This window comes from Haloarcula salina (assembly GCF_010119195.1).
GTDB classification, from domain to species: Archaea; Halobacteriota; Halobacteria; order Halobacteriales; family Haloarculaceae; genus Haloarcula; species Haloarcula salina.
In genome coordinates, this window is record NZ_WRXL01000005.1 from 1 (window position 1) to 57,671 (window position 57,671).

Annotated in this window: 51 protein-coding genes and 1 pseudogene; 32 read left to right on the plus strand and 20 right to left on the minus strand. The window is 63.1% G+C overall.

Features of this window, described 5'->3' with window-relative positions; translation table 11 throughout:
• Both GM656_RS13535 and GM656_RS13540 read left to right on the plus strand, forming a co-directional pair.
• Positions 1–210, plus strand: a pseudogene (locus tag GM656_RS13535) (ABC transporter ATP-binding protein); the annotation flags it as partial.
• A gap of 11 nt (positions 211–221) precedes the next feature.
• Positions 222–428, plus strand: coding sequence for a hypothetical protein (locus tag GM656_RS13540; RefSeq protein WP_162414217.1), 207 nt, complete (start codon positions 222–224; stop codon positions 426–428).
• A 908-nt stretch (positions 429–1,336) separates the two neighbouring features.
• Here GM656_RS13540 and GM656_RS13545 read toward each other — a convergent pair.
• The 8 genes from GM656_RS13545 to GM656_RS13580 all read right to left on the minus strand — a co-directional run bounded on the left by GM656_RS13545 (position 1,337) and on the right by GM656_RS13580 (position 7,315).
• Positions 1,337–2,212 (minus strand): energy-coupling factor ABC transporter ATP-binding protein, encoded by an 876-nt coding sequence (locus GM656_RS13545; RefSeq protein WP_174242982.1) that lies wholly within the window; start codon positions 2,210–2,212, stop codon positions 1,337–1,339.
• Positions 2,209–3,021, minus strand: coding sequence for a cobalt ECF transporter T component CbiQ (gene cbiQ, locus GM656_RS13550; RefSeq protein WP_162414218.1), 813 nt, complete (start codon positions 3,019–3,021; stop codon positions 2,209–2,211). The genes GM656_RS13545 and cbiQ overlap by 4 nt, the downstream gene beginning before the upstream one ends.
• A gap of 2 nt (positions 3,022–3,023) precedes the next feature.
• On the minus strand, positions 3,024–3,347 hold the full coding sequence (locus GM656_RS13555; RefSeq protein ID WP_162414219.1) for a cobalamin transport operon protein: 324 nt from the start codon (positions 3,345–3,347) through the stop codon (positions 3,024–3,026).
• The gene (locus tag GM656_RS13560) at positions 3,347–4,027 is read right to left on the minus strand and encodes an energy-coupling factor ABC transporter permease (RefSeq protein ID WP_162414220.1); all 681 of its coding nucleotides are present in this window, start codon (positions 4,025–4,027) and stop codon (positions 3,347–3,349) included. The genes GM656_RS13555 and GM656_RS13560 overlap by 1 nt, the downstream gene beginning before the upstream one ends.
• Positions 4,028–4,082: 55 nt before the next feature.
• Positions 4,083–4,481, minus strand: a complete 399-nt coding sequence (locus GM656_RS13565) for a CopG family ribbon-helix-helix protein (RefSeq protein ID WP_206673712.1) — start codon at positions 4,479–4,481, stop codon at positions 4,083–4,085.
• Between the two features lie 190 nt (positions 4,482–4,671).
• On the minus strand, positions 4,672–5,460 hold the full coding sequence (locus GM656_RS13570; RefSeq protein WP_162414221.1) for an ABC transporter ATP-binding protein: 789 nt from the start codon (positions 5,458–5,460) through the stop codon (positions 4,672–4,674).
• On the minus strand, positions 5,451–6,293 hold the full coding sequence (locus GM656_RS13575) for an ABC transporter permease (RefSeq protein ID WP_162414222.1): 843 nt from the start codon (positions 6,291–6,293) through the stop codon (positions 5,451–5,453). The genes GM656_RS13570 and GM656_RS13575 overlap by 10 nt, the downstream gene beginning before the upstream one ends.
• Positions 6,290–7,315 carry an ABC transporter substrate-binding protein gene (locus tag GM656_RS13580; RefSeq protein WP_162414223.1) on the minus strand — a complete coding sequence of 342 codons (1,026 nt, stop codon included), beginning with the start codon at positions 7,313–7,315 and terminating at the stop codon, positions 6,290–6,292. Before GM656_RS13580 ends, GM656_RS13575 begins: the two co-directional genes overlap by 4 nt.
• A 346-nt stretch (positions 7,316–7,661) precedes the next feature.
• On the opposite strand from GM656_RS13580, the gene GM656_RS13585 reads away from it, so the two are divergent.
• The 4 genes from GM656_RS13585 (at position 7,662) to GM656_RS13600 (ending at position 11,983) form a co-directional block, all read left to right on the plus strand.
• Positions 7,662–8,906, plus strand: coding sequence for an ABC transporter substrate-binding protein (locus GM656_RS13585; protein ID WP_174242983.1), 1,245 nt, complete (start codon positions 7,662–7,664; stop codon positions 8,904–8,906).
• 139 nt (positions 8,907–9,045) lie between these two features.
• Complete coding sequence (locus GM656_RS13590) at positions 9,046–10,239, plus strand: ABC transporter substrate-binding protein (RefSeq protein ID WP_162414224.1); 1,194 nt, start codon at positions 9,046–9,048, stop codon at positions 10,237–10,239.
• 2 nt (positions 10,240–10,241) lie between these two features.
• Positions 10,242–11,489: an ABC transporter substrate-binding protein gene (locus GM656_RS13595; RefSeq protein ID WP_206673713.1), complete on the plus strand. Its 1,248-nt coding sequence runs from the start codon at positions 10,242–10,244 to the stop codon at positions 11,487–11,489.
• Between the two features lie 167 nt (positions 11,490–11,656).
• Entirely contained in the window at positions 11,657–11,983 is a 327-nt protein-coding gene (locus tag GM656_RS13600; RefSeq protein ID WP_162414225.1) for a NifU family protein, read from the plus strand.
• A 537-nt stretch (positions 11,984–12,520) separates the two neighbouring features.
• Here GM656_RS13600 and GM656_RS13605 read toward each other — a convergent pair.
• Positions 12,521–13,303: an IclR family transcriptional regulator gene (locus tag GM656_RS13605; RefSeq protein ID WP_162414226.1), complete on the minus strand. Its 783-nt coding sequence runs from the start codon at positions 13,301–13,303 to the stop codon at positions 12,521–12,523.
• 540 nt (positions 13,304–13,843) lie between these two features.
• Here GM656_RS13605 and GM656_RS13610 point away from each other — a divergent pair.
• The 10 genes from GM656_RS13610 to GM656_RS13655 all read left to right on the plus strand — a co-directional run bounded on the left by GM656_RS13610 (position 13,844) and on the right by GM656_RS13655 (position 23,294).
• Positions 13,844–14,941: an ABC transporter ATP-binding protein gene (locus tag GM656_RS13610; RefSeq protein WP_162414227.1), complete on the plus strand. Its 1,098-nt coding sequence runs from the start codon at positions 13,844–13,846 to the stop codon at positions 14,939–14,941.
• A gap of 1 nt (position 14,942) precedes the next feature.
• A complete protein-coding gene (locus GM656_RS13615; protein WP_162414228.1) occupies positions 14,943–15,743 on the plus strand; it encodes a creatininase family protein in 801 nt (266 codons plus the stop codon).
• Positions 15,744–15,805: 62 nt separating this feature from the next.
• The gene (locus GM656_RS13620; protein ID WP_162414229.1) at positions 15,806–17,188 is read left to right on the plus strand and encodes an ABC transporter substrate-binding protein; all 1,383 of its coding nucleotides are present in this window, start codon (positions 15,806–15,808) and stop codon (positions 17,186–17,188) included.
• Positions 17,189–17,197: 9 nt separating this feature from the next.
• Positions 17,198–18,136: a carbohydrate ABC transporter permease gene (locus GM656_RS13625; protein WP_162414230.1), complete on the plus strand. Its 939-nt coding sequence runs from the start codon at positions 17,198–17,200 to the stop codon at positions 18,134–18,136.
• Complete coding sequence (locus GM656_RS13630) at positions 18,133–18,978, plus strand: carbohydrate ABC transporter permease (protein ID WP_162414231.1); 846 nt, start codon at positions 18,133–18,135, stop codon at positions 18,976–18,978. The genes GM656_RS13625 and GM656_RS13630 overlap by 4 nt, the downstream gene beginning before the upstream one ends.
• Positions 18,979–19,018: 40 nt before the next feature.
• Positions 19,019–20,170: a hypothetical protein gene (locus GM656_RS13635; RefSeq protein ID WP_162414232.1), complete on the plus strand. Its 1,152-nt coding sequence runs from the start codon at positions 19,019–19,021 to the stop codon at positions 20,168–20,170.
• Between the two features lie 44 nt (positions 20,171–20,214).
• Positions 20,215–21,381 (plus strand): mandelate racemase/muconate lactonizing enzyme family protein, encoded by a 1,167-nt coding sequence (locus tag GM656_RS13640; RefSeq protein WP_162414233.1) that lies wholly within the window; start codon positions 20,215–20,217, stop codon positions 21,379–21,381.
• 52 nt (positions 21,382–21,433) lie between these two features.
• Positions 21,434–22,279 carry an SDR family NAD(P)-dependent oxidoreductase gene (locus GM656_RS13645; protein ID WP_162414234.1) on the plus strand — a complete coding sequence of 282 codons (846 nt, stop codon included), beginning with the start codon at positions 21,434–21,436 and terminating at the stop codon, positions 22,277–22,279.
• A 6-nt stretch (positions 22,280–22,285) separates the two neighbouring features.
• A complete protein-coding gene (locus tag GM656_RS13650; protein WP_162414235.1) occupies positions 22,286–22,660 on the plus strand; it encodes a Rid family detoxifying hydrolase in 375 nt (124 codons plus the stop codon).
• Position 22,661: 1 nt separating this feature from the next.
• A complete protein-coding gene (locus tag GM656_RS13655) occupies positions 22,662–23,294 on the plus strand; it encodes an HAD family hydrolase (protein ID WP_162414236.1) in 633 nt (210 codons plus the stop codon).
• A 137-nt stretch (positions 23,295–23,431) separates the two neighbouring features.
• Here the strand turns inward: GM656_RS13655 and GM656_RS13660 are convergent, their stop codons facing one another.
• The 3 genes from GM656_RS13660 to GM656_RS13670 all read right to left on the minus strand — a co-directional run bounded on the left by GM656_RS13660 (position 23,432) and on the right by GM656_RS13670 (position 26,640).
• Positions 23,432–24,445 (minus strand): LLM class flavin-dependent oxidoreductase, encoded by a 1,014-nt coding sequence (locus GM656_RS13660; protein ID WP_162414237.1) that lies wholly within the window; start codon positions 24,443–24,445, stop codon positions 23,432–23,434.
• 102 nt (positions 24,446–24,547) lie between these two features.
• Complete coding sequence (locus GM656_RS13665) at positions 24,548–25,405, minus strand: hypothetical protein (protein ID WP_162414238.1); 858 nt, start codon at positions 25,403–25,405, stop codon at positions 24,548–24,550.
• A gap of 230 nt (positions 25,406–25,635) precedes the next feature.
• A complete protein-coding gene (locus GM656_RS13670) occupies positions 25,636–26,640 on the minus strand; it encodes an alcohol dehydrogenase (protein ID WP_162414514.1) in 1,005 nt (334 codons plus the stop codon).
• Between the two features lie 204 nt (positions 26,641–26,844).
• On the opposite strand from GM656_RS13670, the gene GM656_RS13675 reads away from it, so the two are divergent.
• Positions 26,845–27,636 (plus strand): aldo/keto reductase, encoded by a 792-nt coding sequence (locus GM656_RS13675; protein WP_162414515.1) that lies wholly within the window; start codon positions 26,845–26,847, stop codon positions 27,634–27,636.
• A gap of 30 nt (positions 27,637–27,666) precedes the next feature.
• On the opposite strand, the gene GM656_RS13680 is transcribed toward GM656_RS13675, so the two are convergent.
• Positions 27,667–29,082, minus strand: a complete 1,416-nt coding sequence (locus tag GM656_RS13680; RefSeq protein ID WP_162414239.1) for a PAS domain S-box protein — start codon at positions 29,080–29,082, stop codon at positions 27,667–27,669.
• 474 nt (positions 29,083–29,556) lie between these two features.
• Positions 29,557–30,891: a M24 family metallopeptidase gene (locus tag GM656_RS13685; protein ID WP_162414240.1), complete on the minus strand. Its 1,335-nt coding sequence runs from the start codon at positions 30,889–30,891 to the stop codon at positions 29,557–29,559.
• Between the two features lie 161 nt (positions 30,892–31,052).
• On the opposite strand from GM656_RS13685, the gene GM656_RS13690 reads away from it, so the two are divergent.
• Positions 31,053–32,615, plus strand: coding sequence for a family 43 glycosylhydrolase (locus GM656_RS13690; RefSeq protein WP_162414241.1), 1,563 nt, complete (start codon positions 31,053–31,055; stop codon positions 32,613–32,615).
• A gap of 736 nt (positions 32,616–33,351) precedes the next feature.
• On the opposite strand, the gene GM656_RS13695 is transcribed toward GM656_RS13690, so the two are convergent.
• The 3 genes from GM656_RS13695 to GM656_RS13705 all read right to left on the minus strand — a co-directional run bounded on the left by GM656_RS13695 (position 33,352) and on the right by GM656_RS13705 (position 38,904).
• Entirely contained in the window at positions 33,352–34,215 is an 864-nt protein-coding gene (locus GM656_RS13695) for an SMP-30/gluconolactonase/LRE family protein (protein WP_162414242.1), read from the minus strand.
• Between the two features lie 423 nt (positions 34,216–34,638).
• Positions 34,639–36,573: a DNA topoisomerase (ATP-hydrolyzing) subunit B gene (gyrB, locus tag GM656_RS13700; RefSeq protein WP_162414243.1), complete on the minus strand. Its 1,935-nt coding sequence runs from the start codon at positions 36,571–36,573 to the stop codon at positions 34,639–34,641.
• A 117-nt stretch (positions 36,574–36,690) separates the two neighbouring features.
• The gene (locus GM656_RS13705) at positions 36,691–38,904 is read right to left on the minus strand and encodes a PHP domain-containing protein (protein ID WP_162414244.1); all 2,214 of its coding nucleotides are present in this window, start codon (positions 38,902–38,904) and stop codon (positions 36,691–36,693) included.
• A 309-nt stretch (positions 38,905–39,213) separates the two neighbouring features.
• Here GM656_RS13705 and GM656_RS13710 point away from each other — a divergent pair, with 309 nt between their 5' ends.
• From GM656_RS13710 to GM656_RS13730, 5 genes are read left to right on the plus strand one after another with little or no spacing between them, the layout of a single operon-like run.
• Entirely contained in the window at positions 39,214–40,386 is a 1,173-nt protein-coding gene (locus GM656_RS13710; protein ID WP_162414245.1) for an ABC transporter substrate-binding protein, read from the plus strand.
• Complete coding sequence (locus GM656_RS13715) at positions 40,383–41,222, plus strand: ABC transporter permease (RefSeq protein WP_162414246.1); 840 nt, start codon at positions 40,383–40,385, stop codon at positions 41,220–41,222. The genes GM656_RS13710 and GM656_RS13715 overlap by 4 nt, the downstream gene beginning before the upstream one ends.
• Positions 41,223–41,252: 30 nt before the next feature.
• Positions 41,253–42,071: an ABC transporter ATP-binding protein gene (locus GM656_RS13720; RefSeq protein WP_162414247.1), complete on the plus strand. Its 819-nt coding sequence runs from the start codon at positions 41,253–41,255 to the stop codon at positions 42,069–42,071.
• A complete protein-coding gene (locus tag GM656_RS13725; RefSeq protein ID WP_162414248.1) occupies positions 42,068–42,850 on the plus strand; it encodes an ABC transporter permease in 783 nt (260 codons plus the stop codon). The genes GM656_RS13720 and GM656_RS13725 overlap by 4 nt, the downstream gene beginning before the upstream one ends.
• Positions 42,843–43,277 carry a hypothetical protein gene (locus GM656_RS13730; protein ID WP_162414249.1) on the plus strand — a complete coding sequence of 145 codons (435 nt, stop codon included), beginning with the start codon at positions 42,843–42,845 and terminating at the stop codon, positions 43,275–43,277. The genes GM656_RS13725 and GM656_RS13730 overlap by 8 nt, the downstream gene beginning before the upstream one ends.
• 71 nt (positions 43,278–43,348) lie before the next feature.
• On the opposite strand, the gene GM656_RS13735 is transcribed toward GM656_RS13730, so the two are convergent.
• Positions 43,349–44,395 carry a phosphate signaling complex PhoU family protein gene (locus GM656_RS13735; protein WP_162414250.1) on the minus strand — a complete coding sequence of 349 codons (1,047 nt, stop codon included), beginning with the start codon at positions 44,393–44,395 and terminating at the stop codon, positions 43,349–43,351.
• 303 nt (positions 44,396–44,698) lie between these two features.
• Between GM656_RS13735 and GM656_RS13740 the strand changes: the two genes are divergently transcribed.
• Positions 44,699–45,124 (plus strand): zinc ribbon domain-containing protein, encoded by a 426-nt coding sequence (locus tag GM656_RS13740; RefSeq protein ID WP_162414251.1) that lies wholly within the window; start codon positions 44,699–44,701, stop codon positions 45,122–45,124.
• 1 nt (position 45,125) lies between these two features.
• Here GM656_RS13740 and GM656_RS13745 read toward each other — a convergent pair whose 3' ends face one another.
• Positions 45,126–45,716, minus strand: a complete 591-nt coding sequence (locus tag GM656_RS13745) for a TetR/AcrR family transcriptional regulator (protein ID WP_162414252.1) — start codon at positions 45,714–45,716, stop codon at positions 45,126–45,128.
• Positions 45,717–45,952: 236 nt separating this feature from the next.
• Here GM656_RS13745 and GM656_RS13750 point away from each other — a divergent pair, with 236 nt between their 5' ends.
• Positions 45,953–47,437, plus strand: coding sequence for an MATE family efflux transporter (locus GM656_RS13750; RefSeq protein WP_162414253.1), 1,485 nt, complete (start codon positions 45,953–45,955; stop codon positions 47,435–47,437).
• Between the two features lie 791 nt (positions 47,438–48,228).
• Positions 48,229–48,999 carry an IclR family transcriptional regulator gene (locus GM656_RS13755; protein ID WP_162414254.1) on the plus strand — a complete coding sequence of 257 codons (771 nt, stop codon included), beginning with the start codon at positions 48,229–48,231 and terminating at the stop codon, positions 48,997–48,999.
• A gap of 325 nt (positions 49,000–49,324) precedes the next feature.
• Here GM656_RS13755 and dgoD read toward each other — a convergent pair whose 3' ends face one another.
• Entirely contained in the window at positions 49,325–50,497 is a 1,173-nt protein-coding gene (dgoD, locus tag GM656_RS13760) for a galactonate dehydratase (protein WP_162414255.1), read from the minus strand.
• Positions 50,498–50,655: 158 nt separating this feature from the next.
• On the opposite strand from dgoD, the gene GM656_RS13765 reads away from it, so the two are divergent.
• The 6 genes from GM656_RS13765 (at position 50,656) to GM656_RS13790 (ending at position 57,661) form a co-directional block, all read left to right on the plus strand.
• Positions 50,656–51,738 (plus strand): Gfo/Idh/MocA family oxidoreductase, encoded by a 1,083-nt coding sequence (locus tag GM656_RS13765; RefSeq protein ID WP_162414256.1) that lies wholly within the window; start codon positions 50,656–50,658, stop codon positions 51,736–51,738.
• A gap of 69 nt (positions 51,739–51,807) precedes the next feature.
• Positions 51,808–52,872, plus strand: a complete 1,065-nt coding sequence (locus GM656_RS13770; RefSeq protein ID WP_162414257.1) for an alcohol dehydrogenase catalytic domain-containing protein — start codon at positions 51,808–51,810, stop codon at positions 52,870–52,872.
• Between the two features lie 176 nt (positions 52,873–53,048).
• Positions 53,049–54,506 (plus strand): extracellular solute-binding protein, encoded by a 1,458-nt coding sequence (locus GM656_RS13775; RefSeq protein WP_206673714.1) that lies wholly within the window; start codon positions 53,049–53,051, stop codon positions 54,504–54,506.
• An 84-nt stretch (positions 54,507–54,590) separates the two neighbouring features.
• Positions 54,591–55,529 (plus strand): carbohydrate ABC transporter permease, encoded by a 939-nt coding sequence (locus tag GM656_RS13780; protein ID WP_162414258.1) that lies wholly within the window; start codon positions 54,591–54,593, stop codon positions 55,527–55,529.
• Positions 55,526–56,443 carry a carbohydrate ABC transporter permease gene (locus GM656_RS13785; RefSeq protein WP_162414259.1) on the plus strand — a complete coding sequence of 306 codons (918 nt, stop codon included), beginning with the start codon at positions 55,526–55,528 and terminating at the stop codon, positions 56,441–56,443. The genes GM656_RS13780 and GM656_RS13785 overlap by 4 nt, the downstream gene beginning before the upstream one ends.
• 69 nt (positions 56,444–56,512) lie before the next feature.
• Entirely contained in the window at positions 56,513–57,661 is a 1,149-nt protein-coding gene (locus GM656_RS13790; protein ID WP_162414260.1) for an ABC transporter ATP-binding protein, read from the plus strand.
• The last annotated feature ends 10 nt before the right edge of the window (positions 57,662–57,671 follow it).

Consider the following 57,671-nt stretch of genomic DNA (forward strand, 5'->3'; position numbering starts at 1 on the left):
ATGTCACAGGAGCTGGCGACGAACGACCAGTTGCTCATGAGTATCGACCCGGACTCCGACATCGAGGAAGAAGACGAGGTCGGGGTCGTCATCGACAGGCGGAACGTCCACCTGTTCGATACGGCGACGGGCGAAGCGCTCGTTCACAACCTTGACCCTGCCGGGGCCAGTGACAGTGTCGCGGGCAGTGAAGCCGAATCCGACGACTAAGGAAAATCGACATGAGCACGCACCTGACGGCAACAGTTTACTGGAGCGGGATGCTCGTCCTGTTTTTTTTCTGGGCGTACGGGATCGGCTCGTTCGTGTTGGACCTGAAGAACAAGATCATTCCCGGGCTCATCCAGTATCGGCGCGGCAGACGCGCCGAGAAGGCCGAACAGCAACGCGAAGACGAACGCGAAGAGCGCGAACAGCAACTGTACTAAAAGTTGTCAAATCCATAACACTTCTAGCTTACTTGCGGTCAATACGATTGCATCATTTTACGGGTGATTCAGCTGCGCAACCCGGAAGCACTCACCGTGGATCGTTCACTACAGGTGAATCACTGAACAAACCACGCACCAAGCATCGGGTGACTGATCGCCTCGAGGGACCCGTAGATCGCCCGGTGCACTCGCTGTAGTCGGATTCGTTGGTAACCGTCGATTCGACCGGCAAGACCTGCGTGTCAGGTGCGTCGAGTGGGCTGTCCGAGCCGGTCAGCCACGCGGTGAGGTAGACGACGCAGGCTGCGATGACAGCAATGGGAAGCTGGAGAGTGAAAACGCCGTAAATGAGTGTGATGATGATCGTTGCGCGAGTAGCCGTCTTTCGGTTGGTACCTCCGTAGTACGTGAATATTGCGACGACGAAGGACGCGATCCCAACACCCGTTCCGAGAAGGAGTCGTTGGGTGATAATCACCGAGTAGAGGAACGCAGTGCCACCAAGCAGGACGGATGCTGCTACAATGTGGACACGTTTCAGGGAGGGTATGTCACTAACGTTCTCCACAATATATTAAAAAATGCGTGTTCTCAATTTGGATAGAGACTGAATACTGCTAATAAATACGCAAACCTACTGTGTAGCTGATCCAACCGAAATCTCTCTGAACGAAGCTGCGGGAAGTGTAGCCGTTTGCATCGAGAACGTCAGTCTCGACTATGTCGTTGATCGTTGAGTTGAGACTAGAGCGGGTCTAACAGAGACGATCGGCGAGTCGAGGACTGGTTCGAGTCGGGCCTGCGGGATGTAGTACCAGAAGTCGAATGCCGTTCCCGCGAGATTGATGGCGACGATTACCCACGCATATCGCAACGAAACGGTCTTGATCTTCCGAGGAAGGTCCTCAGTCGTGTCCACTGCCATCAGGTGAGGGGTTCTGGACGGTTTCCAGGCCGTTGGCCTCTGTGAGAAGCGACACGAGGTCCGCTTCCGTCACTGGCTGTGCCGTGGCCACAAGCCCCGCATCGCGAGCCACCCGAACTGCACTCGGTGCGTGGAGATTCGCCTCCGCCAGCAGTGCGTCGTCGTAGAACACCTGCCGGGGCGTCCCGCTTCCGACGACGTTGCCGTCGGCCATCACACAGACGCGGTCCGCGACCGTTGCGGCAAAGTCGAGGTCGTGCGTCGACAGGACGACGCTGATGCCGTCCTCGTGAATCTGCTCGATCCGGTCGGCGACCAGGTGGGAACGCTCGGGGTCGAGCCCTGCCAGGGGTTCGTCCAATACGATCACACTCGGTTCGAGGACGAGCACGCCGGCGAGGCCGACGAGACGTTTCTCGCCACCGCTCAGATAGTGCGGAATTCGGTCTTCGAGGTGACTCGCGTCGACGGTCGCGAGCGCCTTACGAGCGCGTTCTCTCGCTTCGTCACCGGGCACGCCGTAGTTCCGGAGGCCGAACAGCACGTCATCGAGGACCGTGGGGGCAACGAGCTGCGTATCGGCGTCCTGGAAGACGAAGCCGACTTCCTTCCGGGCGTGTGCCTTGTTGTCTTCGGTGATCGGTGTGCCGTCGACGACGAGTTCGCCGTCGTTGGGAACGAGTGTGGCGTTCAGGTGTTCGAGGAGCGTCGACTTCCCGGCGCCGTTGCCACCGACGAGCGCGACGACTTCGTCGGGGTAGACCGAGAACTCCACGTCGTGCACGCCGACCGTCCCGTCGGGGTAGGTGTGGGCCTCACACTGGAGATCGACCAGCGGCGAGTGCGCTCCGCTCACAGTCCCACCCCGTATACCACGACCGCTGCATATCCGACGACGGCGGCGTACGAACCGATCACGACGAATAGTTCGTGGATCGGTGGCCGAGAGACGTCGCCGTACAGCGTGATATCGCCGTCGTAGCCGCGGGCCTCCATCGACTTGACGAGCCGTTCGGACTGCTCGATCGCAGACAGCATCGTCATGCCGAGAATTCTCGCGTACAGTCGCTTATTCGACCAGAACTCCGAGAAGTTCGCTCCGCGGGAGAGCGCGGCTTTCACCAGGTCCTCCAGCGTCTCGATCATCACGAACGTGAACCGGTAGGTGAGCAACGCGATCTGGTCGATCGGCCGCGGGAGCAAACGCCCGAGCAGGTACGCGACATCGGTGTATTTCGTCGTCATCGACGCCGTCAGGGTGAACGTAACGACGGTGAGTGACCGACAACTGAGCTCCAAGAAGAGCACGAGGCCCGCCCACGTGACGGAGAGTTCACCGAGCGGTGTCGGAAGTGCGCCACCGATCGGCGTGCCCGGTTCGAGAAACGCCAGCGGCCCGGCAACGGAGACGATGAACAGCATCGGGAGCGAGTACCAGCCGACCAGCCGTCGATACGGCAGCCCTGCCAGGCCGTAGACGACGAGGACAGCACCGTACAGTCCGGCCAGGAGCGCAAGCCGGTCGAACACCGTGACGGCGAGGACGAGCGCCCCGACGACGCCGACTTTCGTCCAGGGATTGACGCGGTGCAACCGTCCGTCTCGCCGCTCGGCGAAGGCTGTGATGAGCCGCGGGTCGGGAACGTGGTTCGAGAGTGTCGTCACGGTTACCGTGCCGGGCGTTCTCCGTCCTCGAAGCCGCCGTAGCGGTCGACGTAGACGTACAGCCCGATACCGATTACGGCGAGCAGGAGGACGATCCCGCCGAATTCGAGCAGCAGTCCGCCTTTGCGGATGGGACCAGCAACGACGATACCGCGGCCGAAGTCGACGAGCGCGCCGCCACCGTCCTGGACACCACGCTGGAGCGCTTTCGCAGAGCGCTTGGCCCACGGGAGGGCGCCACCGGTCGAGGTGAAGCCCCAGTACCCAGCGGCGAGAAAGGCCGCGAACAGACCGAGGAGTCCGCCGTACTGCTTCCAGCGCTGCATCAGGCGGTCACCCCAGTCGGCTCTTCTTGGGTATCGCGGTCGGCGAGGCCGACGAGGTCGGGGCGCACAGAGGCGAGGAACTGGACGATGAACCCCGTCAGGATGCCCTCGATGACGGCGACGCCGAGATTGAGCCCGACGAGACCGGCGACCGCGATCGTCAGGTCACCGCGAGGGAGCGCGCTCCCGTTCACGCCGCTGATTACGATGATCGCCCCCATCAGGAACGCGCCTGCCGAGAGGCCGAGCGTCGCCGCGCTCGCGCTGGCCGGGAAGACGTCCCAGTCCAACCCCATCAGGGCCTTGAACGCGTAGTAGGCGACGATGGCTTCGCTCGCGTTGACGAGCGTGTTCGCACCGAGCAGACCGACCGCACCGTGGCCGAGCGCTGCCGAGAAGATATTCACGACCAGTGCGATGAGCGCTCCGAGCAACGGGCCGGCGAGAATGCCGACGAGTCCGGTGAGGTTCATGTGGATGCCGCCCCACACGGGGATGTTCAGCTGGAAGATCGCGAAGCTCGCGGCCGCGCCGATACCCGCGAGCGCGATCTGGTGCGTCTCGATACCGCCCTTCCGAATGCGTCGGACGACCGCGCTAATCAGCACAGCGCCGAGTACGGTCCAGAGGAGCAGTGCCCACAGGGGGAACGACCCTTCTCCGAGGTGAATGTGTGCCATGACTGGTTTAACAATTTTGTAGAGAGTTATATTAAGATTGCTGTATTGAGTTGAGTTAGATAATAATATTAGCGTAGTATATCAATAGAGGTTGACAGCAGGAGAGTCGACTTCCGTCGGCACAAGTGGTTTCGAACTTATCGCTCGCTGATCTGTGGGCGCAAGAGATCGACGGGTACGACCGGTATTTCACTGAGAGTGGCTCGTCTGCACCTCGAGCGGTCGCGATAAATCGCCGGGCGTCGTCGTACGCGACTTCGATGACGAACGTCTCGACACAGTCGGCGTTCCCTTCGAGGCAGTCGTGAGAGTTCGACCGAATCGACGCTTCGAATTCGTGGCGGATGTCCATCATTCGCCGTTCGATCACCGGTTCGTCGTATCCGAAGACCGCAGTAATCGTCGCCAATACCCGCCGGTCCTCGTAGTCTGTCTCCTGGTACTCTTCGAGCAATGACTGGCACGCTTCAGGGATGGCCTCATTCGGCCGCTGTAGCCGTGCTCTTCGGCAAGCGTATCGAGGTCGTCCCGGAGTCGCTCCGTCATCGAGGAGTTCACCATGGGTATATGTTAAAAACACTTCGAAGGGTAATAGGAATAACAATCTAGAGAATGATTGTTAATAACTATGCCACAAGAGAGGGTCAGTGACTCGTGTCGGCTGGGCTCCCGAGTTCCTCCCTAATTCGCGCGACGTGGTCCACGAAGTCACGAGAAGTCCGTTCACGAGGGCGTTCTATGTCGATAGAGAACGTCGACTGCACGGTTCCCGGGTCTGCTCCCATCACGACCACGCGATCGGCGAGGGTCACCGCCTCGTCGATGTCGTGCGTGACGAACACGACTGTCTGCTCGGTCTGCGTCCAGATGTCGAGCAGTTCGGCGTGCAATCGGCCGCGCGTCCGGGCGTCGACACTCCCGAACGGCTCGTCCATCAAGAGGATCTCGGGATCGGGGGCGAGCGCGCGAGCGATTCCGACGCGCTGTTTCATGCCGCCGGACAGCTCCTTCGGGTACGCGTCTTCGAACCCGTCGAGACCCACCAAGTCGATCAACTCCCGGACTCGCGCTTCGCAGTCCGGGCAGTCACACGCAGGTCGGTCGAGGCCGAACCGGATATTCCCGCGCACGGTTCGCCACGGGAACAGCGCGTACTCCTGAAAGACCATCCCTCTGTCCAGCCCAGGACCGGTGACCGGGTCGCCACCGACCAGTATCGACCCACCGTCCGGGTCGTCGAGGCCGGCGATTGCCCGCAACAGCGTCGTCTTCCCACACCCGGACGGGCCGACGACACAGCAGAATTCACCCTCCGTAACCGAGAGCGAGACGTCTGCGAGCGCTCGGGTCGACTCGTAGGACCTGCTGACGTTCTGGATAGTGATCTTCGCGCGTGCCTCTCGACTGGTGGACGAGTCCGAACTCAGCGCCATGCGAGGACCCTCCCTTCGAGGAGTCGGAACCCGACGTCCATACAGAGGAACGCCAGGCTGATCAGGAACATGTAGGCGACGCTGGTCGCCATCGCGAGGTTGTTCGAGGCGTTGATGATCTCGTAACCGACGCCGGGTGCGCCGAACAGCTCGGCGCCGACGACGATCATCCAGCATCGGCCGATGCTCGTCCGGAACCCTGTCAACACCTGGGGGGCGGCGCTCGGGAGGGCGACGAGCTTTAGCATCGAGAGGTCGCGCTCCACGCCGAGGGTCGACGCAGCGTCGGTCAGATCGCTGGAGACGCCTTCGACGCCCCCGTACGCGCCGTAGAAGTTGATCCAGAACGCGCCGACGAAGACGATGAACGCCGCGCCGGTGTGGTGGATGCCGAACCAGACGATGGCGAAGACGACCCACGCCAGCGGCGGGACCGGTCGCAACACCCGGACGAGCGGCCGTAGCCAGTCGTCGAGCGAACCGTTCCAGCCCATCGCCAGCCCGAGACTGATGCCACAGCCCGCACCGAGGAGGAGGCCAGGAACGTAGTGGAACAACGTCTGTGCGAGGTGTGCGAAGCCGGTCGGCAGGACCAGCCTCGAAGCCAAGACGGGGACCGTGATCGCTGTCGAGGTCGCGAATAGATCGAGAAACGCGCGTACTGATTCGAGGGGGCCCGGAACCAGATACGACGGATGGGTCGTCATCGCACCAACCCACCAGACGAGGAGGAACACGAGGAGCCCGCCCAGGCCGCGCAGATACCGCCGTAGGTCCCCTTCGAAGCTTTCGGCGAGTACCGCGCTGGCATTGGTGTCGGTACGCGTACTCATTCGTGAATGGCGTCGTAGGGGTCGAACGCGAAGAGGTCCTCAGTCGCGACCGGTTCTTCGATGTTCCCGACGTTTGCGACGAATTCACCCATCGTCGCGGCCTGGTCGGTGATCGCGTGCGGGTCCGAGAAGAAATCCGACGCCTGTGAGTCCATGGCCGCCGTCGCGAGGTCCTCGCTCACGCCGGAGCCGATTACGGAGGCAGCGTGGGCGCCAGCGGCGTCCGGCGAGTCCGCCGTGAATTCGGTCGCCGCTATATGCTGTTCGACCAGCGACTGGGCGACATCGCTATCGGAGAGCACTCGCTGGTTCGCGAACAGCACCGTGACCGGGTGGTTTTCGAGGATATTTCCGGACCAGGCGAGTTCGCCGAAGCCGTCGTCCTGACCGATGATCGTCGCGAACGGCTCCTGGATGATCGTCGCGTCGATGTCGCCCGACTGGATCGTCTGGACCGCCTTCGCTGGCGGGACGTTCGACTTGTCGACGACGGACTCCATCTCGCCGGCGTCGAGACGCTCCTGGATCCAGTATCGGAGGACGATGTCGGGGACGCTCCCGTCGGGCGGGGCCCCGAATCGGACCTTCCGACCCTGCTCTCTCTCGAAGCGCTCGAACGCGGCTGCCCCGTCCTGTTCGTAGCGGTCGACGAGGTCGGCCGGTCCCACGATCTTGAAGCCATTTCTCGAGTTTGCCGCGAGGATACCGGCTTCGGTCCCTTTGTCGACGAGAACCATTGCAGGAGAGATGCCGAAGAGCGCAACGTCGACGTCGCCGCTGGCAAAGGCCTTGACGACGCTGGGACCTGAGCTGAACCGCTCTATCGTGACATCCGCAGGGACGGCCTCGTAGTATCCCTCCTGTAGCATCACGTAGTGTTGCATGTTGGGATAAATCGGGACGTACGCGACCGTGACGGAATCGAGTGAAGCACCTCCCTGACCGAGGCAGCCAGCGATTCCCGCCGTTGCAATCGTGGTTGCCCCCGTCTGGAGCAGTCTTCGGCGCGAGGTGTGAATCATCAGTGTTACTAATTCTAAAGTCAAATATAATAATAGCTGTGATTTTAGAGTAAATAGTTAATACTAATGGAGTTTGAGAACATAGAGATTGCTAGACTCGACGTGAGTTCCGCGGGAGGGGCGACACAGCATCAGCAAACGAAGCGAGCGGGCTATACTCATGCGCCGGCGGTATCAGCGTGACCTATCGTGAGCGTGTCCCTCGTCGCTCGAATGGTGTTGGCGTGCTCGAGCCGACGATTTCGCCCGACGTCGGCGGGTGTCCACGCAGTGAGACGGCGTGCTGACGGTTTCAGGACTGTCGGAGGTTCAGAACTGTTTTGTATGTTTAGGTAGACCTAAAAGTATGCCAGATGATTCCAGCGGCCACGAGGTACCGACGCGTCGTGACTTCGTGCGATACGGTGGCGCAGTCGTCGGCGGAGGCCTGCTCGCCGGGTGTGCAGGCCAGTCCGACAGCGGGTCGACGTCGACCGAGACGACTGGTGGCGAAATCGAGACAGCCACGCCACTGTCGGAGGACGAGAGCTACGCAGTGACGATGTCACCGGTCGGGACTGTCGAGTTCGAGCAGGTCCCGGAGAACATCCTGCCGTACTTTCCGATCTCGGCAGGAACTACTGTCGCGCTCGGACACGGTGAATCGATCAACGCGATCGGCTACGACAAAGAACTGTTCGGGAACACCGTCGACTACTATTACGACCGCCTCGAATCCGTCTCCTTCGAGTGGGAGGAGCTGGCCCGTGTCACGCAGAGTGACACCCCCAACTCGATCGACGAGGAAGTGCTCTACGAACTCGACAGTGACGTTCACTTTCTCGACCCGGCCGTCCTCCGGAGTTCGAATTACGGCTGGGATCAGGCGGACATCGAAGCCATCGCATCGGATGTCGGCCCGTGGTTCGGGAACTACTACAGTCGCACCAACGGACAGCCACCGGCGTCGTACCGGGAGAGCTACGAATACTACTCCCTCTGGGAGTATATCGGAAAGATCGCTTCCGTCCTGCGGGAAACAGAACGGTACCGGGCCTTCAAGTCGATCCGAGACGACCTCGTCTCACGGATCCTGTCTCGGTTACCACCAGAGCCCGAACGGCCGTCCGTCGCTATCGTCGCGTACGCGAACGAGACATTCTGGCCGTACGATTTCACGCAGGACGGCTACATCTGGGGGCACGTTCGCCCGATGGGCGTTGAAAACGCCTTCGAGACGGTCCAAGGAGGGCCCGGTTCGGACGGGAGCTACGACATCGAGGGGATCGCCGAGGCGTCGCCCGACGTGATACTCCGTTATTGGGGCACTGCCCTCGGTGAGACGTTCGTCGAGCGCCGGGCGAAGTTACTCGACAGGCCGCTCGCCGAAGAGATTCCGGCTCTCGACGACGAACGGTACTATCCTTCCGGCCACGGTATGCAGGGGCCCGTGATGAATCTGTTCAACCTGGAAATGACCGCCAAACAGCTGTACCCCGAGCAGTTCGGCGAGTGGCCCGCGTACACTGAAGAGTCGTACCCGGAAATCCCGGACGGGGAACAGTTATTCGACCGCCAGCGCGTCGCAGCCATCATCAACGGCGATATCTGACCGAGGACCACTACGGAACTCGAATCCACACACGACGACTGCGAGGACGTCGTCGCCGCCACCGGGGCCGCTGCCGAGCGGTGAGCGCCGTGACGGGCGGTTTCGGTGCCTTTTTATATTTTTAGGCCCGCCTAAAACCATGGGCGTTCAGACAGATATTCACGAAGTTCCGACCCGGAGAGAGACGATCAAGGGCACCAGCGCCCTCCTCGGAGGGAGCCTATTGGCCGGGTGTGCCAGCGAGAGCCCCGATGGTGCACCGACAGACGCGACCGACACGACGGCCTCGCAGACGACCGAAGATCTGACGTACTACGAGGTGACGATCGAACCGGCGGGAAACCGCACGTTCGAGGAAGTCCCCGAAACGTACGCGAGCATCCCCGGGGCGTGGATGGACATTGCAATGGGATTCGGAATCCAGCCGACGGCCGTCGCCGCCTTCGATCGCCTCCCGCTGAAGTACTACGATGCGCTCCCGGGCGTCGAGTTCGACGCAGACGCCGTCCAAACGCTCGGTGAATCGGCCGAGTCCCAGTACGACAAAGAAGTGTTCTACGACGTCGATGTCGACGTCCACCTCATGGATCCGCGCATGCTCAAGAAGTACTCGGGCTGGAAGGATACAGACCTCCGGGAGATCGAATCGACGGTCGGCCCGATCCTCGGCTCGCTGATTCGGTTCCCGTTCGCCGGTCGAGACCCCTACTACACGCTCTACGAGGCATTCGAGAAGGCCGCACAACTCTTCCAGCGTCAACCCCAGTACGAGGCGTGGGTGGACCTCACTGAGTCGTTCCACGCCGATATCGAATCCCGCGTCCCCCTCTCTGGGGAAGACGCACCGACAGTCGCGGCGTTCAACTTCGGATTCAGGCCGGAATCCGGGAAATTTTTCGCGGCGAACATCGACGCGGCGCGGAACGACACGCGGAGTTTCCGGAAGTTGCAGGTCGATAATGCCTTCGAGGGCGAAGAGTACGTGCCGTTCAAGCCGATCGGCTACGAGAAACTCCTCGAAGTCGACCCCGACTACATCGGAGCAATCGGTTATCTATCGTATATCGACGACGCCCGGTTCCAGGAGATCGTCGAGGCGGCACAGAACCACGAGACGCTAAGCGAATTGAGCGCCGTTGCGAACGGGAACATCGTACGGACAGGCGGCCAGTACATGGGGCCGATCATCGATCTGTTCTCGACGGAGGCACTCGCCAAACAGCTCTATCCCGAGGAGTTCGGTGAGTGGCCCGGCTCGATTCAGGACGTTCCGCAAGACGAGCAACTGTTCGACCGCCAGCGCGTTGGGGAGATTGTCAACGGTAACATCTGAACATGAGTAACGACGACACCACCAAGGGGCGGGCACCGACGCGACGTGGCTACATGAAGTACGGCGGAGCAGTCGTCGGGGGCGGGCTACTCGCCGGGTGTGCGGGGCAGTCCGATTCGGAATCGGAGCCGGCCGAGACGGCCAGCGACGCCACCTCGACACCGACCCGGACCGGGACCGAAGACGACCCCTATTCGGTGCAGATGGCGCCGATGGGCGTGGTCGAGTTCGACGAGGTCCCACAAGACGTGTTCACCATCCTGGGCCATCACGTAGACATGCTGCTGGCACTCGGGCGCGGTGATGACATCAACGCCATGCACAGTCCCGGCTACCACCAAGCGCTGTACGAGAAGCTGGTGGCCCGCCTCGACGGCGTCTCCGTCGACTGGGAAGGGCTGTACTCGTCGTGGCCCCCGACGAAGGAGAAACTGTACGAACTCGACAGCGATGTCCACATCGCGGATCCGGCCAAGGTCACGACTGGCGAGGGCTGGGCCGACAGCAACGTCCAAGAGATCGCAGAGAACGTCGCCCCGTGGTTCGGCAACACCCTGAGCGGCACAAACCGCACACCGCCGGAGGACTGGGCAGACAGGTACGAACACTACACGCTCTGGGAGATCTTCGGCAAGATCGCGCAGGTCTTCCAAGCACAGGATCGCTACGACGCGCTCCGGTCCATCCACGAGTCGGTACTCCAGACCATCGAAGAGAACCTTCCGCCGACGTACGACCGGCCGAGTGCGGCGCTCATCTTGCTCTCTGCCGACGAAGACAGCGGCTGGGGATACAAAATGAACTATCCTGGCTACTACGCCGCTCACACTCGACCGATGGGGGCCGAGGACGCGCTGGCAGACGCCATCGGCGAGGGCTACGGCGACGACGGGCGGAACATCACGCTCGATTACGAACTGCTCCTCGAGGCGGACCCGGACGTGTTGCTGGTTCTTGGGCCGATGACAGGGTACTTTTCCCTCGGCGAGATTCGGCAGCGACTCGAGAACGACGATGTCGCCAGTGAAATCACAGCGGTTCAGGAAGACCGGGTGTATGCCCAGGGGGCGCGGCGACAGGGACCGATACTGAACCTCTTCCAGTTGGAGATGACGGCCAAGCAGCTCTATCCCACGATCTTCGGCGAGTGGAAGGGCTACGTCAACGGCGAACCGTATCCCGAGATTCCCGAAGACGAACAGCTGTTCGACCGACAGCGAGTCGCGGACGTCGTCAACGGTGACATCTGAGTAGCGGTGTCTCAGACTTAGAGTTAGGCAGTACGAAAAATTGATAGATTTCATTAATGAACCGGGACTCTATTCCAAATACAAAGGGTAGAGGTGCTGAAGAGCGTTATTTTAGGCACTCCTAAATCTAAAGATTTATGACACTATGGGACTGATCTACAGTTGTAATGAGCGCAGAAGGACTCGAACGACAGACGCGTAGTTACCTGAGCAACGAAGTCCCCCAGATTCAGCAACACGGCGGCAACTTCGAAATCCGCGACGTTGACGAGGATGCGGGGACGGCGACCGTCGTTATCGGCGGCGCCTGTTCCGGGTGTGGGATCGCTCCGATGACGATGAAGGCCATCGAACACCGACTCCCCGAGAGTGTCGAGGGGCTCGAAGACGTCGAGGTCGTCCGGTCGGGTGGTCCCCGCGCTGCGGTGATGCCCTCGAAGACCGACGAGATGGACGACATGGACGAGTACGAGGACTACAGCCCCCCGTTCTAACCGGCCGACCGCCGCGAATCACCCTCTCCACAGTTGTGGAGAGTAGCTGAAGACGGTGCGCGATCAGCACGCTTTAACGGCATTCCGTCGCAGAGAGAACAAACAGCTACATCAATCGTATCCACCGAAGTTGTGACTCCCGTCGGAGACGGACTGGACTCGCGCGGTTTCCGGGGTACTCGTCATTCGAATGTCCGCAGCGGAACGAAGTTGTATCGTTGTACAAGTCGTCATTCAAGCTGCCTTAAACAAATAACTCGTTATCAGGCCAAATATACACATATACATCCAATTCTTCCCTTATCATAGCCAATATGAGGTTTTTCCAGCATATCGAGATCAGATTGTGGCATTACATTCTCATATATGTTTTTTCGTCAGCAGATAAAGATATTTGATTTCGTATGACGCGTTGAATGGAGAGGAACCTTTGGTTCGACGTATCAAACCCGACGAAAGTGTGCTGGAGAGCGTCTCTCGCTGGCCGGATGGTCCAACTGAATCACGACTGGACCTGAATCGGAACCCAGAATGTCGTTACCCGTCGATCGTATTGTACTCGTAATACTGATTTCGAACTTCGATCTCGTTTTTCGTGTACCGGAGAATCTCCAGAATATTCGCCATATAGCTCGACGTAAACCGGTCTCGGGGGCCGGTGATGCCAAGCGAAACCAACACGTTGTGCTCTTCGTCGAAAATCGGGACCGCGATCCCGCGGACTCCCCGAAGGTGCTCTTCGTCGTCTATCGCGTACCCCTGTTGACGGACCTGTTCGAGTCCGCGTTCAAGTTCTTCGTAGGTCGTCAACGTCTCGTCTGTCCCCTGGGGCAGTCCGTGGACGTCAACGATTTCGCGCCGCTTCTCTACCGGGAGATTCGCTAGAATCGCCTTGCCAAGTGACGTCCAGTGCATCTCGGTGTAGTTTCCGATCGGAATTTCGTCACCGGCGGCTTTCTCACCCGTACTACGGTAGAGAATGACTCGCTGCCCGTTCTCTTCGATGCCCGCACCGGCGATCTCGCCGGTCTTCCGCGCCAGTTCTTCGACTTTGTTACGGAGCAGGCGAGCGACGTCCAGCCTGTGTCGGACGCTGCCGCCGATCTCCAGAAATCGGAACGAGCGGCGGTACTGTTTGTCCTCTTTCACGACGTACTCGTTCTCGACGAGCGTATTCAGATGCAAGAACACCGTACTGGTGGGAATGTCGAGATGCGAGGCCAGCTCGGAGAGTCCAACGGGTTCGAGTTTTCCCATCGCTGAGATGATTTCCAGCGTGGTCTCGACGGCGGTGATTGTGTTCGGGTGTTCGTCTGGCATAGTCGGTGTTGTTCCCCACTGGATGAAAGTGTTTCCCCTGTGAAAGAGAGAATTTCCAGTGTGAATGGAAAACGACACAGGCGAGTCGTTCCCAGCATTATAACGGTCGTACACATGTTATTTTCACTGCGGGGGAGTGGTTTCAGCCGCGTCAACAGTACCCATGTGTGTAGTTATCACTCCATCCGTTTCGACGAAACGGGGTATTTGGCCCGCTTCGGCCGTATTTCGACAAGCGGTCGCGACGGGGTACGGCGCACGCGCAGTTTTCACCAGGGATGGAAACGTCCTCACTGATACCGGATGCTATCATATATCCCCTAGAGACGGCCTCTATCTCCATATTATTGCTGTGGCGCTCGATCTGTATAGCACTTTCTGTCACCCGTGTTTCGACGGGAGCGGCCCCGTCACTCCCTCCTGAGTGAACGATACCCTGGAGAGAGGCACGCACGTCGACTTTCGGTGTGGTTGTCAAGCAGACGCACGCTCTCACTACCAACATTTATTACCCATGCTGCAGATGATTCGCCTATCCGTATGAGCGAGGTTACACTATCGAACGTTAGCAAGGTGTACGACGACGACGTCCTTGCGGTCAATGAACTGTCCCTCACGGTATCGGACGGCGAGTTCGTCGTCGTCGTCGGCCCGTCTGGCTGTGGCAAATCGACCACGTTACGAATGATCGCCGGTCTCGAAACCGTGACGGCCGGGGAAATCGCCATCGGTGACGAGGTCGTCAACGACGTCAGACCGCAGGACAGGAACATCGCGATGGTGTTCCAGAGCTACGCGCTGTACCCGCACATGACCGTTCGGGAGAACATGTCGTTCGGCCTGCGGCTCTCCGGGGAGTACGACGAGCAGATCGACGAGCGCGTCGAGGAGGCTGCGGAGCTTCTAGAGATCTCGGACCTGCTGGATGATTACCCGAAACAGCTCTCCGGCGGGCAGCAACAGCGCGTCGCACTCGGGCGCGCGATCGTTCGAGATCCGGAGGTGTTCCTGATGGACGAACCCCTCTCGAACCTCGACGCGAAGCTGCGGACGCAGATGCGGACCGAGATCCAGCGGATCCAGGAGGAACTCGACGTCACGACGATCTACGTCACGCACGATCAGACCGAAGCGATGACGATGGCCGACCACATCGTCATCCTCAACGGTGGCGAGCTCCAGCAGGTCGATCCGCCCGAGCAGTGCTACGACGAGCCGAACAACAAGTTCGTCGCAGGGTTCATCGGTTCTCCATCGATGAATTTCTTCGACGTGACCGCAACTGCTATCGACGGTGGCACCCGGTTCGAATCACCGGACGTCGCACTCGATCTCGGTGTCGACATCCCGACCGGCGACTACACGCTCGGCGTCCGTCCGGAGGACTTCGTCGCGGGCCGAGCCGGTGAGTACATCGACACCGTCGTCGACGTCGTCGAGCCGATGGGCTCTGACAACTTCCTCTATCTCGAGACCACGGGCAGTTCGATGGAGGTCGTCGCGCGGGTCGATAGCGAGTATCGCCCCCACCGAGGCGACGAGATCTCGCTGGGATTCGATACCGACGATATGCACCTGTTCAATGCCGACGGCGAACGCGTGGCAGTGACCGAGTTGCAGACGACGGAGTCGGTGTAAGATGTTGTACGAAACGATCGGCCGGAAGGACAGCGAATGGGCGGGAAAGACGGCGCGGGACGTCCGCGCGGTTGGCGAACAGACGGGCTCGGTACTCGTCGTCCCCGTGGGGAGCGTGGAGCAACACGGCGACCACTTACCGGTCGTCACCGACACGCTCCTCGTGGAGGCGATGGTTGACGCCGCCGTCGACCGCCTCGACGAGACTCCCGTGCTCGTCACCCCGCCGGTCTGGAGCGGCTTCTCGCCGCATCACCTCACGTTCGGCGGCACCCTCTCGCTCGAGTTCGCACACCTCCGGTCGACGCTCGAAGACATCGCTCACACCGGGATCGAGAACGGCTTCGACGCCGTGCTGTTCGTCAACGGACACGGCGGGAACGGGCCCCTCATCGACGCCGTCGTCAGTACCGTCGGCGCCGAGACCGACGCGGAGGTCCTGGGAACGACCTACTTCGAACTCGCGGCCGACGCCTCGGCGGAGATCAGACAGAGCGAGACCGGCGGGATGGCACACGGCGGTGAGTTCGAAACGTCGCTCATGCTCGCGATTCGGCCGGACCTGGTTGGAGACCCTGCAGCACGCGACGGCGAGCCGATGGACGAACACTATCGGTGGGCCGGCCAGGACTTGCTCGACGGGGGCCCGGTTTCGGTGTACCGGTCGTTCGACGCGTACTCGGAGTCGGGCGCAATTGGGGCCCCGAAACAGGCCAGTGCGGAAACGGGGCAACGGCTCCGGTCGGCAATCGGTGACGAACTCGCGGCGCTGCTGGTCGCGATTCACGAGCACAACGCGTGAAACAGGCCGAAATATGACACGAACAATAACCATTATATACCTGGGACTTGGTAACACTAACGATGCAGTCCAGTAACAATCCCGAGTCTAGCGAGGACAGTCTCGACCGTCGGCGACTCCTGCAGGCGCTCAGTGCGGGCGGTGCTATCGCTATCGCCGGGTGTAGTGGCGGCGATGGCGGCGACGGCGGCAGTGGCGACGGTGACAGTGGCGACGGCGGGAGCGGCACCGACGGGGACGGCGGCGATGGCGGCGACGGCGGCTCCCGGAGCATCCAGTTCCTCACGATGGGCGTCGGCGACAACATCCAGCAGTACTTCGAAGAGAACAACGCGGCCTTCGAAGAGGAGTACGGCGTCGACGTGGAGTTCACCAGCGTCACGTGGGACAACGCCCGCCAGACGGTGAACAACCGCGTCGACGGCGGCCAGGCACCGGACGTGAGCCGCTGGCCGGCCCGCTGGATCCCGCAGCTCGTCGGCAAGGACGCGCTCGAACCGCTCGACGACATGATGGACGGCGAGTTCGGCCAGAAGTTCTCCGAGGGCGTCGCGGCGGGGACGATGTACAACGGCTCTCACTACGGCGTCCCGTGGGCCGCCTCGAACAAGTGTCTCTACTACAACAAGGACGTGTTCGAGACGGCCGGACTCGACCCGGAGAACCCGTCGCTCGACTCCTGGGACGACATGCTGTCGGCGGCCCAGCAGATCCGAGACAGCGACGCGAGCGTCCCAGCGCTCGGTCTCGCCGGGGCCGACGCGATCGAGACGGGGTCGCAGTACTACCACTACCACTGGTCGCACGGCGCGGACCTGGTGAACGACGAGGGGCTGCCGGTCGTCAACACCGACGGAGCCGTCGAGGCGCTCTCGTTCTACACCGACCTGCACCTCGAACACGGCGTGACCCAGTCCTCGCCGCTGTCCTCGACCCGACAGGACATCCGTCAGCTGTTCGAGAACGGCGACCTCGGCATGGTCATCGGGCACGTCTACACCGGACTCAACATCGAGTCGGCCAAAGAGAGCGGCGACGTGGACTTCGACTACGGGATCGTCCAGGTGCCCGAAGGACCCGAGGGGCGCTACAGCCTCTTCACCATCGACGCGATCACCGTTCTGAGCCAGAGCGAGCACAAGGACCTCGCACGGGACCTGATCCGGTTCTACTTCGACGAGGAGCGCCGGTTCCAGTACTCGAAGCAGAAGGGGTTCCTGCCGGTCGTCGAGGCCGTCGGCGAACGGCCGTACTTCTCCGACTCGAAGAACTGGGCCCCGTTCGTGGAAGCGAGCCAGTACGCCCGCGCGCGACCGAAGCTCAGCAACTTCAGCCAGTTCAACGACCGCATGGTCCAGGCGATTCAGGAGGCGCTCGCGGACCAGAAGACGCCACAGAAAGCGCTCAACGACGCCCAGAGCGACCTCGAAGATGCGATGGAGTGAGCCACACCGATGAGTATCGCCGAGGAGTACACCGACACCACAGACGACTCACGCTTCGAGCGGGGGCTGACCTACCTCCAGCGCAACAGTCGAGCGTATCTCCTGATCGCACCGACGGCCCTGTTCCTGCTCGCAGTCGTCGGCTATCCGATACTGGAGACGTTTCGGCTCTCGCTGTATCAGTCGCCCGCGGACTCGAACATCGAGACGTTCGTCGGCCTCCAGCACTACGCGGAGATCGTCGACAGCGACATCTTCTATCGATTGCTCTGGCAGACGGGTCGCTGGGTCGTCGTCGGCGTCGCCGGCAAGACTATCATGGGGCTGCTCATCGCCGTGCACCTCAAGGGAGACATTCGCGGCCGGAAGTTCTTCCGAACCGCGTTTCTCATCCCGTGGGGCATCCCCTACGCCATCTCGGCGGTCGTGTTCCGCTGGATCGAGCACCCGCAGTTCGGCTACCTCAACGCCATCCTGCTCAAGCTCGGGCTCATCGAGCAGGGGATCGGCATCCTCGGCAACCCCGACATCGCGTGGCTCGGAGTCGTCGTCGCGGACATCTGGATCGGGACGCCGTTCATGGCGATCATCTTCCTCGCCGGGCTCCAGTCGATCCCGCAGGAGCTCTACGAGGCGGCCGCCATCGACGGGGCGGAGCGGTGGCACCAGTTCCGCTACATCACGCTCCCGCAACTCAAGAGCGTCATCCTGATCGCGACGCTGCTGTCGACCATCTGGACGTTCGTCAGCTTCGACACCATCTGGACGATGACCGGCGGCGGCCCGATCAGCACGACGGCGACGCTCGTCATCCACATCTACCAGGTGGGTCTCCAGAACGGGAACCTCGGTCGCGGCGCGGCCTACAGCGTCATCGGGTTCCTGTTCCTGTTCGTGTTCGCCATCATCTACCTTCGGGTGTACACCCGGGGAGGTGACGAGCTATGACGATGGCCGGCCACGACCGAAGCGGACTCCGAAAGGTCCGCCTCTACGGCGTGTTGCTTGCCCTGCTCGGGGTCATGATGCTCCCGTTCTACACCATGTTCTCGAGCACGCTCAAGCCCGAGAACGAGATCTTCTCCGCGCCCGCGACGCTGGTGCCGTCCGATCCCACCGTTCAGGCGTACCTCGACGTGTGGACGCAGACCGACGTGTTGCTCTGGATCGGCAACAGCTTCGTCATCTCGCTCGGGACCGTCGCGCTCACGCTCGCGCTGGCGATTCCGGCGGCGTACTCCTGTGCGCGTAACGACTTCGTGGGCAAGCGGACGTTCCTGCTCTCGGTGCTCGTCGTCCAGATGTTCGCGCCGGTGGTGTTGATCGTCGGGCTGTTCGACGTGATCACGCAGTTCGGCCTGTTCAACACCTATCTCGCCGTCATCATCCCGGCGGCGGCGTTCACGCTGCCGTTCAACGTCTGGATGCTGTACGGCTACTTCAAGACGATCCCGGTCGCGCTGGAAGAGTCGGCCCGCATCGACGGGGCCAGCCAGTTCCAGATCCTGACGAAGATCGTGCTGCCGCTGACCAAGCCGGCGCTGGTCGCGAGCATCACGTACACGTTCCTCTACGCGTGGAACCGGCTCCTGTTCGTGCTGACCTTCCTCACCGACAGCGCGAAGTACAACATCCCGCGGGGCGTCTTCTCGATGGTCGGCGCGCTCCAGACCGACTGGCGGATGATGCTGACGGTGTCCGTCATCGGCATCATCCCGCTGCTGATCCTCTTTGCCTTCCTCGAGGAGTACATCGTCGCCGGGATGACGGCGGGTGCAGTCAAGGAGTAACCGCCTCTACTTTTATTAGCGTTCCAGCGGACGGTGACGTATGGAATTCGCCACGTGGGCTTACCCGTGGGACGTGCTCGACGAGGGGCCGAACCACGTCGAGTCGCGGCTCCGGGAGATCGGCGTCGACGAACTGAACCTCGCGACGAACTACCACTCCGTCCAGGCGTTCACGCCGCACAACCCCGAGCGGCGGACGCTGTTCGCCAGGGCGAGCTCGTACTTCGAGCCGGGGCCGGAGTACGGTCTGCTCGAACCGATTCCGTACGAAGAGATGGACGGCGACTGGGTCGGCCAGATCGGGGCCGAACTGACCGACCTGTCTCTCACCTCCTGGACCGTCGGCTGTCACAACTCACGACTGGGGATGCGAAACCCCGAACACACGCTGGAGACGGCCCACGGCGACGACCTCGTGTTCGGCCTCTGTCCGTCCCGGCCCGCGGTCCAGCGGTATCTCACCGCCCTCGTCTCGGACGTCGCGTCCCGACCCGGAATCGAGCGGGTCGAACTGGAGACGTTCGACTACTTCTACGGGACGGGCTGGGGGTGGCACCACCAGAAGATACACGCGCGGCTGGGAGCGCTCGGGGAGTTCCTCCTCGGCCTGTGCTTCTGCGAGCACTGCCGGTCGAACGCGGCGGACGCGGGGGTCGCCGTCGAGGGGGTTCGAGACGTGGTGGCCGGCACCATCGACGACATCGTCGCCGGTGCCGTGGCACACGACCGGTCACCCGAGGCGTGGCTTCGCGAGCACGATGAGGTCGGCGCGTACGTCGACGTTCGGGAAGCGACGCTGGACGCGGTGTTCGCCGACCTGCGAACGGCCGCCGGCACGACGCCGCTGGGCTACTACGTCGGGGCCCCCGAACCGGGCCGCGAGTGGATGGTCGGTGCCGACCTCGACCGACTGGCCGACCACGTCGACTACTACTGCCTACCGGCGTACGAGTCGACGAGCGAGGACGTGATGGACGCGTACCGAACTGTCGACGAGGTCACGGCCGAGACGCCGCTTCACGTGGGTCTCCTGCCTGGGCATCCGGAAATCCACGAGGAGTCGACGGTCGTCGATATCCTCGCCGAACTCCAGGCGGCCGGGGTTCCGCGGGTGTCGTTTTACAACTACGGGCTCTTGCCGTCTCGGTCGCTCGACTGGGTCGGCACCGCCATCGACGCGGTCGACGGGTAGCCGCAAACGGTACTTTCTTATCGCTTCCCAGACCACGTGTGTCTATGGAGATAACTGACGTGACAGCCGTTACTGTAGACGTTCCGCTGGCCGACCTCGACGACCACCTCGGCATCGGCCCCTACGTGACGAACCACGGTCGACTGGACTCGATGGAGCGGGTTCTCGTCCGCGTGGACACCGACGAGGGAATCAGCGGGTGGGGCGAGATGCGCGTGTTCCTCTCGCCCGAGGCGACCGAGTCGATCATCGAGGACGGCGTCGGCCCGATGATCCGTGGGCAGTCGCCGTTCGAGATCGAGCGGCTCCGAAGACAGGTGTTCGTCGAGTACACCAACGTGGACATGTTCTTCGCGGCGGTCGAGACGGCCTGCTGGGACATCGTGGGCAAAGCGCTGGACCGGCCGGTGTACGAACTCCTGGGCGGATGGACGGCGCCGACCCAGGGGACCCAACAGCACCGCCAGAACATCGAGGGCGACGACGCGTCTCCCTCGCCGGTCCCCGTCGCCTTCTGTCTCGGTATTCTCTCGCCCGAGGAGTCGCGCGCGAAGGCCCGCGAAGCCCTCGACGCCGGGTTCTCGGTGCTCAAGACGAAAGCCGGTCGAGACTGGAGAGAAGACGTCGAGCGGATCGAGGCGATGCACGACGAGACCGACGGGCAGCTGGAGTTCCGCCTCGATCCGAACCAGGGCTGGACGCTGGAGCAGGCGGTCCGCGTCGGCGCGATGCTGGAAGACTCCGGGATCTACCTGCAGTACATGGAGCAGCCGATCCGCGTCGACTCGCACCGCTCGCTCGCGCGCCTCCGCCAGCGGCTCAGGCAACCGATCGCACCGAACGAGGACACCTATATTTCGCACAACATCCAGTCGCTCATCGAGGCCGGCGCGATGGACGTCGGCGTCATCGACCTGACGCCAGCCGGCGGAATCAGCGGGATCCGTCAGCAGGCCGCGGTCCTCGAAGACGCGGGGGTTCCGTTCACCCATCACTGCGCCTTCGATCTCGGTATTCGCACGGCCGCGATCCTCCACGGCGTCACCGGCATCCCCGGGTTCTCGCTGCCGCCGGACTCGACGTACTACGGCTGGGACGGCGAAGTCATCGAGCACCCGTTCGAGGTCAGCGACGGGTGTCTCCCGGCCCCGGAGGGGCCAGGGCTCGGAATCTCGGTCGACATGGACGCGGTCGCGGAGTACCGATGCTGATGTCGGTGGAAGAACAAGCTTCAATAGGGTCGCCGCCGACCACTCATTCGCTATGGTAGAGCTATCGCTCCAGGAGCGTCCGGCGATCGTCACGGGCGCCTCGCGCGGGATCGGTCGCGAAATCGCGGCCCGGTTCGCCGAGGCCGGCGGCGACGTGGCCATCTGTTCGCGCTCGTACGACGACGTCGAATCGGTGGCGACGGAACTCACAGCGGACCACGAGGGCCGCGTCGTCCCCGTCGAATGCGACGTGACGGACCGAGAGGCCGTGCGGAACCTCGTCGACACGGCGATCGACGAGTTCGGCGACCTCCGGGTACTCGTGAACAACGCGGGCGCCTCGGTCGAATCGGCGAACGTCTTGCACCGATGTGACGAGGAGACGTTCGAGTCGATGGTCGACCTGAACCTCAAGAGCCAGTTCCTCCTGAGCAAGGAGGTCCTCCCGGCCATGGTCGCCGCCGGCGGCGGCTCGATGGTCCACGTCGGCTCCGTCAACGGCCTGTTCGGGATCGGCCTGTCGGGGTACTCGGAGGCCAAGAGCGGTCTCCTGGCCCTCTCGCGCAACATCGCCACGCACTACGGGCAACACGGGGTCCGTTCGAACGTCCTGTCGGCGGCGACGATCGAGACCGAGAACCGACGCGAGGAGATGGAGAACACCGACCAGCGGACCGGCGAGTCCGGCGTCCGGGAGCGGTGGCTGGACCAGTACCCGCTCGGCCGGTTCGGGACGCCGGGAGAGGTCGCAGACACGACGCTGTTTCTGGCCTCCGAACGGTCGAGTTTCATCACGGGCGAGAACCTCGTCCTCGACGGCGGCCTGACGAGCAGCCTCCCGACCTCGTTCATCAACGAGATCTACGACGCGGACGAACGACCGACACCCAGTAACTGACATCCAATGGACGAACTCACGACAGACGACGCACCCGACAGCATCGGACCGTACTCGCAAGGAATCGCCTCCGGCGACCGAATCTACGTCTCCGGACAGGGACCAGTCGACCCGGAGACCGGCGACGTGATCGACGGCTCACCCGCCGAACAGACCAGACGAACGCTGCGAAACGTCGAGGCGATCCTTCAAGCGGGCGACGCGTCGCTCGACGACGTGGTGAAGGCGACGGTGTTCGTCAAGGACATGCGGTACTACGACGAGGTGAACGAGGTCTACGGGGAGCTCATGTCCGCGCCGTATCCGGCGCGGAGCGCCGTCGAAGTCGTCAAGCTCCCCGTGGACATCGACGTGGAGATAGAGGTCGTCGCAGAGCGATGAGATGACGCGCCTCGTCGTCTTCGACCTCGACGGGACGCTCACCCGCCAGCGAGGCGGCTTCGAGCTGTTGCACACCCTGTACGGGACGGCGCCCGTCGGCGAGGAGTTACAGGACCGCTTCGACGCCGGCGCGCTGACATTCGACGAGTGGTGCCGCGAGACCGTCGATCACTGGCGGACCGCCGGAATCAGCGCAAACGACGTCGAGCGGGCCGCGGAGGCGGTGACACCGAAAGCCGGCGCGCCGGAGGTGCTGGAGGCGCTTCGACGCGAGGGGGTATCGTTCGGAATCCTGAGCGCGGGCGTCGCGAACCTCGCGGCGCGGTTCGAGCGCTTCGGCCCCGCGTTCGTCCGCGGAAATCGGATTCGGTTCGAGGACGGGTCCCTCGCGGGCATCGACGTCGGAGTGGGCCCAACGCAGAAGGGCGAGATATTGCGAGAGATTCGTCGGGAACGCCCGGACGTCGAAATCACGTACGTCGGCGACTCTCACACCGACACCGAAGCGTTCGTCGAGGCGGATTCGGCGATTCTATTCGACCCAGACGATCGGGTCCCCCCGGAAGCGGTCGCCGCAGCCGATTCCATCGTTGAATCCAGTGACATCCGCGATATTGCCGAACTGCGTCTGTAGCGTCGAACGGTTCTATATTCCATTAGTTACAATCTTCTGTTGCATATATCGTTTCAGAATGCAAAAAACAATCTCATATTCGGTATCTCATGTTCAGAAATTTATATGAGAATATAGCTAGCCGATTATAGCTATATTCAGATTCCTTCCGCGATCAGCTCGTGAGATTTGATCGCGTCTTCGTGATCGGCGACGACGTGCTGGATCATCACTTCGTCGACGCCGACCCGGTCCGCGAGCTGCTGGAGGAGGCCGGCGAGCGTGTCCGGACTGCCGGAGATGGCCCGCGGCCACTCGTCGTCGTCCAGCGTGGCGGGCGTCGGGTCCGGGACGCCGCCGAGTTCGTCGATGGCCTCCGACACGGATGGCGTCGTCCCGACGACACCGCGCTCCATCCGTTTGTACGAGGCTTCTGCGACGGCCCGGAGACGGGCCGCCTCGTCGTCGGTCGGCGCACAGACCGCGTTGACAGCCACCATTCCCTTCGGCTCGTCGACCCCGCCCGGGAGCTCTGCGGGGCGGAAGTTCTCTCGGTACTCCTCGAAGGCGTGGGTGGCGAACTGAGGCCGAATGAAGGCCGCGAAACAGAACGGGAGGCCGAGTTCGGCAGCGATAGCCGCGCTCGACGTGCTCGACCCGAGCACCCACGGAGCGGGCGGGTCGCCGCCCGAACGCGGAATCTCGATGTCGCTGTAGGGGTGCTCGGACGGGAAGTCGTCGTAGAGGTGGGAAACGACGGCCTCGATTTTCTCGGCGTGGTCCTCGTCGGGGTTCCGGACGCGGCGGTCCGTTCCGAGCGCCCGGTCCACTGCGGGCGAGCCGTTCGCCCGTCCCAGGCCGGCATCGATACGCCCCGGCGCGAGGCCGTCGAGCGCTCCGAACTGCTCGGCGACTTTGAACGGACTGTAGTGGTTGAGCAACACCGCGCCCGACCCGAGGCGGATCGAGTCCGTCTCGGCGGCCAGGTGGCCCAGCAACACCTCGGGGGTCGTTCCCGCGAGCGTATCGCCCATACCGTGGTGTTCGGCCACCCAGAAGCGCGAATAGCCGAGTCGTTCGGCCTGTTTCGCGGCCTCGACGGTGTTCGCGTACGCCTCTGTAGCGGTCCCGTTCTCGGGCACGGGCGAGAGATCGACGGCGGAGAGCTTCATGTCCCCGTTCGGCGGGTGGGATGGATAACCGTTCGGACGCCAGCAGGACGGACCGCTGATCGCGGGTCCGTATTCCAGTGACCAGTGACGGTCAGCCCGCGGTCACCACTCGACGTACGTGATATACTCCTCGCCTTCGTACGCTATCAGCCACGTCCCGTAGAAATCGTCCTCTCGGATCCCCTCGTGGCCGCGGATGCGTTCGACGACCGAGCGGAAGGCGTCGTCGTCTTCGTAGTACCCGCTCTCGATGCCTTCCTGGACGACCGTTCGCTCGGCTTCCGAGAGCCCTGTGAGTTCGAACAGGTATCGGGCCCGGACCTGGTCGGCGAACGCCTCGGCGTCGGGCGCGATTTCCGTCACCTCGTATCGGTACTCGGCCTCGGACGCGGTCCGAGAATTGACCGCCACCCGGTATCGCTCCCCGTCGTGGACGATGACGTCGTACTGGCGCTCCGGGACGAACACCGAGCCGTTGCCCACCTCCTCGGCGGTGCCGTACCCGATACCCACGTCGTAGCCGTCCTGGCCGGTCGGATGGTCCTCCGAGACGACCGGGTCGAGCTGTCGGCGGTCGACCGCGGGGAGGTCGTCGTACCTGATTTCGCCCACGTCCGGCGTGGTGTCCTCCGGGTCGAAGTCGATGAGGACTTCGTAGACCGTCACCTCGCTGCTCGCGACTCGCGTCTCCGAGACGTCGTAGAAGGTGTCGTTGACTCGGACGGTGCTGCTCCGGTCGAACAGATCGTACCGCCCTCGTCGCGTCGCAGTCCCGTTGTCGCGGGCCGACGTGACGACCGCGTACTCTTCGGAGTCGGACTCGGCGCTCATCGCGACCTCGTCGGCGATGTCAGCCGACGTGGCGGTTCGCATGTCGAGCACGACCGGTGGGTGACCACAGCCGGCGAGCGCGACCGAGAGGAGGGCTGTTCCACTCGCGAGGAACTGGCGGCGTCGCATATCCGTGTCAACAGGCAACCGGGGCGAAAGCTTTCTGGTCGTCGCTGTCCCGGTTCCATCGACAGCGACCTCCGGCCGCCTCAGGGGAGATACGTCGCGAGGAAGTTCACGATTCGATCCAGCCACGGGTTGATCCGGTCGTCCTCGGAGTCGCCGTCCGACGAACTGTCGCTCATATATCTCGTTTCGAGAGCGTCGGTCATTACCATTCTGCTCAGACGGACCCGGGACTACGGTTCGAGCACCGCACGGAAGCGGGCGTCGTTGTTCATCATCCGCTGGTAGGCCGTCTCCACCTCGTCCAGCCCGTACGTCTCGATTTCCGGCGTGATGTCCCGAAGCGAACTGAACGAGAGCGTCTCCTCGGAGTCGAGCGCGTGGCCCGACGCCCACCCCTCGACGCCGCCGCGGGTGCCCACGAGCTGTGCCGCGCTCACTTCGATCGGCTCGCCCGGGACGCCGACCACGACGACGGAGCCGTCGGCTCCGATCCCGTCCACGATCGAACTGATGGCGGCGCTCGACGGAGCCGTGGCGAGGACGACGTCGGCTCCGCCGAGGTCCCTGAGGCGCTCGGCCGGGTCTGTCTCCGACGCGTCGACGAAGTGGTCCGCCCCCAACTCCGTCGCGAGCGCTTCCTTTTCCGACGTTCGAGAGATGGCGACGGTCTCGAATCCAGCGGCGTGCGCGTACTGCACGCCGAGGTGTCCCAGACCGCCGACGCCCTGAACGGCCACGAGGTCACCGGCCCGAGCGTCGCTGTTTCGTAGCGCGTTGTAGGTCGTCACGCCGGCACAGAGGAGCGGAGCGGCCGCCGCCGCGTCCAGTGAGTCCGGCATCGCGGCCAGCGCCTCGGCGGGTGCCGTCATGTACTCGGCGTAGCCGCCGTCGAAGGTCAGCCCCGTGATCTCGTCGTTCTCGCACTGGCGGAAGTCCCCTCGTCGACACGGTTCGCAGGTGAAGCAGTGACCGCCGTGCCACCCGACGCCGACCCGGTCGCCGACCGACCACTCGGTGACCGCCTCACCGACGGCGTCTACGTGACCAGCGACCTCGTGGCCGGGGACCCGCGGGTACGTGACCGCGGGGTTCGTCCCCGCCTTCACCTGTTCGTCGCTGTGACAGATACCACAGGCGTCGACGGCGACTCGGACGGCGTTCGGCCCCGGTTCGGGAACGTCGCGTTCGACGAGCTCGAAGTCGGCACCCGGTTCGGAAACGACCGCCGTTCGCATCGTATCGGACATATCCGGGCTACCGGCGCAGTCCTGATAAGCGGCCGGGCCGTGTCGTCCGCCGGTGTCCGTCGACCGACGACGGCCGACTCCGCCGTGTGTCGCCGAATCGCACGCACCACTGCCTTTTTGAAGCGAAAGCGCCGAGGCACGACGATGACACCACAGGACCAGTTCCCGGTGAGCGCTCCGCTGGCCGACGGGATGCCGATGCTCGGCCTCGGGACGTGGCAGAACGACGACCCGGAGACGTGCGTAGAGAGCGTCGATACGGCTCTAGAGATGGGCTACCGCCACGTCGACACCGCACAGGCCTACGGCAACGAGGAGGCAGTCGGTGACGGCATCGCCGCGGCTGAGGTGCCGCGGGAGGACGTCTTCCTGGCCACGAAGGTCTGGAAGTCGAATCTCGCGCGCGAGGACGTGATCGAGACCGCTGAAGAAAGCCTCGACAAACTCGGCGTCGACGCCGTGGACGTGCTGTACGTCCACTGGCCCGCGGGCACGTACGACCCCGCGGAGACGCTCGCCGCGTTCGACGACCTCTACGACCGGGGAAAGATCCACAACGTCGGCGTCTCGAACTTCGAACCCGATCGCGTCGAGGAGGCGATGGACTACCTCGACGCCCCGCTGTTCGCCAATCAGGTCGAGATGCACCCGTTCCTGCCCCAGACGGAACTGCGCGCCCACGCGGAGGAACACGGTTACAAACTGGTCGCGTACTCGCCGCTGGCGCGCGGCGGCGTCTTCGACAGCGACGTGCTGACCGACATCGCGGCCGATCACGACGCCAGCGCCGCGCAGGTCAGTCTGGCGTGGCTCCGCGAGAAGGGCGTCACTGCGATCCCGAAAGCGACCGGCCGGGGTCACCTCTCCGACAATTTCGACAGCCTCGATCTGACGCTCTCGGACGCCGAAATCGACCGTATCGACGGAATCGATCGAACGAACCGGACGATCAACCCCGGGTTCGGCCCCGACGCCTGGAACTGACTCGGTCTGCCGACGGCCGGCTTCCGGTCGCTATTCGGGGAGCCGGTCGCCCGGCGTCTGGAACTCCATCGTCACGACGTTCCCTCGCGGGTCGTTCTCGCCGAAACGGAGCGTGCCGCCCGAGCGCTTCACGATCCAGTGCACCAGCCACAGCCCGAGACCGGTCGAGTGGGACGTCGGTCCGAACGCGCTGTCGGTCTCGAGTGCCGCCCGTTCGTTCTGTGGGATTCGTGGCCCGGTGTCGAGGACGTGAATCTCGACCGAGGCCTCGTCCGTATCGACGGCGACCTCGACCGTCGGCTCCGTGCTCTCGCTGTGCTCGATGGCGTTTTCGACGAGTTCGCGGATGGCGTTCTGAAGCGTAGAGAGTGCCAGAGCGGTCGCTTCTGCCGGCAGGTTCCGCGAAATCGTGGCGGCGGGAAACGCCCGCTCGACGTCCCGCAGTACCGAGTCGAGGACCGACACGACGTCGACCGCCTCTAGCTGATCGCGTTCCGTGAGCACGTTGACGATGTGGTGATGATCGTCGAACAGGGAGAGGAGCCTCTCAGAGGCCGATTCGATGCGGTCGAGGTGGGCGTCCGATTCGACGCCGTCCCGCCGAAGTATCTCGGCCTGTCCGCGGATGACCGTCACCTGATTGCGGAGGTGGTGCTGGAGTAGCCGGTCCACGGCGTGGAGGTGCTGATCGCGGGCGTTGCGGTCCGACACGTCGCGACCGATGCCGACGACGCCGATCACGTCGCCGTCTCGGGACAGGCGCCGCTTGCGAAATTCGTACGGAATCGTAGTCCCCCGCTTCGTTACCACCGTGGCTTCGAGAGTGTCGGTTCCCGCCGCGAACGCGGTCGCGATCGACTCCGAGACCCGATCGACATCCGCCTGGACGAAGAAGTCTTCGAGAGCCATGTCCCGAACCTCGGAGTCGGTGTAGCCGGATCGCTCGAGGAGCGTCTCGTTCCACCGCACGAGGTCACCGGCGGAGTCGAGCACGTAGAAGGCGTCCTGTAACGTGTTGATGGCGTCTTCGATGAACTCGCGTTCGGCTTCGAGCGCCGCCTGCACGGATTTCAGTTGCGTGACGTCGATGATCACCGCCTGGCCGATGTCCGTGCCCCGGTACGTTCCGGGTGCGGTGGACACCCGTATCGTGCGCGTCTCGCCGTCCGGTGGGCGTAACTGCATCTCGGTCGGTCCGGTCGCGATTTTGTTCTCGACCACCTCGGCGAGCTCTCGTTTCGCCGTCTCGTGGTCGTCGGTGTCGATGAACTCGAAAATCGAGCGACCGATCAGTTGGTCTCTCGATGGGAGACCGAGGAGGTCCAGAACCGCGTCGTTTCCCCAGATGATGTCGCCGGATGCGTCGAAGAGATTGATCGGTGCGGGTGACGTTTCGATCAACTGCCGATACCGATTTTCACTCTCTCCTTCTCCCGGTTCATCCATAGGTGCGTAGCTTACGGAGCGCTCATCTGATCTATCGATACCAACCCTCGAACGGCAGTACATTGCATGCAGTCATATAACACAATTATAGTGGCCACATGTAAGGGTTTGTGCAACTCGAGCGGTGGACGGGAGACGCCACAGCAGGGGCCGCTCCCACGCCCGCTGTCGACCACGCGGCGTGAGTCGACGGCGCGTGACAGGTATCGGAAATCTGTGATCGAATTCAGTACGTAGATCCGTCAGGGAACAGTTTTGGGAGGATGTGTCCTCCCATTTCCGACATCTATATTTATAGTCTGCTTTCTCTAATCATACTTTGCCATATTAGAGGTAAAAACAGGGTAGTAATTTATATTATGACTTATTTGATTCCGACAGCGGCATATCTGTGCCCAGACGTTGCGTAGTGACGCGTCTCCAGCCGTCCAGTCACTGTTCACACCTGTGTAATGGGACGGGGTGGGGCGCGGGCTACGAGTTCTTGTAGAGGATATCGGGACGTGACACGGTCGTATCGGACACGTACGACTCGGCGTCGAGCATCGGCCACTCGCCCGTCACGGTGAGTGGTTCGATGTCGTCGGCAGTCACGAGAACGGTTCCCTCGCTCTTCGCTCCCTGTACGGTCGGGTTCCACGCGTACGCCATCGGCGCGGTGACCTTCGTTTCGAGTTCCGGTTTCGCGACCCACTCCCTGCTCGCGTACCCGGCCGCACCACCCTGATGATGGGCCTGCCACTCGTCCGGGAGCCCCGCTTGCTCGTAGGCGTCCCGAATCGCTTCGAAGACATCGCCGGCCGTGTCGTCCGACTGGGCGGCCGTCTGCGTCGCACCCAGCGCGGTCGCGTCGACGCGCGTCGCGATTCGGTGTCGGTCTTCGAGCCACTCCGGCGGGTCGAACGCGACCGTCCGCGTGCAGCTGGCGTACTCGCCGAGGCGTCGACCGACGACGGACACGACGACGTAGTCGCCGAGTTCGATGTCGCGGGGGACCGGGTGACGGTATTTCTGGGCCCGCTCCCCGCCCGCCACGAGGACGACCGGATGGTCGATGCCGTACTCGTCGAGCGCACAGCCGAGCGCATTGGCGACCTGTTGCTCGGTGTCGCCGGATTCGGCGTTTCGCATGACTCCCTCGACCGCGGCGGCCGTCTGACTGCTCAGCGTCCGGTATCGATCGATGTCCTCCTGCGTGAGCGGCCGTCGAAGCGCGCTCGCACTCACGGACTCCAGTCCCGGGACGTCGAAGTCGGCGGCCGCGGGCGTCGGCGAGTGCACGGCAACGGCCTCGCCGAGGGAGGTCGCGTACCACGGGAACGTCTCGATGGTCACGTCGGGGAGCGACGAAGATCCGTCCGACGATGATTCCTCGTCATCCGGCGACTCTCCGTCTGTCTCCGTCGCCTCGTTCTCCGCGGACTCCCCGCCTGAGCCTTGGTTCTCGAAGTGTTCGTCGCGGACCAGGGCCCGCTCGTCGTTGTCGACGACGATGGTGAGATCGGAGCCGTCGTAGCCGACGACGGCGACGCCTGTGGACGAACTCCGGTCGATGACGTTGCTGCGGCCCAGCAGCCACGCGTACGTGTCGGAGTCCGCGAACCACACCGCTTCGAGGTCGTTCTCGTCGAGATACGCGTCCAGTCGGTCGATTTTCGCGTGACGGGACTGTGAACTGTTCTGGGCCGCATCTGCCGCTTCGTCCTGTGTTGCACCGACCGCGCTGCTCAGCGCGGGAATCGTTACGGCACCGCTTGCCATTTTGAGGTAGGTTCGCCTGTCGATGTCGAGCGGCTCATGTGGTGTCATCTCATAACACACTCCATGTCAGCGAGATGCCGCCTATCACATAAACATTCCGATAATGTATCCCAGTAGACAGCAATTCACTTTCGATCCCACTTCCCGACAATCCGGCATGTAAAATCATGCTATATCTATTTACGTAGTTAGTCACTGGTATGATTCGTATGGCAGACGATGACAGCGGTGTCGATAGGCGTAGCGTTCTGAAAACGATCGGCGTCGGCGCACTCGGGACGGCCGGCGGGGTCGCGTCGAGCGGGTCCGCCTCTGGGAGCACCGACGGTTCGACACACTACCACAACGAACTATACGGACCGCACTTCCCTGACCCGACGATCCATCGAGACGATAGCGGAACGTGGTGGGCGTACGGAACGAACATGAACCGGGACGACGGCTCGAACGACTCAGCGGAACGCCTCGTCCCGATTCTTCGGTCCGACAATCTCCACGAGTGGACCTACGTCGGCGAGGCGTTCGGCTCGCGTCCCGGGTGGACCTACGGGTCGATCTGGGCACCGGACATCCACTACTACGACGGCGAGTGGGTGATGTTCTACTCGCTCTCGCCCCGGCCGTGGGAGAGCGGGGAGTTCGGAATCGGCCTCGCGAAGTCGGACACGCCCGACGGCCCCTTCACGGACTACGGACAGATCATCGGGGACACCGACCACGCCGGCGGCGGGACCATCGACGGGTACTTCGTCGAGTACGACGGCACGCCCTACCTGTTCTGGGGGAGCTTCCAGGGCATCTACGTGATGGAACTCACCGCCGACCTACAGGACTGGCGGTCGGGCACGCTCCAGCAGGTCGCGGGCGACGCTTACGAGGGGAGCACGGTCTTCTCCCGGAACGGCTACTGGTACCTGTTCGTCGCCACCGGCACGTGCTGTGGCGGCTACAGTAGCACGTACGAGGTAGAGGTCGGGCGCTCGACGGACTTCTTCGGTCCATACACCGATCCCTCGGGTACGGACATGCTGAACTACGACAGCGACAACGCCGGCATCGCCCAGCTCACCGCCAACGACCGCTTCGTCGCGCCCGCCCACGGAGACATCACCACCGACGACAACGGCAAAGACTGGTTCGTCTACCACGCCTACGATGCCAACGCTCAGGAGTACGTCGACGGCGTCCCCGCGCGGAAGTTCTTCGTCGACCGCGTCGAGTGGACCGACGACGACTGGCCCATCATCGGGGGCGACAAGACGCCGAGCCTCCAGTCCGTCGAACCGAACACGACCGACACCGGCATCCTGGCGGACGGGATCTACGAGATCGAGAACGTCAACAGCGGCAAGCTCTTGGAGGTCGCAGACGCCGGCACGAGCGACGGCGACAACGTCCGGCAGTGGAACGCGAACGACTGCACCTGCCAGCGGTGGTGGGTGGAGTACATCGGCGGCGGCGAGTACCGCATCTTCAATCAGAACAGCACCCGTGCGCTCGACGTGCCCGACGGCTCGACGGCGGATGGCGCGAGCCTCCAGCAGTGGGCGTGGTGGACCGGCGGGCCCCAGAAGTGGGACATCGTCGAGAACGGCGACGGGACGTACCGAATCAGAAACGTCGCCAGCGGAAAGGTGGCCGACGTGAACAACGCGTCGACGGCCGACGGCGCGGACGTGATCCAGTGGTCCTGGAACGGCGGGGACAATCAGAAGTGGAACTTCAACTTCGTCGAGACCGTCCAGCCGACTGACGACGGCCGCCCTTGGTAGTCCGACGGCAGAGTACCGGTTGTACAGATCGGTTCGGTCGTGACGCCCACCGGACGGGGCCACACTCCCCGAACCGAATCCTCGATCGATTCAGTCTACCTGAACGGAAGAGTAGTAGATTCGCGACAGCGGACTGTCGGGTATCCCTCGCGAATACCACCGGCCGATACCGCGGTCGCCAGCCCTCGATCAGTTCGGAATCCAGTGCCGCCCGGCCCTCACGTCCACCAATCAGGATTGTCGAACGACGAGTATCGAACGATAGCGGTCGGTGATCGACGAATGTGGGGTTTGTAGCCACAGCGAGGGCGAGAAAGTGGTGAAGGATCTGTCTGATTAGCGAGATTTTTCGAATGTCGTGGTACTTGCTAGCTTTCAACAATATGAGAATTAGCAATGCACGATAGGGTCGGAGTTCACAGCGGACGGTCGTCGCGACGACACGGCGAACCTGACCGTGACTCGCTCGAACCACATACGTAATTGACCATTCAGGACGAGCGCTCGCCATCACCCGGTCATTCGTCGAGAATAACAGAAGTACAGTCGTTATCTACGTCGAAAGCAGTCGACGGCTCGCACAGAGCAGTCCAGACGAAACCGCACCTCGGCGTTCTGGACGCGTTCGACACTGGTGAATCCGCCTCTCAGCAACCCGAAGGCGACAGTGGCGGCGACGGGCCGGCAAACGAGTCCCGAATCGTCGGCACCTCGCGAACGAGGAACTCCCATTCGGTCACGCGATCCGGGAGCGGTACTCGGGGACGCCAGAGACGTCGAGGTCGGTGACGCGAAAGACGGCGCCGGCTCCCGGACCCTCGGCCTCCCGGTTTCCGCCGGCCAGAGCAGTCGTCAGGTACAAGTCGTCGTACTCGGACCCGCCGAACGTCACCGACGACACCTTCCGCGCGGGCAGCGAGATCTCTGCGACGGGCTCTCCCTCCGGCGTGTACCGGACCACCCGCCCGCCGTTCCACCGGGCCGACCACACGTGATTCTCCGCGTCGACTGTCAGTCCGTCAGGGATGCCGTCGTCGGGATCGGTTTCGCGGAACGTCCGGCGATTGGTGATCTCGCCGGTCGACCGCTCGTACTCGTAGGCGTAGATGCGATGGGCTTCCGACTCGGTGAAGTAGAACGTCGACTGATCCCCGGTGAACCCCATCCCGTTTGGGATGTCCACCTGCTCGACGACCACCGTCACACTACCGTCTGGATCGACGCGATAGAGCGTCCCCAGCGAGTCCGCGCCGGGCATCGTCCCGCAGAACACCCGCCCCTCGGGGTCCGCGATGACGTCGTTGAACCGGGTGTCGGCGTCGATCTCCAGTACGACGTTGGTCGCGTCCGAACCCGGGACGTACCGCTCAACCGTTCGTTCTGTGAACAGGAGGAGCGCACCGTCGGATTCGAGCGTGTACCCGCCGATCGGTCCCGAAGGTTTCTCGTACGCGAGTTCGTGCTCGTCGGTCGCGGGGTCGTATCGGTGCAGTTCGCCGGCCGGGATGTCGACCCAGTAGAGTCGTTCCGCGGCGGGGTGCCACAGGGGCCCCTCGCCGGTGTGATGGTGCGTGTCGGCGACACGTTCGACTTGAACCATATCTGGAAATTTATCGCCTGCTACTTCAGCGTAGTGATCGGTTCCACGCAACTGGAAAGCGAATCGGTTCGCTCCACCGACGTGGGTGAGACGTGGTACTGCGGTCGCTCACGCTCACAGGGCTCGAGACGCACAATGTGATCCGATCCATGCGGTAGCCACCAGACAGAGAATTTATTTCCAGGTTTGGCCAGATATAGGAGGTTTAGGACACTATCTAGACTCACATTCAACTATATGTCAAAGGGAAGTCGATATACGACATCATATATCCCATACGATATTTCTGACACGCTATTCGAATTCGAACGGGCTCGATTTCTCGATAGATACCGAGAACGGCGTACGTTGATCGGACGCCATCGATTGCCGAGAGGAACCGTCAGCGGAGGGGTCACGTCGTTCCGATGGGAGGGACGGCAGTCAGATATCGACCCACTCTGCCTCGGGGGAGTGCTCCTTGATGAACTCCTTGCGCGGTTCGACGGCGTCCCCCATGAGCACGGTGAACATCTTGTCGGCGGCCGCGGCGTCCTCGATAGTGATTTGCTTGAGAATGCGGTTCTCCGGCTCCATCGTGGACTCCCAGAGCTGATCGGGGTTCATCTCACCGAGGCCCTTGAACCGCTGGACCTGAGTCGGGTTGCCGTCACAACGCTCCGCGACGATCTCGTCTCGTTCGGCCTCCGTCATCGCATCGTAAGTCTCACCGCGATACCGGATTCGGTAGAGCGGTGGCTGCGAGGCGTAGACGTACCCCGCCTCGATGAGCGGTTTCATGTGCCGGTAGAACAGCGTCAGCAGGAGCGTCCTGATGTGCGCCCCGTCCACATCGGCGTCGGTCATCAAGATGATCTTCTCGTAGCGGCAGTCGTCGGCGTCGAACTCGTCGCCGATGGCGGTCCCGAGGGCGGTGATGAGATTTCGAATCTCGTCGTTTTCGAGAACGCGATCGAGCCGGTGTTTCTCGACGTTCAGAATCTTCCCCTTGATCGGAAGGACGGCCTGGAACTCGGGATTTCGGCCCTGCTTGGCGCTTCCACCGGCCGAATCCCCTTCCACTACGAACAGTTCGGCCCGGCCCGGGTCGTGCGTCTGGCAGTCCGCGAGTTTGCCGGGCAGCGCCGTCGAACGCAGCGCCGATTTGCGCCGCGTCAGCTTCTCGGCTTTCTCGGCGGCCGTTCGGGCCTTCGCGGCCTCGACAGCCTTCGAGATGATCGTCTCGGCGCTGTTTGGGTGCTCCTCGAAGAACGTCGACAGGCCGTCGTGCATCGCGGACTCGACGACGCCGCGGACGTCGCTGTTGCCAAGCTTCGTCTTGGTCTGGCCCTCGAACTGCGGATCGGGATGTTTCACCGAGATGACGGCGGTGAGCCCCTCGCGGATGTCCTCGCCCCGAAGCGTCCCGTCGATCGCCGACAACAGGTCGTTGTCGGTCGCGTAGTCGTTGACGACGCGGGTCAGCGCAGTCTTGAAGCCGGTGAGGTGCGTTCCGCCCTCTCGCGTGTCGATGTTGTTGGCGAAGGCGTGGATCGACGCCTGCACGTCGTCGGTCGCCTGCATCGCGACGGCGACCGAGAGGGGGCCGGCGTCGACTTCTTCCACTGTCTCGACGGTGATGACGTCCGGATGCAGCGGCGTCTTCCCCTCGTTGAGGTAGCGGACGAACTCGCGGAGACCGCCCTCGTACCCGAACGTCTCTTCGGTCCCGTCGCGCTCGTCTAGCAGGTCGATATGGACGCCGGCGTTCAGAAACGCGAGTTCCCGCAGTCGGCCGGCCAGCGTCGAGAACGAGAACGGCGCGTCGTCGAAGATGCCCCGATCGGGCCAGAGGCGAACCGCCGTCCCGGTGTCCGCATCTGGGTCGAGGGAGCCGACGCGTTCGGGCGGACTCACTGGCTCGCCGCGCTCGAATGCCTGCTGCCAGACCGCGCCGTCGCGTCGCACCGCTACTTCGAGACGCTCCGAGAGGGCGTTGACGACGCTCACCCCCACTCCGTGGAGACCGCCCGAGACCTGGTAGGATGAGTCGTCGAACTTACCGCCGGCGTGGAGTACGGTCATCACCACTTCCAGCGCGGAGCGGCCGTCCTCGTGGGCATCGACCGGAATCCCGCGGCCGTCATCACTGACCGACACGGAATCGTCGGGGTGGATGGTCACCGTAATCGTCTCGCAGTGGCCCGCGAGCGCCTCGTCGATGGCGTTGTCGATGACTTCGTAGACCATGTGGTGCAGGCCCGCCGCGTCCGTCGAGCCCACGTACATCGCCGGCCGTGTGCGGACGGCTTCGAGGCCTTCGAGCGTCTGGATTGCCGTTGCATCGTAGTCGTCGGTGTCGTCGGTGTCGTCGGTCATGTGAAATAACGGTCGAAATCGCGCGGAAGAAGGTCTCCCAGCGGGCGTCAGAGGCGTATCGCCCGGGAGAGTGGTCGGCCGCATCCGATCCGTGGGATGGGCGGTGCCGTGCGGGTCTTACCGGACGAAGACCGGGGAACTCCAGGCCATGTCGCCGTCCTCCTGCACCGTTCGGACGTAGTAGGCGTGGTCTTCGCCGTCGTCTGCGTCGAGGTCGAACGACACCTCGACGTCCTTCGCGGTCGCCTCGCCCACGTAGCGGAAGGCGAGCTGTTGTTCGAGTTCGCCGGCCTCCTCGACCATGCCGTCCTCGATCTCGCCGAGTTCCCAGGACTCGCTGAGGAACGGGGTCCGGAAAGAGAGTTCCGTGTCGTCTGGCGCGTCGAGGTCGAGCTTGACGCCCTGGTAGTTCCCGGAGATCGTCGAGTCCCACTCGATGGTGGTGTCGGTCATCGACGTGATGCCCTGTTCGGGGTTGTGGAAGCCGAACCCGACGGCGTCCTCGATCTCGCCCTTGTCGAGGGTCAGGCCGCCGTTGGCGTCCTGGACCTTGTGACGGTGCTTCGAGCGCGCGCCGCTCCAAGTCAGTTCGAGATACTCGTCGCTGTCGGTGAGGTTGACGCTCTCGATCTTCTCGGACCCGTCGAAGAGGTCGATTCGCTTCACGGGCTCGGTCCCGTTGACGGTCACGTCGAAGGTCACGTCGCCGTCGACGCTGATCTTCTCGCCCATGTTCGCGCCGTCGAGGTCGACGGAAAGCAGGGTCCGCTCGCCGGTCGTGCCGTAGCACCGCCGGCTCTGCATGGCCTCCCAGAGGCCGTCACGGGTCAGTTCATCGACGCTGGCTGCCATGATGCCGCCAGTGATGTTGAAGTCGGCGGCCTGGAGGCTGGCGGTGTCGTCGGGCTCGTAGTGGTTGGTCGGCTGGGACGCGCCGAGTCGCCCGGTGTGGTCGTCGCTGCCCGCGATGAATCCGCACTCGTACCCGCGGTCGAGGGCCTCGTGCGCGAACCACTCGAAGACCCCCCAGAAGGACGTGATCTCGATGAACGGCGTCAGGTCGTAGTCGACCTCGTCCTCGTCGCGGAGGCGGGCCGGACGGCCGCCCTGATGCGGGATGATCATCACGTCGTCCCGCCCCTCGTAGGTCGCGTACATGTCCTCGATCTTGGGCGTCCCTTTGTGCTTGTCGAAGCCCTCGGCGGACTGCCAGCCGCAGCTTCGCAGCAGCGGCTCGTCGTCGTTCTTGTAGTAGACGTTGTTGTCGCCGCCGTTGACGGTGTTGGTCGACCACTCGTTACAGAGGAGCGTGACGAACTCGCCGGGCTCGTGGAACTTCTTGATGCCGTCCTGAACGTCCTCCCAGTAGTCATCGGTGACCTGGAAGTCGTTGGCCGCGTGCGAGGCGAAATCGATCAGCGCCTCGTCTCTGGCGAACTCGAAGTACTCGTCGATGGTGCCGGTCCCGACCGTCTTCCCGGACTGGCCGTGGATGTCGCCCCAGTGGATGTCGTACTCCTTGTCGCCGCCGACGACGATGGGGTTCGACGTTGCCTCCCAGTCGCGATCCGTGTCCTCGATCGTGACGCGGTGGACCCCTTCCTCGCCGAATGTGACGGGGATGTGCTCGACCGGATCGTCGGCCACGAAGGTGAGCGTCTCCTCGCCGCCGTTCTTGATGGAGAGCGTCCCGTCGTAGTCGTTGGCCGTGTTGTACCAGTAATCGAGTACGCGCACGACGATTTCGGTCTCCTCACCGGGCTCGACTGTCGAGGGGGCGATGGCCTGGAGCCGCGCGGGCTCGCCCGCGACGATCTGATAGTCGAGTTCGTCGAGCAGGAGGAAATCGCCCGTCCCGAGCATGTCCACGAAGAAGTGGAACTCGAAGGCGGTCTCGGGGAACGACTGGACCTGGTGGCCCATGCTCCCTTCGCTCGTGTCGCCGAAGGTGATCGTGATCGTCTCGCCGGGCTCGGTGTAGCCGTCGTGGATGTCGACGACGACGTTGTCGTTCCACGGTTTCTTCGTCAGGTAGCGGCGGTCGAATCGACCCTCGACGGTTGCGTCACCGCTGGTCTCGACGCTAGCGTAGTTGTCAGCGCTCGGGTCCTCGAACTGCGGGCGCTGCCAGTCGCTGGTCTGGTTGGTCGCAATCTTCAGTTTCGCGCCGTCGTCGAGGCCCAGCTCGCCGACCGTGTACTCGATCTCCCACGTGTCGTACGCGCCGGCCGTTACCTGCTCTTCGGAGATCGACACCGTGCCGTAATACTCGTCGATCTCTTCCTGAGTCGTTCCCTCGCTCGCGATCTCTTTCTGGATATTTCCGCTCATTGGTTGTCGTGGGTGCGTGCGAGCGTCGCCCGCTCGCCGACACCACATTCGATTCGTTTCCGGGTTAAAAATCTGCCGTAGAAGGTTGTGATATTAAACTATTTTACTCGAATTTCCGCCAAAATACAGTAGTATACCGTAAGAGAGGGTACATATTTGAACTTCTAGGAGATATTATAATATGTATATATGTTTGAACATGCATTTGCAAGTTCGAACTTTATTTGCCGTGATATACCACTTTCTGCGATAAAATGTTAATAATACAGAAATTTCTTATGAGGGGATTGTCTCGATTGAGTCGTTCGGATGAACCCAGAGAACAATGCACAAGCGAAGCGCGGTGACAATGGAACCGATTACACGGGAACGGACGGAGAGACGACGACTCCGTCGCGACGGCGGTTCCTCGAGGGGGCGGTCGGTGCCGGTGCGCTCGGGCTCCTCGCGGGATGTAGCGGCGGGAGTGCGGGCAGCAGCACGACGACGATCACCATCGGGTATCAGCCGTTCGGCACGCCGTACTGGTCCGAGCTCGTCGTGAAACACGGTGAGCTCGTCGAGAAGTACACCGAGCCGCTGGACGGGGACTACGAGGTCGAGTGGCAGTCCGCGCTCCAGGGTTCGGTCATCGGTAACCGGATGATCGCCGGCAAGAACCAGGCCGGATACAACGGCGACATGCCGACCATCCTCGCGCTAGCCAACACCGACAAGCCGATCAACATGATCGGTCTCTCCGGCTGGTCGTGGGGCCAACAGTGTAACGTCGTCATCACTCCAAAAGATTCGGACATTTCGGGGCCGAAGGACCTCGACGGCGCTGACGTTGGTGCCACCACGGGCGCGTGCTCACACCGGTTTCTCCTCTCGCTGCAGGAGTACGAGAACATCTCGGTCAACCTCGTCGATCAAGACGTCAACACGATTCTCGCCAACATCGGCTCGGGCGAACTCGACGCCGGCGTGATGTGGGAACCGAACCCGACGATGGGCGTCGTTCAGCAGGACGTCGCCGACTGGGTCGTCACGGGCGCGCCGTACGACGACCCCGACATCGGTGCCCTGACGATGAACGACTCTTTCATGACGGAGAACCGCGAGGCGGCGCTGGCGATCATGAAGGCCGAGCTCGAGGCCAAGCACATCATGAAGACCGACCCCGAGCGCACCATCGAACTCATCAATCAGGAGGAGGACCTCGCGGATTACGAACCGGCAACCATCGAAGCGTCGCTGTTCGAGCCCATCGACATCAACCCCGACACGCCGAAGATGCAGTTCGCGACGGACCTCCGGAAGATCGAACCGGCCCGCGAGCTCCTCGAAGAGACCGCCCCGGCCTTCCTCCTCGAACAGGGCGCGATCGACCAGCTCCCGACCGAGGAGCGCTACAGCTTCGGCCTGCTCGACGAGGCCGCGAGCGCCCTGGAATCCGAGGTCGAGTGGAGCCCCTACGACGACGAGGTGAGCGCTGAATGAGCGCGGTCACCAGAGTAGAGGCGTATCTCGCCTCCGTCCAACGACAGGTCGGCGCGATCCCGAGGCCGCCCCGCTACGTGCTCAAGGCCGTCTCGATCGCGGGCTTTCTGGCGGTCTGGTGGCTCTTCGTCCGCGTGGGCGTTCTCGGATTCGCCCTCATCACGACGCCGCCCGAAGCGGCCGGGGCGCTGATGGGCTACCTGCTCGGCGAGCCGATGACCAACGGCGGCTACTCGCTGTACTACCACTCCTACCACACGATTTACCGGGTCGGCCTCGGCGTCGGCTTGGCGGTCGCGACAGCTGTCCCGACGGGACTCCTCATCGGCTGGAGCGACTGGTGGGAACGGTACGTCGCGCCCGCCTTCGAACTGCTCCGGCCCATTCCACCCGTGGCCTGGGTCCCGATAGCGCTCGTCGCGTTCTCGACGAACCTGCTCAGTATCGTCTGGGTGGTGTTCGTCAGCGCGTTCTTCCCGGTGTTGCTCAACACCGCTGACGGCGTCCGCAGCATCGAGACGGAGTACGTCAGGGCCGTCCAGAGCCTCGGCGGGAGCCAGTGGGACCTGTTTCGGCACGTCATCATCCCCGCGTCGGTCCCCTCGATAGCGACGGGCATCATGCTCGGCGTCGGAATCGGCTGGATCGCCGTCGTCGCCGCCGAGATGATCTCCGGGAACTTCGGGGTCGGCTACATCACCTATCAGGCCTACCGACTGATGCAGACCGAGACTGTCGTCGTCGGCATCATCGTCCTCGGGTCCTACGGGGCGCTCTCGAGCTACGCCGTCTCCCGGGTCGGGTCCCGCCTGACTGCATGGAAAGACCGTGAGTAGACTGACCGCAGCCCCACGTTACCACCCACAATGACCGACAACACGCAGATCGCACCGAACGAGACCGACGCAGCGACCGAGCGGGACGGCTCTATCCACGTCGAGTCCGTCTCCAAGGTGTACGACCCGGACGGCGAACACGTCGTCGCGGTCGACGACGTAACGCTCCACATCGACGCGGGCGAGTTCGTCACCGTTCTCGGACCGTCAGGCTGCGGGAAGAGCACGCTGCTCGAATGTATCGCCGGCTTCACCGACCCGACGAGTGGAAACGTCTACGTCGACGGAGAGATCATCGACGGCCCGTCGGCCGAGCGGGGCGTCGTCTTCCAGTCGAACCGCCTCCTCCCGTGGATGACTATCGAAGAAAACGTCGACATCGGCCCCAAGATGCGGGGCGCGGTCGAGGACGGCCGCGCCAGTCAGTTGCTCGAACGCATGGGGCTCGAGGGCACCGAGAACGCCTACCCCTCGGAGCTCTCCGGCGGGATGCAACAGCGAGCCGAAATCGCCCGGCTGCTCGCTAACGACCCCGACATCATGCTGATGGACGAGCCCTTCAGCGCGCTGGACGCGCTGACGAAGGAGATGCTCCAGGAGATGCTACTCGAAGTCTGGGACGACGACAACCGGACGGTCCTGTTCATCACCCACGACGTCGAGGAAGCGCTGTTCCTCGCAGACCGGGTGCTCGTGATGACGGCCGGCCCGGGAAGGGTCAAAGAGATCGTCGACGTCGACCTGGAGCGGCCACGGGACCTCTCGATGACGACCACTGAGGAGTTCACCGCGCTCAAGGACCGCGTGCTCCATCTCATCCACGAGGAGGCGCGGGAGGCCATGGAATGAGCACCGCGACGGCCATCGAACGACGGCTGCCGAGCCTCTTCGAGGTCAGTCGCCGGCTCGTGTCGCTGGCCGGCTTGGTACTCGTCTGGACCGCGATATCGAGTGTTGGCCTCATCGGGGGACTTCCCGGACCGGTCGCCGCGCTCACGGCCCTGGTGGCGTTGCTCGGCAACCCGATCATTCACGAGTCGGTCAGCATCAGCCTCCTCCACATCCTCGGCTCGTTCGTCATTGCGGCGGTCATCGGCGTCCCCCTGGGACTGCTCATCGGCTGGAAGACCGTCGTCCACGACCTGGTGTTCCCGTCGCTGGAGATTCTCCGGCCGGTCCCGCCGATCGCCTGGATTCCCCTGACGATCCTCGTCCTGCCCTCGATGCGGTCGAGTATCATGTTCATCACCTTCCTCGGGGCCTTCTTCCCCATCCTCCTGAACACCATCCAGGGCGTCCACGACATCGAGCCCGACTACGTCAGGGCGATCGAGTCGCTGGGCGGGACCTCGACTGACGTCTTCCGGAATGTTATCTATCCCGGCGCACTCCCGTCGATCCACACGGGACTAGTGATTGGCATGGGGCTCGCGTGGGTGAACCTCGTCGCCGCCGAGATGGTGGCTGACGAAGGCATCGGCCGGTTCGTCTGGGTATCGTACACGAGCGGTAACTTCGAGAACATCGTCGCGTCCGTCATCCTCATCGGCGCGCTGGGCTACGCCAGCTCGGAAGTGATCCGCTTCGTCGGACGGTGGCAACTCTCGTGGACCCAGCTCGATGACTGACGTGGAGCGGCGAGAAGCCGCAGCGTCGATCGGCAGCCGAGTGCGATGGGTCCCTCGTCGGACGCCGGGCATCAGCGTCCTCGTCCTCGTGGCGAGCGCGTGGCTGTTCGGCTGGGTCGTCCCGATTCCACTCACGGTCCACGACCTGGTACTGACGACCGACAGCGTTCCGCTGCAAGTCGCCACCGGCCCGGGACCGGCCGTGCTGGGATTCGTCGACGCGGGTACAGTGCGCGTCTATCTGCCCTGGACGCTTCTGCCGATACTCGCGGTCGGAGAAGGGATGCATCAGATTCGGCGATGGCGGTACGTCGGGCCCGTGCTCGCCGGGGTTCTCAGTGCGTCCCACGTGATCGTTCTGAGCGGGTGTGGGTGCGGGACCGGTTCGAGTCGGTTTCTGGGAGGTGCCGCGCTGGCCGCGCTCTAGCGGATACGGTTTTCGCTCAGCAGTCGACGGGGAATCGTGTGGGAGACACTATCTGGGGCTGGAATGTCTCCCTATCGACGACCGGACTGATGATGTGAGAGTTGCGTCAGAACCGAGAGGCTGTCCTCGGCGTGGCTCGCGGTCCGTTCCAGCAGATCCGCGACGCGCTGGAGGAGTAGTAACGGCTCCGGTCGCTCATTGCGAAGGGTTTCGTGGAACGCCGCTATCGATTCGTCGACGGTGTTCAACGCGTTCCGCGCGGCCTCGGCCTCCTGGTAGCTCGGGCTGTTGACGACGCTCCAAATCCGGTTCATAGCATCGTCGAGCGGGGTCGTGATCTCTCGGAGGTGCTCCGCCACGTCGTCCACCGGAGCCGTTCCGTCGTACTGCGTCACGAGTTCACTGATCTCGACGGCCGTCTCCGCCATCTGTGTGATCTCCTGAACGACCGACCGGTAGGCGATGAGCGGGAACCCGCTCTCGATTCCGATGACCTGGCTCAAACGTGGGTTTCGATACGTGGCGAACGACAACCGCAGGAACAGGAAGTACAGCTTCTCGATCTGGTGGTAGCGGCTACTCACCTGGCGCGCCGTGCTGACGTCGCCGTCGATCAGCGCGTCGATCGCGCCCTGCCGCATCGACGTTTCAGTGCGCCCGAGACGCTCGAGCATCGTCTGGAGGTCGAAATCGTCGGGGGCGACCGAACAGCGGACCGTCATGTACGTTCCTCCTTCCTCCACGGCACTCAGTCCCATCAGCCGCCGTTCGGCTGCGAGCACACCGTCGCGGTGGTCGAGACCGAGAGCGGTGGTCCCCTCGATCCGGATCAGATGGCGACCCAGGATGTACTGGGTGATGAGCGCTCGTTCCAGGGCCTTCCCGCTGAGTACGTCGGCATCCAGTGACGCCTCCGACTCCGGAACGTCCGGCTGCTGCGGAACGAGGAGCAACGCGCCCCCCTCGTTGTCCTGCTGGACAACGATTTCGTCGCCCTTTTCGACGTTGTGCGTTCGGGCCCACTCGGCGGGGACCGTAACCGCCAGCGTCGAGGATCCCAGTTGCTGCACTTTCCGTTTCGTTCGAATCGGTTCCTGTTTCACGGGTATCCACTCCATCTGTCGAGTCCGACGAGCGCCCCTCGAGAAGGCATACAGACATCTACAATAACCAACCAGATACCGCTTTGGGTACCAATAATTTTTCAAGTTCCGGTATATTCCAGACGATCAGGTTATTATCTGGCCCAAGTATGAAATATTCTGAACCGACCACAGTTGGTCCCGGAGTCCTGAGTCTATCCCAGTACCATTCCGACTCTGTGGTTCGATAGACAGTACGGGCCGGCGACGCGCCTTCGTGGCGGACCGAACCGCGACACGGTGAGAAGGCTTATGACTAACTGATCAGTAAGTCAGTTCATGAGAACGACGTACTCAGCGAAGCGACCTTGGCTCGCGGCGGTGCTCGCAGCTCTCGTTACGGGACTCGGGCACCTCTATCTCCGCCGGTGGCGTCGGGCGATCGGGTGGCTCGCCGCCCTCGTCGCCACGAGCTACGTCCTCGTCGAACCGGCGGCGGTGGACGCGCTCGCGAGTGGGACCGTCGCGGACCCGTTCGCTGTGCTGCCGATCTTGCTCGTCGCGGGACTCAGCGTGGCCGACGCATATCTCCTCGCGCGCGCTCAGAACGCCGTGGCCCGAGTGACGGTCACACCGGAGGGGCAGCTCACCCACTGCCCGACCTGCGGGAGGGAACTCGAAACCGACCTCGACTTCTGTCACTGGTGTACGACCGACGTCCCGGACCTCGACGAGATGCTCGACGAGGAAGACCGGCGTCGCTGACTCACCGGAGCATCGCGTCGGCGTACTCGGTCGCCGTCCGCCGGGCCGTTTCGAGGGCGGTCGTCTCGTCAAGCACTACGGCCCGCGTGCGGGCGCCGTCGACGATGGTCATCAGTGCCCGGGCCACGTGGTCGGCGTCGACGTCGTCGAACACGCCCTCGTCGATGCCGTGGTTGATGACCGCCTTGAGCATGTAGCGGATGTACTCGTCGTTCTGCTCGAATCGGGTCCGAAAGGCCTCCTTGTACGGGGCCTGACTCCGCATCTCGAGTATCGCGATGAGCAGGTCGAGATTGTCCTCGGGCTCGACGAGGAGCGTATCGAGGAGGACCGTCAGTCGTTCCTCTGGATCGGTCGTCTCGACCTCGCGTATCGAGGCCACGAACTGTTCGAGGAGATAGTCGAGAAACGCCGCGAGCAGTTCCTCTTTCGTGTCGTAGTGGTAGTGTATCGCGGCGGTCGATTTCCCGTACTCGTCGGCGATGCGCTGGACCGTGAGGTCCGCGTAGCCGTGTTCTCGAAGCGCCCGGTAGGTGGCCCGCATGATCTGTTCGCTCGGACCGGAAAACGAGCGTTCAGTTGGGTCGGCCATTGGAGTCGGTTTCGGCTATGGTTGGATAACGGTTTTGACTCGGGTCACTCATCCGAGAATCGAATCGAGTGGTTAGCTACAACACGCCGTAATTCTCGACTTTATTGATTATTCCCTGTGATTGATGCACTCACAAAGTTTTTGACTGACTAGTTAGTAAGTTAGATACTGACCGATATGCACGACGACACCGTACCGGATCGACCTGCAAGCACGCCACCGGGGGTAACGCGCTGATGGGTCTCTGGAATCGACTCGGATCGCTGTTCAGGGGACCGGAGGAGTTCGACCTCACGTCGGGGAGCATCGGGAAGCCACTGTTCTTCCTCTCGATGCCGATCGTCGTCACCAACCTCTTTCAGACGGCGTACAACCTCGCGGACACCTTCTGGCTCGGGCAGTACAGTACCGACGCCCTCGCGGCGATCAGTTTCGCGTTCCCGATGGTGTTCCTGCTCATCTCCCTCGGGACCGGGATCTCCGTCGCCGGAAGCGTCCTCGTGGCGCAGTTCACGGGGGCAGGGAAGGAGCGAGAGGCGGAGTACGCGGCCTCACAGACGATCACGTTCGCCGTCCTGGTATCGGCCGTTCTCGGCGGAATCGGGTACGTCGCCATCGGCGATTTCCTCTCGCTCATGGGCGCGTCGGCGGACGTGTTGCCGCTGGCGTCCAGTTACATGGAGGTCATCTCGGGCGGCCTGCTGTTCATGTTCGGCTTCTTCGTCTTCAACGCGCTCATGCGGGGGTACGGCGACACGATCACGCCGATGCTCGTCATGTTCGGGTCGGTCGTGTTCAACATCGTCATCGACCCGTTCCTCATCTTCGGCTGGACGGTCGTCGAGAACGCCCCGCTGCTCGGGACGGTAGCGTTCCCCGAACTCGGCATCCAGGGCGCAGCCATCGCGACGATTCTCTCGCGTGCGCTGGCTCTGCTCGTCGGACTGGCGATCATGTTCCGCGGCAACCGCGGCGTCCAGATCCACCTCCGGGACATGGCCCCAGACAGCTCGTATCTCCGCCGACTCGTCCGCATCGGCGCGCCGGCGTCGATCGAGGGTATGGGCCGGGCGCTGTCGATGAACCTCCTGCTGGTCATCGTCGCGCTGTTTCCTGACCCGGTCGTCGCCGCCTACGGCATCGGAACGCGCGTCTTCTCAGTGATCGTGCTGCCGGCGATCGCCGTCGCCCGCGGCGTCGAGACGATGACCGGCCAGAACATGGGCGCGGACAAGCCCGACCGCGCTGAAAAGGCAGCGTCGCTCGCAGCGACGGTCCTCTTCGGCGTCCTCACGGCCGCAGGTATCGTCGTGTTCCTGTTTCCGGAGCCGCTCGTCTCGATGTTCGTCGGGGCCGGACAGGAGAGCGCGGATCGGGTGATCGAGATCGGCGCGCAGTTCCTCCGCTACGTCGCGCTGACCTTCGGGTTCATCGGCATCACCCGTGCGTACACGGGGAGCTTCCGCGGTGCGGGCAAGACACTCACCGCCGCGGCGATCTCCGTCGTAATGCTCGGCGTCGTGCGGTTCCCCGTCGCATGGTTCGCCGCGAAACCGCTCGGGGCGACCGGGATCTGGCTGTCCTTCGCCATCTCGAACGTCGTCGGGGCGATCATTGCGTACGCGTGGTACCGGCGCGGAACGTGGCGAGGCAGCGAGCTGTCTGAAACCGACGTGAATCTCGAGGAAACTGCCGTCGAGACGACCGTCGACGGGGATTGACAGAGGAGACAGTCGGCCTCCTCGCATCGAAGTCGATAGCAGACGGCGTATCCATTTTCACGACACCTCGTCGACGATAGGAATTAATCGATCAAAGATAGGATCAGGGAATTCACATCCCAGAGATTGATTGCTCGAACAAAATAGGGCGATAAAGAATCATAGCTACGCTTTTGGTCCCATAATTCCCTAATTTCTCGATTGCCACTCGCTCATACTGTATCTATCCTGAAATGCAACTCTCAGAGACTGATACCCCTGTCCCACCCCCGTACGTCCACACAGCACTCGTTCGACACGTCGCGAAACACCATCATAGAAGCCCGTCGCACCGACGACTCTCTAGACTGTGTGGCGAAGCCATCAAACGGCGAGAAACACTCAACCGCCCGACGGCAGTGCGATCGATTCACACGTCGCTTCAATCGTTGCTATAGAGTCGGTCAGTGGCACTGAGACACCATCCTGAAACAAATGTACGATTGTTATACGGCCTGGTCGAATCCGTCGCCGAGTCGGTGGTGGTCACTCGCGCAATTCGTTTACAGCTTGAAAATGGATTTCGAACAGGCGCCCTCCCGGTACGTGTACCCGGTCGACCCCCCGACGAATCAGGTTTGAGTCGCATCATGTCACCATGCCTCACACGGTGAATTGTGGTCGTTCCGAGGTAACCGCTGCAGAGAACAGGAGACGGTTCTCCTGGAATAGACAGAGGCCGGTCCGGACCGCGACCCATCCCGTTCACGGGTTGTAAATAGATTTAAGAGCGTCGTCGCCCACGTATCTGTATGATGGTGAACCGAGACGACGACGAAGTCCTGGTCAAAGGGACGGCAACGGCGTTCGAGGTGCTCGAAGCCCTCGGCGAGAGCGGCGAAGCGACCCTGACAGAGATCGCAGAACGGGCGTCGGTGTCCAAACCGGGGGCGTACAAGCACCTCACGACGCTCGACCGGCTCGGGTACGTCGTGAAGCGCGACACCACCTACACGCTTGGCCCGCGATTTCTGCGCCTCGGCAGCTGGTCTCGGAACGAGATGCAACTGTTCCGCGCGGCGAAACCGAAAATCGACGAGCTGTCCGACACGACGCCCGGGCTGACAAGCCTCCTCGTCGAGGATCACGGGCAGGGCGTGTACGTCTACCGCGCCGGTGACGACCAGTACCTGTACGAGCGTCCCGAAGGGGAGACCGTCCCCCTTCACGCGTCTGCGGCTGGAAAGGCCGTCCTCGCGGCCCTCGACGAGTCGGAATTCGAGCGAGCGATCGATCGCCACGGACTGACGAGCGTCACACCGAACACGGTCACCGACGAGTCGGCACTACGGACCGAACTACAAGACATCCGCGAGGGCGGCGTGGCCTCGGATCGCGGGGAATGTCTCGAAGACTGGCACGGCGTCGCGTATCCCATCACTCGGGGGACGGACGGCCCGGTCGGCGCCGTCTCAGTCTCCGGGCCGGTCGACGAACTTACCGGTTGGACGCTCGACGAGGAGATATCGGGCCACATCGTCAGCACCGTCGAGTCCATCGAGGTCGAACTCTTCATGAGCTGATAACAGGGGAGGCGTTTACAGGACGTAAACATATTCGTGGCCTGAAGCGTGACCCGTATGCTCTCGAAGTTGACCAAAGGTTTTATTATCGATAAGCGAGCACTAACGGGCGGAGCAAGAATACAGACGCTCCGCTGGCTGTACGACCAACACGTTACTTACCGTCAGGCAAACGTGGACCTCTGCCCACATCCGTACAGCCACGCCCCGTTATAGCGAAGCCGTAGTAGTCGATACACCGCGAGAAGCGGACGTGCCGAAGAGACTCGTGTGGTGTCAGGGCCCGTAGTCGAACGCGCGGAAGGCCTTCATTCGTGAGAGCGTCTCACCACTCGGCGATGCTCCCGTCGTCCCGTCGGCGAATCGGAGTGTTCCACTTGACGTCGACGGCCGACTGTTCGCGCACCAGTTCCTCGTCGATCTCGATACCGAGGCCGGGCTCGGCAGGCGGCTCGAAGTAGCCGTCGACGCATCGGAGTGCGTCCTGGTTCTCGAGGTACGTGATATCCGCTTCCTCCTCCGGATAGCGTTCGAGGCTCTGTTGCTGGGTGAGGATGTTCCAGGACGCGAACCCGATCTGCAACGACGCCGCGACTGCGACCGGGCCGAACGGACAGTCGATAGCGGCACCGACCCCGAACGTCTCGGCCATGTCGATGATGCGCTTCGTCTCGGAGATCCCGCCCAACTGGGCGATGCTCGGTTGGATGATGTCGACGCCGCCGTCGACCAGCAGCGATCGGAACTCCGCTCGCGAGTACAGTCGCTCGCCGGTCGCGATGGGGACGGTCGTGCCGCTCGCGAGCTCCGGCAGCACGTGATTATGTTCCGGAAGCACGGGCTCCTCGACGAACATCGGGGAGTAGGGCTCGAACGCCTTGATGAGCCGCGTCGCCATCGGACGGGTCGCTCGCCCGTGCAAGTCGACGCCGACGTCCACGTCGGTCCCGACGACCTCGCGGACGTGCGCGAGTCTGTCGACGATTTCGTCAACTTTCGACGGGGCGTCGATATGCCGAAGCTTCGGACTACCTGCGATCTTCACCGCGGAGAAGCCGGCTTCGACGCTCTCTCTGGCCGCCGTTTCCAGCTCGGAGTCCGGGCGATCAGACCCCTGCTGGAGATCGCCGCCGATCCAGCGATACGCCCGTAATCTATCCCTAACTGGGCCGCCGAGGAGTTCGTACACCGGCTTCCCGCACTCTTTGCCCTTGATGTCCCAGAGCGCCTGATCGATGCCCGAGATGGCGCTCATGAGAATCGGACCGCCGCGGTAGAACCCGCTCCGGTACATCGCCTGCCAGTGGTCCTGAATCCGACCCGCCTCGTAGCCGATGATGTGCGTCTTGACCAGCTTGTCGACCGCCGCCTTCACCATGTCTGCGTGGCCTTCGAGCGTCGGTTCGCCCCAGCCGACGAGGCCGTCGGCCGTCTCGAGCCGAACGAAGAGCCAGCGCGGCGGGACCTCGAACAGTTCGTAATCGACAATCGTTGCCATGGGTGGTATCCACGCCGTATCCTCATTACTTTACTCCCCGACGGGGCGGGCTGACTCGCGCTCGACGCCCGATCGAGCGGGCCGGTCGGCTACCCGGAAGACACGTTCGAGTCAATCCGACCGGAAGGTATAACAGTGACTACCGAGACGTTCCAACGATGCGATTCGGAGTCATCGGCTGTGGAATGGTGGCACAGGTCATGCATATCCCGTACCTCGCGGAGCTTCCGGAGGCGAAGCTACACGCCCTCGTCGACCCCGCCGAGGACCGGGCGCAAGAACTCGCGGAGCGCTACAACGTCCCGCACGTCTACGCCGGTCACGAGGCGCTGATCGACGAACGTGGCGACGACCTGGACGCCGTGGTCGTACTCACGCCCTCGCACGCGCACGCAGACGTGGTCGTCGACACGCTCGGCGCCGAGATACACACGCTCGTCGAGAAACCGCTCGCGACGTCGCTCGAAGACGCCGACCGAATCGTCGAGGCCGACGAGACGTCGGACGCGACCGCGATGGTCGCGTACATGAAACGCTACGACCCGTCGTATCAGCGGGCACAGGCCGAGATCGACGGCCTCGACGGCATCGACCTCGTCACCGCTTACGACGTGGACCCGGACCACTTCCGCATCGTCGCCGAAGTGTACGACCTCGTGGAGGGCGCTCCGCCGGAGGAACTCATCGAGGAGAGCGTCGAAAAGCGACAGGCAGACATCGAGCAGGCCATCGGGACGGACGACGAGACGCTCGTGGACGCCTACGACTTCCAGCTCGAACACGTCTGTCACGACGTCAACGCGCTGCGCGGACTGTTCGGGAGAGTCGAATCCATCGACCACGTGAACGTCTTCGCCGACGGCCGGTACGCGACGGCCCACCTCACCTACGAGGACGGCGTCCAGTGCGTGCTGGAGACGGGCGACTCCGACCGCAAGTGGTTCGAGGAGTTCATCCGCGTCGACGCGCCGGACGGCATGGTCACCGTCGACTTCTCCAACCCGTTCATCAAGAACACGCCCACGGAGCTCCGTACGAAACAGGGCATCGAGGAGCTCACAGACACCGTCAGGACGCCGTCGTACGACGAGGCGTTCAAACGCGAACAGGAGGCCTTCATCGACTGCGTCGAGGGCGAGGCCGAGGTGAAGACGACCACCGCCGAAGCCAGGGAAGACCTCCGGGTCATCGTCGACCTGTTCAGGTCCTACCGCGGCGAGGCGGCTCGAAGCGACGACTGAGCGCCGTTCGCGACCGTGCCGGGACGGGAAACGGTTTTGTACGGCCCCGCCGAACGCTCCGACGTTGCAATGCAAGCCGTAGCACTCTTCCCAGAGGGGCCGGACCTCCGTGTAATCGAGAAAGAGCGGCCCGAGCCCGCAGACGGAGAGGTCCTGATTCGAACGCTGTCCGTCGGTATCGACGGGTCTGACAGGCGGATCGTCGACGGCGAGATCGGCGGGGACGTGCCCGACGGCGAGGACCACCTCGTCGTCGGCCACGAAGCCGTCGGTATCGTGGAGGACGCGAACGGGACCGAACTCACGGAGGGGACGGTCGTCACACCGCTCGTCCGTCGACCGACGGACGCCGGTTCGCACGCGGCGCAAAACGGCGAACTCGACATGGCACCCGCCGGTGCCTTCCACGAGTGCGGCATCTTCGGGGCCCACGGATACATGGCGGAGTACGTCACGTGCGAACCGGCGTACCTCGTGACGGTACCAGCGTCCCACGCCGAGTACGGCTTCTTCGTCGAACCGGCCAGCATCCTGGAGAAGTCGCTCGAGCAGGCCTTCGCCGCGCGCTCGGGCTTCAACTGGCGGCCCGAATCCGCGTTCGTCCTCGGGAACGGGAATCTGGGTCTTCTCGGCCTCGCCCGCCTGGCCACGGGCGAGGAATTCGAACGGACCTACTGCCTCGGCCGCCGGGACCGACCGGACCCGACCATCGACTTCATCGAGCGCGTCGGCGGGACGTACGTCGACTCGCGCGAAACGCCGCTCAGGCAGGTCCCGGCGGCCTACGAGCCCGTCGATTACGTCTTCGAGACGACGGGCTACCCGAAGCACTCGGTCGGCGCGGCCCGCGCGTTGGGACCGAACGGTGTCGCGACGCTCCAGGGGATTCCGGGCGAGGCGACGTTCGAGTTCGAGGGCGGCGCGTTTCACTCGGACCTCGTCGTCAACAACAAGGCGCTTCTCGGTGTGGTCAACTCCCGGAAGACGCACTTCGAAGCCGCAGTCGACTGGCTCAGTGACGTGTCGAGCGGTCTACTCGACGACCTCGTGACCGGCAGGTACAGCGTCGACGAGATCGACCGCGCGCTCGACGACTCGCCGGAGACGCTCAAGACCGTCATCTGCTTCGAATGAACGGAGCTCCCACACTGCGGTACTGATCGGCGACCTCGATCCGAGCGCGACCGGCCGGAGCCCGACGAGCGGAAACTCGATCCACGGGGAAACGCAGAATACGATGATGTCGCGCGCCCGCTCGACCCCGGCATAACCACCATGATTTATTACCCATGAGAGGGACGTTTACCTGTATGCCATCCACTGGCAGTGGCGCTGAGCGAGAGCAGAGCGCACGTACCGACAGCGAGAGCGGCGGATCGAACAGAGCGATCACCCGTCGACGGTATCTGACGGCCACGGGAATCGTCGGCGCGACGGCGCTGGCAGGCTGTAGCGGCGGCGGCGATGGCGGTGGTGGCGGGAACGGCGAAAGCGGAGGCGGTGGCGGGGACGGTGCTTCGACCGGGACCGGATCGAACTCGGCCGCGACCGAGCTCTCGGTGGCCGCCGTCGAGGGGTCCGGGCGGCTGTTCAAACGCCTGATGGACGAGTACGTCTCCGACGACACGGGCATCGACGTGAGCGTCCAGCTGTTCCCCTACGCCAATCTCTTCGAGAAGACCAACAGCATCCTCTCGACGCAGAGCGACGCCTACGACATCATGTTCATGGACGACCCGTGGTTCCCCCAGTTCGCCGCCAACGTCGACCCGCTCCTCGACTGGCTCCCCGGCGAACTCCCGCGCGACCAGATCATCGAGAACTGCGTCGAGATCGCGACCTGGCCCACCCCGAACGCACCGACCGTTCCCTCGGCCGAGGGCCTCGACCAGAAGGTCCGCGGTCAGGTCATCGTCGGCAACACGCAGCTCTACGCCTACAACAGTGCCTACTACGACCAGGTCGGAGCCGACGCCCCCGAGACCTGGGCCGACGTGCTGGAGGCCGGCCAGCAGATCTCCGAACAGGTCGACGGTGCCAACGGCTACATCATCCGCGGGAAGCGCGGCAACCCCGCCATGGCGAACTTCTTCTCGCTCGGTAACGCCGTCGGCGGGACGATGTTCGACGAGAACTGGCGCTACAAGTGGGACGGCGACGACGGCACCGAGGCCGTCCGCTTCTGGGCGGAGGATCTGAAGTCCATCTCCCCGGACGGCGTCACCTCCTTCGACAGCGACGCCGTCCTCAACGGCCTCGGCTCCGGGTCGGCCGCGCAGGCTCCGGCGTGGCCCTCGGCCGCGTCGCTCCTGCTCGACCCCGACGAGTCTCAGGAGGCGAACAACCTCGAATTCATCCCCATCCCGAAGGGCCACACCGGCGCGGAGCGACAGGCCCCGACGCAGGGGAACTGGATCATGGGCATCAACAGCTTCGTCACCGACGCGAAAAAGAAGGCCGCCGGCGAGGTCATCCAGTCGGCCATCTCCGCCGAGGCCCAGTCGAAGTACGTCGAACTCGGCGGCGTGCCGTTCCGCCACGACACGTTCGAGGACCACATGGACGCCCAGACGTGGTTCCCCGCGCTGTACGAGAGCCTCCAGAACGCCCAGTGGCGGCCGCGGACGCCGCTGTACTCCGAGTTCGGTGTCAACCACGGACAGCTGCTCAACACCGCGCTCGCCGGCGACATCAGTCCCAGCGAGATGACGAGTCAGGCCAAAGAACAGATCGAATCGACGCTCCAGACCGCGGGCTACTACAGCTGAAGCACATGAGAGAGACCACTCACCGTCGTCGCGGTCGACGGACTGCGACGGGACACACCTCGAACGGGGGGCGGAGACAACACGATGGCGACTGAGACCGACCAGGCGACCGCCGAGATCAGCAGTTTCCAGACCGACACCACGACGCGGGAGTCGGTCCTGCTGTGGGTCGACGACCACCTCAAGTGGCTGATGACCCTGCCGGCGGTGTTCATCCTGTTCGCGCTGACGTTCTACCCGCTCGTCCGCGCGATACAGATGTCCACGCAGCAGTTCCTCCCCACGGGAACGACCTTCGTCGGCGTCCAGAACTACGTCGACCTCATGAGCAACGACGCGTTCCTCAATTCGCTGGCGGTCACCGGCAAGTTCATCGGCATCGCCGTCGGCGTCGAGTTCCTGCTCGGATTCGGCATCGCGCTGCTGTTGAACAAGAAGATCAAGCTCCGGGGGCTGTGGCAGACGCTGATCCTGATCCCGATGATCCTCTCGCCGACGGTCATCGGGCTCATCTGGCGGCTGCTGTACGCCCCGAACGGCCTGCTCGACTACATCGCCGCGCCGCTGACCGGCGGGGCCAACGTCGGCTGGATCAGCGAGACCAGCGTCGCGCTGTACTCGGTCATCCTGACCGACATCTGGCAGTGGACGCCGCTGGTCGTGCTGGTGCTGTTCGCCGGGCTCCAATCCGTCCCCGACGACGTGCGCGAGGCCGCGATCATGGACGGCGCCTCGGTCCGCCAGCGCTTCCTCCACATCACGCTCCCGTACCTCAAGTCGCTGATCGTGCTGGTGCTGATCATCCGGCTGGTGGACGCCCTGCGCGTGTTCGCGAAGGTGTTCATCCTGACGCGCGGCGGTCCGGCGAGCGCGACGAACGTGATCAGCATGCAGATGTACCGGACGGCGTTCCGGTTCAACAACTTCGGCGAAGCCTCGGCGATGGCCGTCTCGCTGCTCGTGTTGGTGCTGATCCTCGCGATGAGCTTCGTCAAGATCGCCAACGTGGAGTTCGGCTCATGACGACGAAACAAGACACTCAGGCGGACGTACTGCCCTACGAAGAACCCTCGGGAATCGAGCAGTTCCAGGAGACGCTCCGGGAGTACGGCGTCACGCGAGCCGTCACCTACGGCCTGCTGGGCGTGTTCCTCGTGTGGACGCTGTTTCCGGTGTACTGGCTGGTGACGGCGACGCTGAAGACGCGACAGACGCTGCTGTCGTTCCCGCCACAGTGGATTCCGCTCGACGCGCAGTTCGGGAACTTCGCGCAACTGTTCGCCCAGCGGCCCGACTTCGTCCAGTTCATCATCAACAGCACGGTGGTGACGATCACGACGACGATTCTCGCGACGACCATCGGGGCGATGGCGGCCTATGCCTTCGTCACCTTCGATTACCCCTACAATCTGGACTTCCACCTGCCGTTCTACATCCTCTCGACGCGGTTCATGCCGCCGATCGTGACCATCATCCCGCTGTTCGTGATCTTCCGCGGCGTCGGGCTCGTGAACTCGCTGCAGGGGCTCATCCTCGTCTACACGATGTTCAACATCCCCTTCGCGGTGTGGATGATGAAGGGGTTCTTCGAGGAGGTGCCGGACAGCCTCATCGAGTCGGCGATGATCGACGGGCACACGCATCTCGGCGCGTTCTTCAAGATCGTGTTGCCGCTGGTGAAGCCCGGTCTCATCGCGTCGGCCATCTTCACGACGATCATCACCTGGAACGAGCTGCTGTTCGCGGTGATCCTGGCGCTGAACGCGAACGCGATGACCGTCCCGGTGGGGCTGGCGTCGTTCGTCACGAAGTTCTCGGTGCAGTGGATCAACATGAGCGTCGGCGCGACCATCGCGCTCGTGCCCGTGCTGCTGTTCGCGTTCATCGCGCGCCAGCAGCTCGTGCGCGGCTTCAGCATGGGGGCGGTCGGCAAATGAGCCGGACGACGCGTCGCCCCGGCGTCGAGGGATCGGCAGTCAATCGAGCGGTTTCGGAGGCACGCTAACATGGTTACCGTAAACTACGACTCAGTCAAGAAGGCGTACGGCGATACGATCGCGATCGAGGACGTGAACCTCCACGTCGACGACGGGGAGTTCGCGATCCTGCTCGGCCCGAGCGGGTGCGGGAAGACGACGACGCTCCGCTGTCTGGCGGGGCTGACCCAGCCGACCGACGGGACGATCACCCTGGACGGACACGACGTGACGGATGTCCACCCGAAGAACCGGAACATCGCCATGGTGTTCCAGAACTTCGCGCTGTACCCGCACATGACCGTCCGGGAGAACATCGGCTATCCCCTGAAGGTCGCGGGCAAGAGCAAAGACGAGCGCGAGGAACGCATCGACGAGGTCGCGGAGATGCTGGAGATTCCGGAGTTGCTCGATCGCGACATCGCGAACCTCAGCGGCGGCCAGCAACAGCGCGTGGCGCTTGGGCGGGCGATCATCCGCCGGCCGGCGGTGTTCCTGATGGACGAGCCGCTGGCCAACCTGGACGCCAAGCTCAAGATCAGCATGCGAAGCCGCATCAAAGTCCTCCAGCGGGAGATGGACATCACGACGATGTACGTCACCCACGACCAGGAGGAGGCGATGTCGCTCGGCGACAAGCTCATCATCATGGACAAGGGCCACATCCAGCAGATCGGGTCGCCCGACGAGGTGTACCACCAGCCGGCGAACCAGTTCGTCGCGGGGTTCATCGGCTCGCCGTCGATGAACTTCGTGACGGTGCGTCGCGACGGCGACCGCATCCGCGCCGACGACGCGCCCGATACGTTCGACGTGGAACTCGACTCGGAGGTGGCGGACCGCTACCGCGACCACGAGACGTTCACGCTGGGCGTGCGGCCCCAGTACTTCGAGGTCCACACCGAGCGGACTGACAACGCCATCGAAGCCGCCGTCGAAGTGACCGAACCGCAGGGCGACGAGCAGATAATCGAAGTCGAAGTGGGCGACCAGCCAGTGAGTCTCACCGTCGTTGCCCCGAGCGCGATCGACGCCGAGCGTGGGGATACCGTCTGGCTGACGCTCGACGACGACCTCGTTCACGGATTCGACACCGACAGCGGACGGCGTATCGTCGGGGCCGGCGACCAGAACCGCGGCGTCGCATCCACGCCCGAGGGCGAGATGACTTCGGACTGATCGGCGCTGG

Bases quoted from the DNA above. Each gene is read 5' to 3' on its own strand.
- GM656_RS13595 (WP_206673713.1), top strand. From the start codon at position 10,242: ATGAGTAACGACGACACCACCAAGGGGCGGGCACCGACGCGACGTGGC.
- GM656_RS13630 (WP_162414231.1), top strand. From the start codon at position 18,133: ATGACGATGGCCGGCCACGACCGAAGCGGACTCCGAAAGGTCCGCCTC.
- GM656_RS13555 (WP_162414219.1), bottom strand. From the start codon at position 3,347: ATGCAGCGCTGGAAGCAGTACGGCGGACTCCTCGGTCTGTTCGCGGCC.
- GM656_RS13770 (WP_162414257.1), top strand. From the start codon at position 51,808: ATGCAAGCCGTAGCACTCTTCCCAGAGGGGCCGGACCTCCGTGTAATC.
- GM656_RS13750 (WP_162414253.1), top strand. From the start codon at position 45,953: ATGGGTCTCTGGAATCGACTCGGATCGCTGTTCAGGGGACCGGAGGAG.
- GM656_RS13660 (WP_162414237.1), bottom strand. From the start codon at position 24,445: ATGAAGCTCTCCGCCGTCGATCTCTCGCCCGTGCCCGAGAACGGGACC.
- GM656_RS13605 (WP_162414226.1), bottom strand. From the start codon at position 13,303: ATGCCAGACGAACACCCGAACACAATCACCGCCGTCGAGACCACGCTG.
- GM656_RS13590 (WP_162414224.1), top strand. From the start codon at position 9,046: ATGGGCGTTCAGACAGATATTCACGAAGTTCCGACCCGGAGAGAGACG.
- GM656_RS13640 (WP_162414233.1), top strand. From the start codon at position 20,215: ATGGAGATAACTGACGTGACAGCCGTTACTGTAGACGTTCCGCTGGCC.
- GM656_RS13790 (WP_162414260.1), top strand. From the start codon at position 56,513: ATGGTTACCGTAAACTACGACTCAGTCAAGAAGGCGTACGGCGATACG.
- gyrB (WP_162414243.1), bottom strand. From the start codon at position 36,573: ATGACCGACGACACCGACGACACCGACGACTACGATGCAACGGCAATC.
- GM656_RS13685 (WP_162414240.1), bottom strand. From the start codon at position 30,891: ATGACACCACATGAGCCGCTCGACATCGACAGGCGAACCTACCTCAAA.
- GM656_RS13645 (WP_162414234.1), top strand. From the start codon at position 21,434: ATGGTAGAGCTATCGCTCCAGGAGCGTCCGGCGATCGTCACGGGCGCC.
- GM656_RS13680 (WP_162414239.1), bottom strand. From the start codon at position 29,082: ATGGATGAACCGGGAGAAGGAGAGAGTGAAAATCGGTATCGGCAGTTG.
- GM656_RS13650 (WP_162414235.1), top strand. From the start codon at position 22,286: ATGGACGAACTCACGACAGACGACGCACCCGACAGCATCGGACCGTAC.
- GM656_RS13705 (WP_162414244.1), bottom strand. From the start codon at position 38,904: ATGAGCGGAAATATCCAGAAAGAGATCGCGAGCGAGGGAACGACTCAG.
- GM656_RS13575 (WP_162414222.1), bottom strand. From the start codon at position 6,293: ATGAGTACGCGTACCGACACCAATGCCAGCGCGGTACTCGCCGAAAGC.
- GM656_RS13615 (WP_162414228.1), top strand. From the start codon at position 14,943: ATGTTGTACGAAACGATCGGCCGGAAGGACAGCGAATGGGCGGGAAAG.
- GM656_RS13665 (WP_162414238.1), bottom strand. From the start codon at position 25,405: ATGCGACGCCGCCAGTTCCTCGCGAGTGGAACAGCCCTCCTCTCGGTC.
- GM656_RS13570 (WP_162414221.1), bottom strand. From the start codon at position 5,460: ATGGCGCTGAGTTCGGACTCGTCCACCAGTCGAGAGGCACGCGCGAAG.
- GM656_RS13765 (WP_162414256.1), top strand. From the start codon at position 50,656: ATGCGATTCGGAGTCATCGGCTGTGGAATGGTGGCACAGGTCATGCAT.
- GM656_RS13600 (WP_162414225.1), top strand. From the start codon at position 11,657: ATGAGCGCAGAAGGACTCGAACGACAGACGCGTAGTTACCTGAGCAAC.
- GM656_RS13655 (WP_162414236.1), top strand. From the start codon at position 22,662: ATGACGCGCCTCGTCGTCTTCGACCTCGACGGGACGCTCACCCGCCAG.
- GM656_RS13730 (WP_162414249.1), top strand. From the start codon at position 42,843: ATGACTGACGTGGAGCGGCGAGAAGCCGCAGCGTCGATCGGCAGCCGA.
- GM656_RS13610 (WP_162414227.1), top strand. From the start codon at position 13,844: ATGAGCGAGGTTACACTATCGAACGTTAGCAAGGTGTACGACGACGAC.
- GM656_RS13690 (WP_162414241.1), top strand. From the start codon at position 31,053: ATGGCAGACGATGACAGCGGTGTCGATAGGCGTAGCGTTCTGAAAACG.
- GM656_RS13675 (WP_162414515.1), top strand. From the start codon at position 26,845: ATGCCGATGCTCGGCCTCGGGACGTGGCAGAACGACGACCCGGAGACG.
- GM656_RS13670 (WP_162414514.1), bottom strand. From the start codon at position 26,640: ATGCGAACGGCGGTCGTTTCCGAACCGGGTGCCGACTTCGAGCTCGTC.
- GM656_RS13625 (WP_162414230.1), top strand. From the start codon at position 17,198: ATGAGTATCGCCGAGGAGTACACCGACACCACAGACGACTCACGCTTC.
- GM656_RS13720 (WP_162414247.1), top strand. From the start codon at position 41,253: ATGACCGACAACACGCAGATCGCACCGAACGAGACCGACGCAGCGACC.
- GM656_RS13710 (WP_162414245.1), top strand. From the start codon at position 39,214: ATGAACCCAGAGAACAATGCACAAGCGAAGCGCGGTGACAATGGAACC.
- GM656_RS13715 (WP_162414246.1), top strand. From the start codon at position 40,383: ATGAGCGCGGTCACCAGAGTAGAGGCGTATCTCGCCTCCGTCCAACGA.
- GM656_RS13695 (WP_162414242.1), bottom strand. From the start codon at position 34,215: ATGGTTCAAGTCGAACGTGTCGCCGACACGCACCATCACACCGGCGAG.
- GM656_RS13780 (WP_162414258.1), top strand. From the start codon at position 54,591: ATGGCGACTGAGACCGACCAGGCGACCGCCGAGATCAGCAGTTTCCAG.
- GM656_RS13585 (WP_174242983.1), top strand. From the start codon at position 7,662: ATGCCAGATGATTCCAGCGGCCACGAGGTACCGACGCGTCGTGACTTC.
- GM656_RS13580 (WP_162414223.1), bottom strand. From the start codon at position 7,315: ATGATTCACACCTCGCGCCGAAGACTGCTCCAGACGGGGGCAACCACG.
- GM656_RS13755 (WP_162414254.1), top strand. From the start codon at position 48,229: ATGATGGTGAACCGAGACGACGACGAAGTCCTGGTCAAAGGGACGGCA.
- GM656_RS13745 (WP_162414252.1), bottom strand. From the start codon at position 45,716: ATGGCCGACCCAACTGAACGCTCGTTTTCCGGTCCGAGCGAACAGATC.
- GM656_RS13620 (WP_162414229.1), top strand. From the start codon at position 15,806: ATGCAGTCCAGTAACAATCCCGAGTCTAGCGAGGACAGTCTCGACCGT.
- GM656_RS13560 (WP_162414220.1), bottom strand. From the start codon at position 4,027: ATGGCACACATTCACCTCGGAGAAGGGTCGTTCCCCCTGTGGGCACTG.
- GM656_RS13775 (WP_206673714.1), top strand. From the start codon at position 53,049: ATGCCATCCACTGGCAGTGGCGCTGAGCGAGAGCAGAGCGCACGTACC.
- GM656_RS13740 (WP_162414251.1), top strand. From the start codon at position 44,699: ATGAGAACGACGTACTCAGCGAAGCGACCTTGGCTCGCGGCGGTGCTC.
- dgoD (WP_162414255.1), bottom strand. From the start codon at position 50,497: ATGGCAACGATTGTCGATTACGAACTGTTCGAGGTCCCGCCGCGCTGG.
- GM656_RS13735 (WP_162414250.1), bottom strand. From the start codon at position 44,395: ATGGAGTGGATACCCGTGAAACAGGAACCGATTCGAACGAAACGGAAA.
- GM656_RS13635 (WP_162414232.1), top strand. From the start codon at position 19,019: ATGGAATTCGCCACGTGGGCTTACCCGTGGGACGTGCTCGACGAGGGG.
- GM656_RS13540 (WP_162414217.1), top strand. From the start codon at position 222: ATGAGCACGCACCTGACGGCAACAGTTTACTGGAGCGGGATGCTCGTC.
- GM656_RS13785 (WP_162414259.1), top strand. From the start codon at position 55,526: ATGACGACGAAACAAGACACTCAGGCGGACGTACTGCCCTACGAAGAA.
- GM656_RS13725 (WP_162414248.1), top strand. From the start codon at position 42,068: ATGAGCACCGCGACGGCCATCGAACGACGGCTGCCGAGCCTCTTCGAG.